At 64.5% G+C, this 55,322-nt stretch carries 57 protein-coding genes (2 of these 57 running past the window's edge); 28 read left to right on the plus strand and 29 right to left on the minus strand.

Features of this window, described 5'->3' with window-relative positions; genetic code table 11:
- Together AC0J5K_RS17115 and AC0J5K_RS17120 are read right to left on the minus strand one after the other, a co-directional pair.
- Positions 1-569 carry the 5' portion of a ribokinase gene (locus AC0J5K_RS17115; protein WP_274561926.1) on the minus strand. The gene continues 304 nt to the left of window position 1, outside the view, so the window shows 569 of its 873 coding nt (coding positions 1-569); the start codon lies at positions 567-569; its stop codon lies off the left edge, out of view.
- A gap of 76 nt (positions 570-645) precedes the next feature.
- The gene (locus AC0J5K_RS17120) at positions 646-2,901 is read right to left on the minus strand and encodes an NADP-dependent malic enzyme (RefSeq protein WP_048533551.1); all 2,256 of its coding nucleotides are present in this window, start codon (positions 2,899-2,901) and stop codon (positions 646-648) included.
- Positions 2,902-3,052: 151 nt separating this feature from the next.
- Here AC0J5K_RS17120 and mutS point away from each other — a divergent pair, with 151 nt between their 5' ends.
- Positions 3,053-5,692: a DNA mismatch repair protein MutS gene (gene mutS, locus AC0J5K_RS17125; RefSeq protein ID WP_274561931.1), complete on the plus strand. Its 2,640-nt coding sequence runs from the start codon at positions 3,053-3,055 to the stop codon at positions 5,690-5,692.
- Between the two features lie 78 nt (positions 5,693-5,770).
- Here the strand turns inward: mutS and AC0J5K_RS17130 are convergent, their stop codons facing one another.
- Together AC0J5K_RS17130 and hrcA are read right to left on the minus strand one after the other, a co-directional pair.
- Positions 5,771-6,331 (minus strand): nucleotide exchange factor GrpE, encoded by a 561-nt coding sequence (locus tag AC0J5K_RS17130; protein WP_048533552.1) that lies wholly within the window; start codon positions 6,329-6,331, stop codon positions 5,771-5,773.
- A gap of 9 nt (positions 6,332-6,340) precedes the next feature.
- On the minus strand, positions 6,341-7,405 hold the full coding sequence (gene hrcA, locus AC0J5K_RS17135) for a heat-inducible transcriptional repressor HrcA (protein WP_048533553.1): 1,065 nt from the start codon (positions 7,403-7,405) through the stop codon (positions 6,341-6,343).
- Between the two features lie 105 nt (positions 7,406-7,510).
- On the opposite strand from hrcA, the gene rph reads away from it, so the two are divergent.
- From rph to hemW, 3 genes are read left to right on the plus strand one after another with little or no spacing between them, the layout of a single operon-like run.
- Positions 7,511-8,224: a ribonuclease PH gene (gene rph / locus AC0J5K_RS17140; protein WP_048533554.1), complete on the plus strand. Its 714-nt coding sequence runs from the start codon at positions 7,511-7,513 to the stop codon at positions 8,222-8,224.
- Positions 8,221-8,832, plus strand: coding sequence for an RdgB/HAM1 family non-canonical purine NTP pyrophosphatase (gene rdgB, locus AC0J5K_RS17145; protein WP_048533555.1), 612 nt, complete (start codon positions 8,221-8,223; stop codon positions 8,830-8,832). Before rph ends, rdgB begins: the two co-directional genes overlap by 4 nt.
- On the plus strand, positions 8,795-9,985 hold the full coding sequence (hemW, locus tag AC0J5K_RS17150; RefSeq protein ID WP_074836505.1) for a radical SAM family heme chaperone HemW: 1,191 nt from the start codon (positions 8,795-8,797) through the stop codon (positions 9,983-9,985). The genes rdgB and hemW overlap by 38 nt, the downstream gene beginning before the upstream one ends.
- 3 nt (positions 9,986-9,988) lie before the next feature.
- Here hemW and AC0J5K_RS17155 read toward each other — a convergent pair whose 3' ends face one another.
- The 6 genes from AC0J5K_RS17155 to rho are packed head-to-tail and all read right to left on the minus strand — an operon-like array spanning position 9,989 to position 16,743.
- Entirely contained in the window at positions 9,989-10,879 is an 891-nt protein-coding gene (locus tag AC0J5K_RS17155; protein WP_048533557.1) for a ParB/RepB/Spo0J family partition protein, read from the minus strand.
- A gap of 11 nt (positions 10,880-10,890) precedes the next feature.
- Positions 10,891-11,700, minus strand: a complete 810-nt coding sequence (locus AC0J5K_RS17160) for a ParA family protein (RefSeq protein WP_048533558.1) — start codon at positions 11,698-11,700, stop codon at positions 10,891-10,893.
- Positions 11,693-12,301, minus strand: a complete 609-nt coding sequence (gene rsmG, locus AC0J5K_RS17165; protein WP_074836507.1) for a 16S rRNA (guanine(527)-N(7))-methyltransferase RsmG — start codon at positions 12,299-12,301, stop codon at positions 11,693-11,695. Before rsmG ends, AC0J5K_RS17160 begins: the two co-directional genes overlap by 8 nt.
- Positions 12,298-14,160, minus strand: coding sequence for a tRNA uridine-5-carboxymethylaminomethyl(34) synthesis enzyme MnmG (gene mnmG, locus AC0J5K_RS17170; RefSeq protein ID WP_274561943.1), 1,863 nt, complete (start codon positions 14,158-14,160; stop codon positions 12,298-12,300). The genes rsmG and mnmG overlap by 4 nt, the downstream gene beginning before the upstream one ends.
- An 11-nt stretch (positions 14,161-14,171) precedes the next feature.
- Positions 14,172-15,458 (minus strand): tRNA uridine-5-carboxymethylaminomethyl(34) synthesis GTPase MnmE, encoded by a 1,287-nt coding sequence (gene mnmE, locus AC0J5K_RS17175; RefSeq protein WP_048533560.1) that lies wholly within the window; start codon positions 15,456-15,458, stop codon positions 14,172-14,174.
- A 13-nt stretch (positions 15,459-15,471) separates the two neighbouring features.
- A complete protein-coding gene (rho, locus tag AC0J5K_RS17180) occupies positions 15,472-16,743 on the minus strand; it encodes a transcription termination factor Rho (protein WP_048533561.1) in 1,272 nt (423 codons plus the stop codon).
- A gap of 566 nt (positions 16,744-17,309) precedes the next feature.
- Here rho and AC0J5K_RS17185 point away from each other — a divergent pair.
- Genes AC0J5K_RS17185 through dnaQ form a run of 4 tightly spaced genes read left to right on the plus strand, consistent with a single transcriptional unit; the run spans position 17,310 to position 20,008 of the window.
- Positions 17,310-17,909, plus strand: a complete 600-nt coding sequence (locus AC0J5K_RS17185; protein ID WP_074836509.1) for a Maf family protein — start codon at positions 17,310-17,312, stop codon at positions 17,907-17,909.
- The gene (locus AC0J5K_RS17190; RefSeq protein ID WP_274561947.1) at positions 17,906-18,736 is read left to right on the plus strand and encodes a shikimate dehydrogenase; all 831 of its coding nucleotides are present in this window, start codon (positions 17,906-17,908) and stop codon (positions 18,734-18,736) included. The genes AC0J5K_RS17185 and AC0J5K_RS17190 overlap by 4 nt, the downstream gene beginning before the upstream one ends.
- The gene (gene coaE / locus AC0J5K_RS17195) at positions 18,733-19,326 is read left to right on the plus strand and encodes a dephospho-CoA kinase (RefSeq protein ID WP_074836511.1); all 594 of its coding nucleotides are present in this window, start codon (positions 18,733-18,735) and stop codon (positions 19,324-19,326) included. Before AC0J5K_RS17190 ends, coaE begins: the two co-directional genes overlap by 4 nt.
- Entirely contained in the window at positions 19,319-20,008 is a 690-nt protein-coding gene (gene dnaQ / locus AC0J5K_RS17200) for a DNA polymerase III subunit epsilon (RefSeq protein WP_048533564.1), read from the plus strand. Before coaE ends, dnaQ begins: the two co-directional genes overlap by 8 nt.
- Positions 20,009-20,041: 33 nt before the next feature.
- Here dnaQ and secB read toward each other — a convergent pair whose 3' ends face one another.
- Together secB and AC0J5K_RS17210 are read right to left on the minus strand one after the other, a co-directional pair.
- Positions 20,042-20,569: a protein-export chaperone SecB gene (gene secB / locus AC0J5K_RS17205; RefSeq protein ID WP_048533565.1), complete on the minus strand. Its 528-nt coding sequence runs from the start codon at positions 20,567-20,569 to the stop codon at positions 20,042-20,044.
- A 53-nt stretch (positions 20,570-20,622) separates the two neighbouring features.
- Positions 20,623-21,105, minus strand: a complete 483-nt coding sequence (locus AC0J5K_RS17210; protein ID WP_048533566.1) for an FxsA family protein — start codon at positions 21,103-21,105, stop codon at positions 20,623-20,625.
- A 108-nt stretch (positions 21,106-21,213) separates the two neighbouring features.
- On the opposite strand from AC0J5K_RS17210, the gene AC0J5K_RS17215 reads away from it, so the two are divergent.
- From AC0J5K_RS17215 to AC0J5K_RS17225, 3 genes are read left to right on the plus strand one after another with little or no spacing between them, the layout of a single operon-like run.
- Complete coding sequence (locus AC0J5K_RS17215; RefSeq protein WP_274561948.1) at positions 21,214-21,873, plus strand: Tim44/TimA family putative adaptor protein; 660 nt, start codon at positions 21,214-21,216, stop codon at positions 21,871-21,873.
- 9 nt (positions 21,874-21,882) lie between these two features.
- A complete protein-coding gene (gene mltA, locus AC0J5K_RS17220) occupies positions 21,883-22,917 on the plus strand; it encodes a murein transglycosylase A (RefSeq protein ID WP_048533568.1) in 1,035 nt (344 codons plus the stop codon).
- The gene (locus AC0J5K_RS17225; RefSeq protein WP_274561949.1) at positions 22,914-23,507 is read left to right on the plus strand and encodes a Smr/MutS family protein; all 594 of its coding nucleotides are present in this window, start codon (positions 22,914-22,916) and stop codon (positions 23,505-23,507) included. Before mltA ends, AC0J5K_RS17225 begins: the two co-directional genes overlap by 4 nt.
- On the opposite strand, the gene AC0J5K_RS17230 is transcribed toward AC0J5K_RS17225, so the two are convergent.
- Positions 23,491-24,711 (minus strand): MFS transporter, encoded by a 1,221-nt coding sequence (locus tag AC0J5K_RS17230; protein WP_274561950.1) that lies wholly within the window; start codon positions 24,709-24,711, stop codon positions 23,491-23,493. The genes AC0J5K_RS17225 and AC0J5K_RS17230 overlap by 17 nt on opposite strands.
- 51 nt (positions 24,712-24,762) lie before the next feature.
- Complete coding sequence (locus AC0J5K_RS17235; RefSeq protein ID WP_274561951.1) at positions 24,763-25,896, minus strand: polysaccharide biosynthesis/export family protein; 1,134 nt, start codon at positions 25,894-25,896, stop codon at positions 24,763-24,765.
- A gap of 103 nt (positions 25,897-25,999) precedes the next feature.
- On the opposite strand from AC0J5K_RS17235, the gene AC0J5K_RS17240 reads away from it, so the two are divergent.
- From AC0J5K_RS17240 to AC0J5K_RS17250, 3 genes are all read left to right on the plus strand, one after another.
- Entirely contained in the window at positions 26,000-26,845 is an 846-nt protein-coding gene (locus AC0J5K_RS17240; protein WP_048533571.1) for an NAD-dependent epimerase/dehydratase family protein, read from the plus strand.
- Positions 26,842-27,474: a sugar transferase gene (locus tag AC0J5K_RS17245; RefSeq protein ID WP_274561956.1), complete on the plus strand. Its 633-nt coding sequence runs from the start codon at positions 26,842-26,844 to the stop codon at positions 27,472-27,474. The genes AC0J5K_RS17240 and AC0J5K_RS17245 overlap by 4 nt, the downstream gene beginning before the upstream one ends.
- Before the next feature lie 174 nt (positions 27,475-27,648).
- Positions 27,649-29,541 carry a nucleoside-diphosphate sugar epimerase/dehydratase gene (locus AC0J5K_RS17250; protein WP_048533573.1) on the plus strand — a complete coding sequence of 631 codons (1,893 nt, stop codon included), beginning with the start codon at positions 27,649-27,651 and terminating at the stop codon, positions 29,539-29,541.
- Between the two features lie 27 nt (positions 29,542-29,568).
- Here AC0J5K_RS17250 and AC0J5K_RS17255 read toward each other — a convergent pair whose 3' ends face one another.
- Both AC0J5K_RS17255 and AC0J5K_RS17260 read right to left on the minus strand, forming a co-directional pair.
- Positions 29,569-30,264 (minus strand): YjbF family lipoprotein, encoded by a 696-nt coding sequence (locus AC0J5K_RS17255; RefSeq protein ID WP_274561957.1) that lies wholly within the window; start codon positions 30,262-30,264, stop codon positions 29,569-29,571.
- A 2-nt stretch (positions 30,265-30,266) separates the two neighbouring features.
- Positions 30,267-32,387 (minus strand): YjbH domain-containing protein, encoded by a 2,121-nt coding sequence (locus AC0J5K_RS17260; RefSeq protein WP_074836519.1) that lies wholly within the window; start codon positions 32,385-32,387, stop codon positions 30,267-30,269.
- A gap of 207 nt (positions 32,388-32,594) precedes the next feature.
- Here AC0J5K_RS17260 and AC0J5K_RS17265 point away from each other — a divergent pair, with 207 nt between their 5' ends.
- From AC0J5K_RS17265 to AC0J5K_RS17285, 5 genes are all read left to right on the plus strand, one after another.
- Positions 32,595-33,446 carry a flagellar motor protein MotB gene (locus AC0J5K_RS17265; protein WP_274561958.1) on the plus strand — a complete coding sequence of 284 codons (852 nt, stop codon included), beginning with the start codon at positions 32,595-32,597 and terminating at the stop codon, positions 33,444-33,446.
- An 81-nt stretch (positions 33,447-33,527) separates the two neighbouring features.
- Positions 33,528-34,826, plus strand: a complete 1,299-nt coding sequence (locus tag AC0J5K_RS17270; protein WP_170850535.1) for a flagellar hook protein FlgE — start codon at positions 33,528-33,530, stop codon at positions 34,824-34,826.
- A gap of 28 nt (positions 34,827-34,854) precedes the next feature.
- The gene (gene flgK, locus AC0J5K_RS17275; protein ID WP_274561960.1) at positions 34,855-36,312 is read left to right on the plus strand and encodes a flagellar hook-associated protein FlgK; all 1,458 of its coding nucleotides are present in this window, start codon (positions 34,855-34,857) and stop codon (positions 36,310-36,312) included.
- Complete coding sequence (locus tag AC0J5K_RS17280) at positions 36,312-37,319, plus strand: flagellin (protein WP_274561962.1); 1,008 nt, start codon at positions 36,312-36,314, stop codon at positions 37,317-37,319. The genes flgK and AC0J5K_RS17280 overlap by 1 nt, the downstream gene beginning before the upstream one ends.
- Before the next feature lie 5 nt (positions 37,320-37,324).
- Positions 37,325-38,428 (plus strand): flagellar basal body P-ring protein FlgI, encoded by a 1,104-nt coding sequence (locus AC0J5K_RS17285; protein WP_074836523.1) that lies wholly within the window; start codon positions 37,325-37,327, stop codon positions 38,426-38,428.
- A gap of 158 nt (positions 38,429-38,586) precedes the next feature.
- On the opposite strand, the gene fliP is transcribed toward AC0J5K_RS17285, so the two are convergent.
- Genes fliP through fliF form a run of 4 tightly spaced genes read right to left on the minus strand, consistent with a single transcriptional unit; the run spans position 38,587 to position 41,846 of the window.
- Entirely contained in the window at positions 38,587-39,333 is a 747-nt protein-coding gene (gene fliP / locus AC0J5K_RS17290) for a flagellar type III secretion system pore protein FliP (protein ID WP_274561965.1), read from the minus strand.
- The gene (locus AC0J5K_RS17295) at positions 39,333-39,623 is read right to left on the minus strand and encodes a FliM/FliN family flagellar motor switch protein (RefSeq protein ID WP_274561966.1); all 291 of its coding nucleotides are present in this window, start codon (positions 39,621-39,623) and stop codon (positions 39,333-39,335) included. The genes fliP and AC0J5K_RS17295 overlap by 1 nt, the downstream gene beginning before the upstream one ends.
- Positions 39,601-40,215: a FliH/SctL family protein gene (locus tag AC0J5K_RS17300; RefSeq protein WP_274561968.1), complete on the minus strand. Its 615-nt coding sequence runs from the start codon at positions 40,213-40,215 to the stop codon at positions 39,601-39,603. The genes AC0J5K_RS17295 and AC0J5K_RS17300 overlap by 23 nt, the downstream gene beginning before the upstream one ends.
- The gene (gene fliF / locus AC0J5K_RS17305; protein ID WP_274561970.1) at positions 40,215-41,846 is read right to left on the minus strand and encodes a flagellar basal-body MS-ring/collar protein FliF; all 1,632 of its coding nucleotides are present in this window, start codon (positions 41,844-41,846) and stop codon (positions 40,215-40,217) included. The genes AC0J5K_RS17300 and fliF overlap by 1 nt, the downstream gene beginning before the upstream one ends.
- A 121-nt stretch (positions 41,847-41,967) precedes the next feature.
- On the opposite strand from fliF, the gene AC0J5K_RS17310 reads away from it, so the two are divergent.
- Genes AC0J5K_RS17310 through AC0J5K_RS17350 form a run of 9 tightly spaced genes read left to right on the plus strand, consistent with a single transcriptional unit; the run spans position 41,968 to position 50,848 of the window.
- Positions 41,968-42,462 carry a flagellar basal body-associated FliL family protein gene (locus tag AC0J5K_RS17310; protein ID WP_274561972.1) on the plus strand — a complete coding sequence of 165 codons (495 nt, stop codon included), beginning with the start codon at positions 41,968-41,970 and terminating at the stop codon, positions 42,460-42,462.
- A 13-nt stretch (positions 42,463-42,475) separates the two neighbouring features.
- Positions 42,476-42,853: a hypothetical protein gene (locus tag AC0J5K_RS17315; protein WP_074836610.1), complete on the plus strand. Its 378-nt coding sequence runs from the start codon at positions 42,476-42,478 to the stop codon at positions 42,851-42,853.
- Complete coding sequence (locus tag AC0J5K_RS17320; RefSeq protein ID WP_074836527.1) at positions 42,854-43,462, plus strand: MotE family protein; 609 nt, start codon at positions 42,854-42,856, stop codon at positions 43,460-43,462.
- 60 nt (positions 43,463-43,522) lie between these two features.
- On the plus strand, positions 43,523-44,392 hold the full coding sequence (gene motA / locus AC0J5K_RS17325) for a flagellar motor stator protein MotA (protein WP_048533585.1): 870 nt from the start codon (positions 43,523-43,525) through the stop codon (positions 44,390-44,392).
- The gene (locus AC0J5K_RS17330; RefSeq protein WP_274561977.1) at positions 44,389-46,422 is read left to right on the plus strand and encodes a hypothetical protein; all 2,034 of its coding nucleotides are present in this window, start codon (positions 44,389-44,391) and stop codon (positions 46,420-46,422) included. The genes motA and AC0J5K_RS17330 overlap by 4 nt, the downstream gene beginning before the upstream one ends.
- Before the next feature lie 46 nt (positions 46,423-46,468).
- Complete coding sequence (gene flhA / locus AC0J5K_RS17335) at positions 46,469-48,577, plus strand: flagellar biosynthesis protein FlhA (RefSeq protein WP_274561979.1); 2,109 nt, start codon at positions 46,469-46,471, stop codon at positions 48,575-48,577.
- Complete coding sequence (locus AC0J5K_RS17340) at positions 48,574-49,335, plus strand: flagellar biosynthetic protein FliR (RefSeq protein ID WP_274561982.1); 762 nt, start codon at positions 48,574-48,576, stop codon at positions 49,333-49,335. Before flhA ends, AC0J5K_RS17340 begins: the two co-directional genes overlap by 4 nt.
- Positions 49,335-50,420: an EscU/YscU/HrcU family type III secretion system export apparatus switch protein gene (locus tag AC0J5K_RS17345; RefSeq protein ID WP_274561984.1), complete on the plus strand. Its 1,086-nt coding sequence runs from the start codon at positions 49,335-49,337 to the stop codon at positions 50,418-50,420. Before AC0J5K_RS17340 ends, AC0J5K_RS17345 begins: the two co-directional genes overlap by 1 nt.
- A complete protein-coding gene (locus AC0J5K_RS17350; RefSeq protein ID WP_274561986.1) occupies positions 50,411-50,848 on the plus strand; it encodes a hypothetical protein in 438 nt (145 codons plus the stop codon). The genes AC0J5K_RS17345 and AC0J5K_RS17350 overlap by 10 nt, the downstream gene beginning before the upstream one ends.
- Before the next feature lie 6 nt (positions 50,849-50,854).
- Here AC0J5K_RS17350 and AC0J5K_RS17355 read toward each other — a convergent pair whose 3' ends face one another.
- The 9 genes in view from AC0J5K_RS17355 to AC0J5K_RS17395 are tightly spaced (at most 18 nt apart) and all read right to left on the minus strand, a layout consistent with a single transcriptional unit that may run on beyond the window.
- Positions 50,855-51,343, minus strand: a complete 489-nt coding sequence (locus AC0J5K_RS17355; RefSeq protein WP_074836532.1) for a flagellar basal body-associated FliL family protein — start codon at positions 51,341-51,343, stop codon at positions 50,855-50,857.
- Positions 51,344-51,352: 9 nt separating this feature from the next.
- Positions 51,353-52,087, minus strand: coding sequence for a flagellar basal body L-ring protein FlgH (gene flgH / locus AC0J5K_RS17360; RefSeq protein ID WP_274561988.1), 735 nt, complete (start codon positions 52,085-52,087; stop codon positions 51,353-51,355).
- A 10-nt stretch (positions 52,088-52,097) separates the two neighbouring features.
- Positions 52,098-52,517, minus strand: coding sequence for a flagellar basal body P-ring formation chaperone FlgA (flgA, locus tag AC0J5K_RS17365; protein WP_074836533.1), 420 nt, complete (start codon positions 52,515-52,517; stop codon positions 52,098-52,100).
- A complete protein-coding gene (flgG, locus tag AC0J5K_RS17370) occupies positions 52,517-53,302 on the minus strand; it encodes a flagellar basal-body rod protein FlgG (protein ID WP_274561993.1) in 786 nt (261 codons plus the stop codon). The genes flgA and flgG overlap by 1 nt, the downstream gene beginning before the upstream one ends.
- Positions 53,303-53,311: 9 nt before the next feature.
- Positions 53,312-54,025 carry a flagellar hook-basal body complex protein gene (locus AC0J5K_RS17375; protein ID WP_274561995.1) on the minus strand — a complete coding sequence of 238 codons (714 nt, stop codon included), beginning with the start codon at positions 54,023-54,025 and terminating at the stop codon, positions 53,312-53,314.
- A gap of 1 nt (position 54,026) precedes the next feature.
- On the minus strand, positions 54,027-54,293 hold the full coding sequence (locus tag AC0J5K_RS17380) for a flagellar biosynthetic protein FliQ (protein WP_048533595.1): 267 nt from the start codon (positions 54,291-54,293) through the stop codon (positions 54,027-54,029).
- Between the two features lie 3 nt (positions 54,294-54,296).
- Positions 54,297-54,587, minus strand: a complete 291-nt coding sequence (gene fliE, locus AC0J5K_RS17385; protein WP_074836536.1) for a flagellar hook-basal body complex protein FliE — start codon at positions 54,585-54,587, stop codon at positions 54,297-54,299.
- 18 nt (positions 54,588-54,605) lie between these two features.
- On the minus strand, positions 54,606-54,998 hold the full coding sequence (flgC, locus tag AC0J5K_RS17390) for a flagellar basal body rod protein FlgC (protein WP_074836537.1): 393 nt from the start codon (positions 54,996-54,998) through the stop codon (positions 54,606-54,608).
- Between the two features lie 16 nt (positions 54,999-55,014).
- Positions 55,015-55,322, minus strand: the 3' portion of a protein-coding gene (locus tag AC0J5K_RS17395; RefSeq protein ID WP_074836538.1) for a FlgB family protein. It continues 82 nt past the right edge of the window; only the last 308 of its 390 coding nucleotides appear in the window; its start codon lies off the right edge, out of view; the stop codon is at positions 55,015-55,017.

Consider the following 55,322-nt stretch of genomic DNA (forward strand, 5'->3'; position numbering starts at 1 on the left):
AACGCTGCCTCCAGCTGCGCCGCCTCGACCTGATTGAGCACAAGGAGATCGATCCGGTCGATCACGCCGTGCACCGCTTCGGCATCGAAAGGCGCCGCGGCATAGACCACACGCATGCCTTTCTGCTGTCCGAGGCCGGCGGCAAAGCTCTGAAGGTTGGTTTCGTTCTGGAACATCAGGCTGTCCGACGGGGTCGCCCCGGCCAGCGCCGCCGTCACCTGCCCCTGCCCCAGCGCGACATTGGCACCGGGGTAAAGCACGATCTGGTTTTCGCCCGCCGCGTCGATCAGGATGATCGCATGGCCGGTGGTGTCCCCCAGCTCGGCGATATGGCGGGTGTCGACGCCATATTCCAACAGGCGCTCGACCGCCCAGCGCCCATCGGCGCCGACCGCGCCGATATGCACCACATGTCCGGCCGCCCGCGCCGCCGCCACTGACATGTTGGCACCCTTGCCGCCCAGCCCGCGGCGAAATTCGGTCGAGGCCAGGGTCTCGCCCGGCGCCGGCAGATGCGGCAGGTGATAGAAGAGATCGGCATTGATCGAGCCGAGGTTGAAGATGGTCACGCCGCTCCCCTTTCACCTTGCCTGCTGCGCCCGGTCACGGGCGAAACCCTCCACCGGAGGGTTTCCGTATGCCCGCTCACCCCACCTTGCAGGCGGCCAGTATCGCCATGTTCAGGATGTCATTGGCGGTCGAGACAGACGAACATATCTGGATCGACTTGTCGACGCCGGCGAGGATCGGCCCGATCACCGTGGCGCCTGCCATTTCCTGCATCAGCTTGGTCGAGATCGAGGCCGAATGCCGCGCCGGCACCACGAGGATATTGGCCGGACCGGTCAGCCGCGAGAACGGATAGGCCTTTTGCGCCTGGGCGTTCAGCGCCACGTCGACGGTCATTTCGCCTTCGTATTCAAAGCTCACGCCGCGCCGGTCCAGCACCTTGGGCGCGAGCAGCATCTTGGTCGCCCGTTCCGACACCGGGTAGCCAAAGGTCGAAAAGCTGACAAAGGCGACCCGGGGTTCCAGCCCCAGATGCCGCGCCACATCGGCCGAGCGTTCGGCGATGGTGGCGAGATCCTCTTCGTCGGGCCATTCCTGTACCAGCGTATCGCCGATCAGCACGATCCGTCCCTTGTGCAACAGCGCCGTCACGCCGACGGCGCCATGCTCGGCATCGGCGTCGAAGACGTAGTTCATCCGCTCCAGCACATGCGCCGATTTGCGCGTCGCGCCGGTGATCAGCCCGTCGCCATGGCCATGCGCCAGCATCAGCGCGGCAAAGACATGCCGGTCGCGCGCGGCGAGCCGGTGGATATCCTTCTCGTCGTGGCCCTTGCGTTGCAGGCGGCTGTACAGGAAATCCTTGTAGGTCTCGAGATAGCGGGTATTGGCAGCGTTGACGATTTCCAGCTCGCGGGCCGCATCGCCCATGCCAGCGGCCTGAAGCTTGGCCCTTACATCGTCGTCACGGCCGACCACCAGCGCCTTGCCCAGCCCGTTGCGCTGATACATCACCGCGGCGCGCAGCACCCGGGGATCGTCGCCTTCGGCAAAGATCATCCGCGCCTGATTGGCGCGCGCACGCGCATTGATGCCGCGCAGGATCGAGGCGGTCGGATCGAGCCGCGATTTCAGCGACAGCTCATAGGCTTCCATGTCGACAATCGGCCGCCGCGCCGCGCCGGTGTCCATGCCGGCCTTGGCGACGGCGGGCGGAATGCGGTGGATCAGACGCGGGTCGAACGGCGTCGGGATGATGTAATCGCGCCCGAAGGTCAGGTTCTTGCCATAGGCCAGCGCCACCTCGTCGGGCACATCCTCGCGCGCCAGCTCCGCCAGCGCCTCGGCGCAGGCGATCTTCATCTCGTCGTTGATCGCGCGCGCATGCACGTCAAGCGCGCCGCGAAAGAGATAGGGAAAGCCCAGCACGTTGTTGACCTGGTTCGGGTAATCCGAGCGGCCGGTGGCGACGATGGCGTCCGCGCGCACCTCATGCGCCTCTTCCGGCGTGATTTCGGGATCGGGGTTGGCCATGGCAAAGATCACCGGATCCTCGGCCATGCTCATCACCATCTCCTGGGTCACCGCGCCCTTGGCCGACACGCCAAGGAAGACATCCGCCCCCTTCATCGCCTCTTCCAGCGTGCGCAGATCGGTGTTGGCGGCATGCGCTGATTTCCACTGGTTCATGCCCTCGGTGCGGCCCTGGTAGATCACTCCCTTGGTGTCGCACATGATGCAGTTGTCCTGCTGCGCGCCCATGGATTTCACCAGTTCGAGACAGGCGATCCCCGCCGCCCCGGCGCCGTTCAGCACGATACGGCAGTCCTCGATCTTCTTGCCCGACAGATGCAGCGCGTTGATCAGCCCGGCGGCACAGATCACCGCGGTGCCGTGCTGGTCGTCGTGAAAGACCGGGATGTCCATCTCTTCCTTGAGCCGCTGCTCGATGATGAAACACTCGGGTGCCTTGATGTCCTCGAGGTTGATGCCGCCAAAGGTCGGCCCCATCAGCCGCACCGCGTTGCAGAAGGCGTCGGGGTCTTCGGTATCCAGCTCGATATCGATCGAATTGACGTCGGCGAAGCGTTTGAAGAGCACCGCCTTGCCTTCCATCACCGGTTTCGAGCCCAGCGCGCCAAGGTTGCCCAGCCCCAGAACCGCGGTGCCGTTCGAGATCACCGCCACCAGGTTGCCCTTGTTGGTGTAGTCATAGGCGGTTTCCGGCTTGGCGGCGATTTCCTCGCAGGGCACGGCGACGCCGGGCGAATAGGCCAGCGACAGGTCGCGCTGGGTGGTCATCGGCACCGAGGGGGTGATCTCGAATTTGCCCGGTGCGGGCTCGAGATGGAAGGCAAGGGCCTCTTCGCGGGTGATCTTGGCTTTGGGCATTCACTGGCCTCCCTGTTTCCGTCTGGCGGGTTGTAACCAAGCCCCGAAGCGAAGCAAAGCGCAAGCTTTGCCGCAATTCCCGAAGGGGCCTTTCGGCTTTTCCCGACAATCGCGGAAGTTTATGGTCTGCGGCAACACCGAAGGGGGCAGAATGAGCAGCGGCAAATCCACCGTGACGCCGATGATGGCGCAGTATCTCGAGATCAAATCCGGTTATGAAGATGCACTTCTGTTTTACCGGATGGGAGATTTCTACGAGCTGTTCTTTGACGATGCCAAGGCGGCGGCCGAGGCGCTCGACATCGCGCTGACCAAGCGCGGCAAGCATGATGGCGGTGACATCCCGATGTGCGGCGTGCCGGTGCATGCCGCCGAGGGTTATCTGCTGACGCTGATCCGCAAGGGCTTTCGCGTCGCGGTCTGCGAACAGATGGAGAGCCCGGCCGAGGCCAAGAAACGCGGCGCGAAATCGGTTGTGAAACGCGACGTGGTGCGGCTTGTCACCCCCGGCACGCTGACCGAAGAGAGCCTGCTCGAGGCGCGGCGGCACAATTTCCTCGCCGCCTATGCGCTGGTGCGCGACGCGGCGGCGCTGGCCTGGGTGGATATCTCGACCGGGGCGTTTCACGTGATGGCGTTGCCGCAGGTACGCCTGGGGCCGGAGCTGGCGCGACTCGCCCCGTCCGAAGTGCTGGTGTCCGAAGCACAGGAGATCGAGCTGGCGAATGTGGTGGCCGACGCCGGCGCGGCGCTGACCGCGCTGGGGCGCGGCTCCTTCGACAGCTCACTGGCAGCGGACCGGGTGGCCGAGGTCTTTGGCGTGGCCTCGCTCGATGCTTTCGGGACGTTCGAACGGGCCGAGCTTTCGGCAATGGGCGCGCTGGTCGACTATCTGAAGATCACTCAGAAAGGCAAACTGCCGCTGCTGCGCCCGCCGCAGAAAGAGGCCAGCGGCGGGGTGATGCAGATCGACGCCGCGACCCGGCGCAATCTGGAACTGACCGCGGCACTTTCCGGCGGGCGGGCCGGATCGCTGCTCGCCTGTATCGACCGCACGGTGACCGCCGGCGGCGCGCGGCTGCTGGAGCGCCGGTTGTCCAGCCCGTCGCGCGATCTGGCGGAGATCAACGCGCGGCTCGAGGCGGTGGGTTTTTCACTGGACGAAACGGAATTTCGTTCTGCGCTGCGCGAGGCCCTGCGCAAGGTTCCCGACATCGACCGGGCGCTGTCGCGGCTGTCGCTCGACCGAGGTGGCCCGCGCGATCTGACTGCCGTGCGCAACGCGCTGGAACAGGCCGCCGAAATCGGCGCGCGCCATGACGATACCGCGCTGCCAGCGCGGCTGCACGACGCGGTGGCGCGGCTCTCGGGGCATGACGCGCTGCTCGACCTGCTCGACCAGGCGCTGGTGGCGGAACCGCCGCTGCTGGCGCGCGATGGCGGATTCATCGCGCCGGGCCATGACGAGGAGCTCGACGAGGCTCGCACCCTGCGCGACGAGGGCCGCAGCGTGATCGCCCGCATGCAGCAGGAGTATGTCAGCGAAACCGGCATCAACTCGCTGAAGATCAAGCACAACAACGTGCTGGGCTATTTCATCGAATGCACCGCCACCCATGCCGACAAGATGCATGCGCTGTCCGAGCGGTTCATCCACCGCCAGACCACCGCCAACCAGGTGCGCTTTACCACCGTCGACCTGTCAGAGCTGGAAACCCGCATCCTCAATGCCGGCAACCGCGCGCTGGAGATCGAGAAACGGCTGTTCGCGGCGCTGCGCCGGGCCATTCTCGACGCTGCCGGGCCGCTGGGCGATCTGGCCCGCGCCTTGAGCGAGCTGGATGTCACCACCGCGCTGGCCGAACTGGCGGCGCAGGAGGATTGGACGCGGCCGGTGGTGGACAACAGCCGGATGTTTCACGTGGAAACCGGGCGGCACCCGGTTGTCGAGACGGCGCTGAAACGCGAAGGCGATCCCTTTGTCGCCAATGATTGCGATCTGAACGACGCCGATGGCGCCTCGGCGATCTGGCTTCTGACCGGGCCGAACATGGCGGGTAAATCGACCTTCCTGCGGCAGAATGCGCTGATCGCCGTGCTGGCGCAGATGGGCGCCTTTGTCCCCGCCGAAAAGGCGCATATCGGGCTGGTGTCGCAATTGTTCAGCCGCGTTGGCGCCTCGGACGATCTGGCACGCGGTCGGTCGACCTTCATGGTGGAAATGGTCGAGACCGCCGCCATTCTCAACCAGGCCGACGACCGCGCGCTGGTGATCCTCGACGAGATCGGCCGCGGCACGGCAACCTATGACGGGCTGTCGATCGCCTGGGCAACACTGGAACATCTGCATGACGTCAACCGCTGCCGCGGCCTCTTTGCCACGCATTACCACGAGATGACCTCGCTTGCCGGACGGATGGCCGGAGTCGAGAATGCCACCGTCGCGGTGAAGGAATGGCAGAACGAGGTGATCTTTCTGCACGAGGTCAAGAAAGGCGCGGCGGATCGGTCTTATGGGGTGCAGGTGGCGCAACTGGCGGGGCTGCCCAAGGTGGTTGTCGGCCGCGCGCGCGAGATCCTCGATGCGCTGGAACAAGGCGAGCGTGAGGGCGGCAAGCAGAAGGCGGTGATCGACGATCTGCCGCTGTTCTCGGCGATGGCGGCCGCGCCGGCGCCGGTGGCTGCGGCCGAGCCATCGGAAGCGGAGGCGCGGCTGCGCGAGTTGCATCCCGACGAGCTGTCCCCGCGCGAGGCATTGCAGGTGATCTATGAGCTGAAGGGCTTGGTCTAGGCGGTCTCGTTTTCGGGAGCCGCGCCAGATCAAGGCCGGAACGTAAAAACGCCGCCCCGAGGGGCGGCGCTTTCAAACTTACCCGCCGGTGTTCGACGAGACCCCGACCTGCGCCGGGCGCAAGAGACGGTCGTGCATGATGAATCCGTCGGCCGAAACCTGGATGATCTCGCCGGCCTTGGTGCCGGGCACCGGGGCTTCGAACATCGCCTCATGATGCTGCGGATCGAATTTGTCGCCAACCTGCGGCGTGATCGGATCGATGCCGTGTTTCTTCAGCACCGACACCAGCTCGCGCATGGTCAGCTCGACACCCTCGATCAGCGCGGCGGCGACCTCTTTCTGGTCTTCCGGGGTCGCCTCGACCGCCCGCTTCATGTTGTCGTAGACCGGCAACAGATCGCGGGCCAGACGCGAGCCGCCATACCGCTCGGCGTCATGCCGTTCCTTTTGCGCCCGCTTGCGCGAATTCTCGGCATCGGCCAGGGCGCGCATGAATTTGTCCTGAAGCGCGTCGCGCTCGGCGCGCAGCGTGTCCAGCTCGATCGCTGCGTCGTCCATCTCTTCCATCTCGCCTGCGAGTTCTTCGGCTTCTGCCTCGTCAATATCGTCGAGGAATTCTTTCTCCGGCTCTGCCATTCTTCACCTCTAACTTCGGTCGGAAATCAGCTTGCCGACCAGCTGTGCCGTATAATCCACGATCGGAACGATGCGCCCGTAGTTCAGCCGCGTGGGGCCGATCACACCGACCGCACCGATGATCTTTCGATCCGCGTTCATATATGGAGAGACCACCAAAGAGGAACCCGAAAGAGAGAAAAGTTTGTTCTCTGAGCCGATAAAAATCCGCACACCATCGCCGGTTTCGGTCAATTCGAGGAATTCGGCAATGTCCCGCTTACGTTCGAGATCGTCAAACAGCACGCGAATCCGTTCCAGGTCTTCCTCGGCCCCCTGCTCGCCCAGAAGATTCGACCGCCCGCGCACGATCAGCCGGGCGGAATCGGCCGCATCGTCCGACCAGATCGCCAGTCCGCTTTCGACCAGTTCCTGTGACAGGCTGTCGATTTCCTGGCGACGTTTCTTGATCTCCTTGGTGAACTCGCTGCGCAGCTCGCTGAGGGTGCGGCCTTCGATCAGCGCATTGAGGAAATTCGCCGCCTCGCGCATCGAGCTCGGCGTCTGGCCCGGCGGCGGAGTGAAGATCCGGTTTTCGACGTGACCATCGGCAAAGACCAGCACCACCAGCGCCCGGTCCTGCGCCAGCGAGACAAATTCGATATGGCGGATCGGCGCCTCGTGTTTCGGCGTCAGCACCAGCGAGGCGCCATGGGTCACCCCCGAGAGCGCCGATCCCACCCGATCGAGCAGGTTCGACACGTCACTGGCATTGTCGCCCAAAGTCTGATCGAGCGCGGCGCGATCTTCCATCGCCAGCTCGTCGACCTCGAGCAGCCCGTCGACGAACATCCGCAGCCCCTGCTGGGTGGGAATCCGCCCGGCGCTGACATGCGGGCTGTCGAGCAGGCCGAGATATTCCAGATCCTGCATCACGTTGCGCACCGTCGCGGCGCTGACCTTTTGTGACAGGGTGCGGGTGAGCGTGCGCGAGCCCACCGGCTCGCCCGTGCTCAGATAGCCTTCGACCACCCGGCGAAACACTTCGCGCGAGCGGTCGTTCATCTCTTCGAGTATTCTCGAGCCGTCGCTCATCGGGCTCTGACCCCTTCCTTTCCTGCCATCGGACCACGCCACGACAGGGTTGCGCAACAGGCCGCCCGCCCGTATCCCGGCGGAGAAACCAGCAAGGACAAGATCATGCGACCGTCTGGACGGAACTTAAGCGAAATGCGCGCCGTTTCAATCGAAACCGGTGTCACGAAACATGCAGAAGGCTCCTGCATGATCAGGATCGGCGACACCCATGTGCTCTGCACCGCCACCATCGAGGACCGGGTGCCACCCTTCATCAAAGGCTCGGGCCTGGGCTGGGTGACGGCGGAATACGGCATGCTGCCGCGCGCCACCAACACCCGCATGCGGCGCGAGGCCTCGGCCGGCAAGCAAGGCGGCCGCACGGTGGAAATCCAGCGGCTGATCGGCCGCAGCCTGCGCGCCGGTGTCGACCGGGTGGCGCTGGGGGAACGTCAGATCACTGTCGACTGCGATGTGATCCAGGCCGATGGCGGCACCCGCTGCGCCTCGATCACCGGCGGCTGGGTGGCGCTGAAACTGGCGGTCAACAAACTGATGAAGACCGGCGATGTGGTCTCGGATCCGTTGACCGATCCTGTGGCCGCGGTGAGCTGTGGCATCTATGCCGGCCAGCCGGTGCTCGACCTCGACTATCCCGAAGACAGCGAAGCCGGCGTCGATGGCAACTTCATCATGCTCGGCAGCAAGCAGCTGATCGAAGTGCAGATGTCGGCCGAAGGCTCTGTGTTTTCCCGCGATCAGATGAACGCGCTGATGGACCTGGCCGAAAAAGGCGTCGAGGAACTTGCTGCGGCGCAGAAAGCGGCGGTGGCATGAGCCGGAAATTCTCGGGCGACAAGCTGGTCATCGCGACCCACAACCAGGGCAAGCTAGAAGAAATTCAGGCATTGCTCGCGCCGTATGGCGTCGAGGTTGTGGGCGCGGCGACATTGGGGCTGGATGAGCCCGAGGAGACCGAAACCACATTCGTCGGCAATGCCCGGATCAAGGCGCATGCGGCGGCCAGGGCCACCGGCCTGCCCGCCCTTGCCGATGACAGCGGCATCGAGATCACCGCACTGGGCAACGCCCCCGGCGTCTATACCGCCGATTGGGCCGAAACCCCGAATGGCCGCGATTTCGAGATGGCGATGCGCCGCACGCATGAGGAGCTCGAGGCGATAGAGGCCCCCCACCCCCGGCTGGCGCAGTTCTGCTGCACCCTGGTGCTGGCCTGGCCCGATGGCCATGACGAAGTGTTCCCCGGGGTGATGCCGGGCAAGGTAGTCTGGCCGATGCGCGGCGATCAGGGGCATGGCTATGACCCGATCTTCGTGCCAGATGGCTATGACATCACCTTTGGCGAAATGGCGCGCTGGGAGAAAAACAGGATTTCGCACCGCGCCGATGCCTTCGCCAAACTCGTGGCCGGCTGCTTTGACTGAGGACTGGCAGGTCGGCGGCTTCGGGCTTTATGTCCACTGGCCGTTCTGCGAGGCCAAATGCCCGTATTGCGACTTCAATTCCCATGTTACCCGGCGCATCGACCATGACGCCTGGCGCGAGGCCTATCTGAGCGAGATAGACCGGATCGCCGCGCAGACACCGGGCCGCGTGCTGCGCTCGGTCTATTTCGGCGGCGGCACGCCATCGCTGATGCAGGTCGAGACGGTCGAGGCGGTGCTGAACCGCGTGGCGCAGCGCTGGACCCTGGCGAATGACGTGGAAATCACCCTGGAGGCCAACCCCTCGTCGGTCGAGGCCGGCCGTTTTCGCGGCTATCGCGCCGCCGGGGTCAATCGCGTCTCGCTGGGCGTGCAAGCGCTGAATGACACCGATCTGCGGCGGCTCGGGCGGCTGCACGACGTGGCGCAGGCGGAAGCGGCAATTGCCATTGCGCAAGAGACCTTCGAGCGGATGAGTTTCGACCTGATCTATGCCCGGCAGGATCAGAGCCTTGCCGAGTGGGACAGCGAATTGCGCCGGGCGCTCGACATGGGCGTCGACCACCTGTCGCTCTACCAGCTGACGATCGAGGATGGCACCGCCTTTGGCGATCGTTTCAAGGCCGGCAAGCTGCGCGGTCTACCGCAGGAAGAGCTTTCGGCGGATATGTATGCGCTCACCCAAGAGATTTGCGAGGCCGCCGGCCTGCCGGCCTATGAGGTGTCGAACCATGCCCGCGAAGACCGGCAATCGCGGCACAACCTGATTTATTGGCGCGGCGGCGATTATGCCGGCATCGGGCCCGGCGCGCATGGGCGGCTGACACTCGACGGCGCGCGGATTGCCACCGAGGCGCGGCGCAATCCCGGCGTCTGGCTCTCGGCCGTGGCGCAGGGCGATGCGGAAATGCGCAGTACGCTGAACACCACAGATATTGTGTTGGAATACATCATGATGGGGCTGAGAACATCAGAACCGCTTGATCTGGCGCGCCTGAAAGCGCGCACCGGCGCCGAGATTCCGGCGGCCCGGCTTGCCCATTTGCAAGAGCTTGGCATGATCGAGCGGCGTGACGCGCTGGTTTCGGTCACCCCGGCGGGGCGACCGATCCTCAATGCGGTGATTTCCGAGCTGATCCGCGACTTTGACTGAGCGCTATTCGCCGGCCAGTCTGCGGCAGAGATCGTCGAGCTGCTCGAGCGAGCTGTAATTCAGCACCAGTTTGCCGCCTTCGCTGCCCGGTTTGTGCTCGACCGAGACCTTGAGGCCGAGATGCGCCGAAAGATCGCCTTCGAGCGCCCGGGTGTCGGCATCCTTGCCTTTCGGCTCTGCAAGAAACCCGGTTGTTGGCGCTTTCGGCTCGGGCGCGTCGCCCTGCTTGGCCGCCTTTTCGGTTTCGCGCACCGAGAGACCCTGGGCCACCACGCGTTTTGCCAGCCCGACCGGATCGTCGCAGGTTACCAGCGCGCGGGCATGGCCGGCCGAGAGCTCGCCCTGCTGCAACATTTCGCGCACCTCGTCGGGCAGCGTCAGCAGGCGCAGCAGATTGGCGATGTGGCTGCGGCTCTTGCCAAGCGCCTTGGCCAGCTTTTCCTGGGTATGGCCGAAACGGTCCATCAGCTGGCGAAAGCCCATCGCCTCTTCCACCGGGTTGAGATCGGCGCGCTGAATGTTCTCGATAATGGCGACTTCGAGCACTTCGGTGTCAGTGAAATCGCGGATGATGACCGGGATCTCGTGCAGCTGCGCCATCTGCGACGCGCGCCAGCGGCGTTCGCCGGCAACGATTTCATAGCGGTCTTCGCCTTGCGGGCGGACGATCAACGGCTGGATCACGCCCTTTTCCGCGATCGAATTCGCCAGCTCCTGAAGCGCGTCCTGGGTGAATTGGCGGCGCGGCTGATCGGGGTTGGGGAAAATCCGCTCGACCGGGATCATCCTGTCGGCGCGGCGCGGCGCCTCGCCGGTTTCGCCGGGCGTCTGCTCGACATCCGCCATCAACGCCGACAATCCGCGGCCCAGACCGCGACGTTTTTCCTGTTTCATCTGCTCTCTCCCTATGCAGCGCGGCGGGCGTTTTTCCCTACCAGTTCTTGGGCCAGGGCGCGGTAGGCCATCGCACCCTTGGAGTTCGTATCATATTCAAGCACCGGCACCGAATAGGACGGCGCTTCGCTGACGCGGACGTTGCGCGGGATCAGCGTCTGGAACACAAGATCGCCAAGGTTGTCGCGCGCGTCCATCTCGACCTGTTGCGAGAGGTTGTTGCGCGCATCATACATCGTCAGCACCACGCCTTCGATCCGCAGGCTCGGATTGGCGCTTTGCCGGACTTCGCGGATCGTCAGCATGAGCTGCGACAGACCTTCCAGCGCGAAGAATTCGCTTTGCAGCGGCACCAGAACGGAATGCGCGGCGACCATGGCATTGACAGTCAGCAGGTTGAGCGACGGCGGGCAATCGATCAGCACAAAATCGAAGCCGAATTGATCGATCGCGGTCTGGCGCAGGGCGTCATGCAGCAGAAAGCTGCGTTTTTCGTTGGAAATCAGCTCGATATCGGCAGAAGAGAGATCAACTGTCGCCGGGATGATCGCCAGCTTTTCCACCGCGGTCGGCCGGATCGCCTCGGACAGGGCAACATCTTCGAGCAGAAGCTCATAGGTTGTGAGATCGCGATCCTGCGGGACGACGCCGATACCGGTCGAGGCATTGCCCTGGGGATCAAGATCGACGATCAGGACATTGTAGCCCTGCTCCGCCAGGGCGGCGCCAAGGTTGATTGTGGTGGTTGTCTTGCCGACGCCGCCTTTCTGGTTGGCGACAGCGATGATTTTCGGGCCGATGGGACGGATCGGATCAGACACGGGAAATCTCTCTTATGCGTAGGATGACGGCGCCTTCTTGGGTACAGCTTTTAATCGCCTCACAGTGAAATGAAAATGACTTCTGCGCCTCGGCAACTTCGTTTTTCCAAGTGATGCCTTTGGGCAAGAGCGCGACCCCCTCCTGAGCGAGATGACGCTCGCAAAACCCAAGAAGCTGCGGCAGGGCCGCCAGAGCGCGAGCCGAGAGCACGGCGGCGGATTGCGGCTCGGTCGCTTCGATGCGCTCTGCGATCACCGTGCCGGTGGACCCGGTTTCGCGCAGGACCGTGCGCAGGAACGCCGCCTTGCGCTGATCGGATTCCACCAGCGTGACCGAAAACCCCGGACGCTGCGCCAGGGCAACCACCAAACCCGGAAGCCCACCACCGGAGCCGAGATCGACCCAGGCGCCGGTGAGACCCTCGGCCGCCTCGAAAACTTGAAGGGAATCGCGGATATGACGCTCCCAGACATCCTGCAACGTCCCGCGAGAGACCAGATTGATCTTCGGGTTCCACTTGTGCAGGAGCGCAACGTAGTGCTCCAACCGCTCGAATGTTTCACGTGAAACATTGAGGCTCGACGCCAGCGCAGGGTTCATGCGGACCTGCGCTGTTCGAATTTCCGCAGCCTGGCGAGCAGAAGGGTCAGCGCCGCCGGGGTCATTCCCTCGACGCGAGAGGCCTGAAGAATGTTTTCCGGCCGCGCGGCCACCAGCTTCGACTTCAGCTCATTCGACAGGCCTTCGACCGCATCATAAGAGAAATCCGCAGGAATCTGCATCTGCTCATCGCGTTTCAGCGCCTCGACATCCCGCCGCTGCCGTTCGACGTAATTGGCATATAGCGCGTCCCTGGACAGTTGTTCCGCAATATCTGGATCCATATCGCCGATTTCCGGCAAAAGCGGCGTCAGCTGAGCGATGGTTACATCCGGAAAGGCCAGCAATTGAAAGCCGGTGCGGCGCGCGCCATCATTGGTCAAACCGATCCCGGCAACCGCCGCCTCGCGCGGGGTGAAGGTGGCGGATTGCAGCAGATCGCGCCCCTTGTCCAGCTTTTCCGATTTCACTTCGAACGCGGCGCGCCGGGCGGCCCCGACGCAGCCGATATCGAGCCCGAGCGGCGTGAGTCTCTGATCGGCGTTGTCCGCCCGCAAGGACAGCCGGAATTCCGCGCGCGATGTGAACATGCGATAGGGCTCAGATACGCCGCGGGTGATAAGATCATCAATCATCACGCCGATATAGCTCTCGGACCGGCTCAGAAACACCGGCTCTTTGCCAAGCGCGAATGCTGCCGCATTCAGCCCGGCCACCAGCCCCTGGGCGGCGGCTTCTTCATATCCCGTGGTGCCATTGATCTGACCGGCGAGGAAAAAGCCCTCGACACCCTTCAACCCGAGCCGGGAATTCAGCGCCCGCGGATCGACGTAATCATATTCGATCGCATAGCCCGGTTGCAGGATCTCGACCTTCTCAAGCCCGGCGATGGAGCGCACATAGGCCTCTTGAACCTCGACCGGCAGGCTGGTCGAAATCCCGTTGGGATAGACCGTCTGACTGTCGAGCCCTTCGGGCTCGAGGAAAATCTGGTGGCTTTCCTTGTCGGCAAACCGCACGATCTTGTCTTCGATCGAGGGGCAATAGCGCGGGCCGATGCCATCGATATGGCCGCCGTACATGGCCGACCGATCGAGATTGTCGCGAATGATGTCATGCGTGCGTGCATTGGTATGGGTGATGCCACAGGGCACCTGGCGCAGATGCGGCGCCTTTGACAGAAAGGAAAACAGCACCGGATCTTCGTCGCCGGGTTGAATATCCAGACTGTCCCAGTCGATCGTCTTGGTATCGAGCCGCGGCGGCGTGCCGGTCTTGAGACGTCCGATGGGAAGTTCCATCGCATACAGCCGCTCGGCCAGTTTGTTCGAGGCCTCGTCGCCCATCCGGCCACCAGAGTACGAGACGTCGCCGATATGGATGACCCCGCGCAGAAAGGTGCCGGTGGTCAGGATCACCGCCTTGGCCGCCAACTCACTGCCGTCGGCCAGGGTGACGCCGCGCACGATCTCACCCGACATCACAAGATCGGTCACCTCGCCTTCGACAATCGTCAGCCCGGGGCAGGCCTGCATCTCGGCCAGCATCGTTTCGCGATAGACCTTGCGATCCACCTGGGCCCGAGGCCCCTGCACCGCCGGGCCCTTCCGCCTGTTGAGCAGCCGGAACTGAATGCCGGCCCGATCCGCGATGCGCCCGATCACACCGTCAAGGGCATCGACTTCGCGCACAAGATGCCCCTTGCCGAGCCCGCCGACCGCCGGATTGCAGGAGAGCACGCCAATACCCTCCGCCTTCAGTGTCACAAGAGCCGTCTCGGCCCCCATGCGGGCGGCAGCATGCGCCGCATCACATCCGGCATGGCCGCCGCCCACTACGATGACGTCAAAATGTTTCACGTGAAACACTCCTATTTACCGACGCAAAACCGCGAGAAGATTTCATCCAAAAGGTCCTCGACGTCGACCCTGCCCAAGAGGCTGCTCAACGCTCGAATCGCGATGCGCAATTCCTCTGCCGCTATATCATAGCCGTCCGGTCCATTTCGAACCCAAACCTTGGCCGTCGAAAGATGCGAGAGCGACCGCTCCATCCCCTGCCGATGCCGCAGATGCGTGGCCAACCCGGCCTCTGCGCTGCGCTCCGTCAACACCGAAGCCACTCGATCCACAAGATGATCCAGGCCCTCCCCAGAAATCGCGGAGATCCTGTGATCTCCCACTTGATGTAGATCCGCCTTGGAATACGCCAGGATATCACCCGGCCGCACCTCTAGCTCCGGTGTATCACCCGGCGCCAGAAGGAACAGCCGCAAATCCGCCGTCTCCGCCCTGCCCCGTGCCAGAGCCACGCCAAGCGCCTCGATCCTGTCTTCGGTCTCGCGCAGACCGGCGGTGTCGAGCAGTGTCACCGGCAATCCGCGCAGATCCATCCGCACCTCGATCACGTCGCGCGTGGTGCCGGCAATCTCCGAGGTTATCGCCGCCTCGCGTCCGGCCAGCGCGTTCAGCAGGGTCGATTTTCCGACATTCGGCTTGCCGACAATGGCAACCTCGAAACCGCTGCGGATCCGCTCGGAGACCGCCACGCCCTCAACCTGGCGGGTGATGCTGGTTTCGACCCCGGCCAGAAGCGCATCGACTTCGGGCGAGACATCGACGGGCACTTCCTCGTCGGCGAAATCGATTGTCGCCTCCAGAAGCGCCGCAGCCCGCACCAGATCCTCGCGCCACCGCGCCACCAGTTTTCCGAGATCGCCGGAGAGCACCCGCAGGGCCTGCCGCCGTTGCGCCTCGGTCTCGGCATCGATCAGATCGGCCAGCCCCTCGGTCTGCGCCAGATCGAGACATTCGTTCTCGAAGGCGCGGCGGGTGAATTCCCCGGCTTCGGCCAGCCGCAGGCCATCGACGCCGCCCAATTCGGCCAGGATCTTGCGCACCACGGCCACCGATCCATGGACCTGCAATTCGACGACATCCTCGCCGGTAAAGCTCGCGCCTTCGGCAAAACACAGCACAAGCGCCTCGTCGATCCGCACGCCGGCGCCATCGCGCAACAGCCGCAGCCCGGCCTGCCGCAATCCGGGCAAAGTGCCACAAAGCAAGCGGCCCGCGGCAAATGCCTGCGGGCCGGAAATCCGAATGACCGAAACACCGGCCTTCCCCTGGGCCGAGGCCAGGGCAAAGATCGTGTCCATATCTGCCTCCGGCTCAGGTGTTCATGGAATCGAAGAATTCCGAATTGGTCTTGGTCTGCTTCAGCTTCGACAGCAGGAATTCCACCGCATCCGTCGTCCCCATCGGGTTGAGGATCCGCCGCAGCACGAAGGTCTTCTGAAGATCGAGTTTCTCGATCAGCAGGTCCTCTTTGCGGGTGCCGGATTTCAGGATGTCGATCGCCGGGAAGACGCGTTTGTCCGCCACCTTGCGGTCGAGCACGATCTCGGAGTTGCCGGTGCCCTTGAATTCTTCAAAGATCACCTCGTCCATCCGGCTGCCGGTGTCGATCAGCGCGGTCGAGATGATGGTCAGCGAGCCGCCCTCTTCGATGTTGCGCGCGGCACCAAAGAAGCGTTTCGGCCGTTGCAGCGCGTTGGCGTCGACACCGCCGGTCAGCACCTTGCCGGAGGACGGTACGACGGTGTTGTAGGCGCGGCCGAGGCGGGTGATGGAATCGAGCAGGATCACCACGTCGCGCTTGTGTTCGACCAGCCGTTTGGCCTTTTCGATCACCATTTCCGACACCGCCACGTGGCGCTGAGCCGGTTCGTCAAAGGTCGAGGAGATCACCTCGCCCTTGACCGAACGCTGCATGTCGGTCACCTCTTCCGGCCGCTCGTCGATCAGCAGGACGATCAGATAGCATTCCGGATGGTTCTTTTCGATGCTGCTGGCGATGTTCTGCAACAGCACGGTCTTGCCGGTCCGCGGCGGCGCCACGATCAGCGAACGCTGGCCCTTGCCGATCGGCGCAACCAGATCGATCACCCGGGCCGAACGGTCCTTGATGGTCGGATCCTCGATCTCCATCTTCAGCCGCTCGTCGGGATAGAGCGGCGTCAGGTTGTCAAAGGCGATCTTGTGTTTCGCCCGCTCGGGATCTTCAAAGTTGATCGCGGTGACATTCACCAGCGCGAAATAGCGTTCATTGTCATCCGGGGCCGAGATCTCGCCTTCGATGGAATCGCCGGTGCGCAGCGAGAATTTGCGGATCATCGTCGGAGAGACATAGATGTCGTCCGGCCCCGGCAGATAGTTGGCTTCCGGCGAGCGTAGGAAGCCGAACCCGTCTTGCAGCACCTCGAGCACGCCATCGCCGGACACCTTCCAGCCTTCGTCCGCGCGTTCGCGCAGGATCTGGAACATGATCTCGCCCTTGCGCATGGTCGAGGCGTTCTCGATCTCGAGCTCTTCTGCCATCGCAAGAAGGTCTTTGGGGCTTTTCGCCTTGAGATCGGCAAGGTTCAGGTGGTCTTCTGTCATGGCAAATCCGGGGCCTGCGCCGGTGTCGGCGCCATGGCATCGTCTGAAAGGGAAAATCGCATACCGGACGGTATGGAGCCCCTAGGTAGCTTTGAGCGGCCCTAGAGTCAATCGCCCTCGCTCGAGACGCGCGTCAGGCGCTTGTCCCCAGGCTGGCTCCGGTGCGGCTCCTCTCCCAAGAAATTAAAGAAAGAAGGTTTGATGTGGTGTGTAGGGCGTGGCTTTTCTGTGGATTACGCTGTCATCCAAGCATTTATCAACACTGTGCAGGACTGTGGTCCCAGGGGGTGGAGAACTTCTTGAAAGATGGAAAAAAATCGTGAAAAAATCGTTTTTTATCATCGACTTGTGTCCAAAAAGTTAACGGCCAATCTTGGGGATAACCGGCGGGACAGGCGTGGCGGCGTTCCGGCTCTTCACAGCCCGGCACTTGTCCTTTTCCCTCTGTGTCCGCTTGCCGGTCAATCCGGTGAAAATCGCCCGGATCCGGCGCCGGAACGCTCGACCTCGGAATCCCACACATGTATTCCTCCTGTCATCCGCCGCCCTTCCACGGAGTCATCCACATGCCGAAACCGCTCGTTCTGGCCTCAGGGTCCGAGATCCGCGCCGAAATGCTGCGCCGCGCCGGGCTCTCGGTCGCGGTGATGCCGGCAAGGCTGGATGAGGATTCGGTGAAACAGGGGATGCTGGCCGAAGACGCCGCGCCGCGCGACATCGCCGACCTTCTGGCCGAGATGAAGGCCGCCAAGGTCGCCGGCAAACGCCCCGATGCGCTGGTTCTGGGCTGCGATCAGGTTCTGGATTTCGAGGGCGCGCTGCTGTCCAAGCCCGAATCCCCGGAAGCGGCGGTCGCGCAGCTCTCGGAAATGAGCGGCAAGCGGCACAAACTGCTCTCGGCCTGCGTCGCCTTTGACGACGGCAAACCGGTCTGGCGCCATGTCGGTGTTGTTACCCTGAGCATGCGGGTGCTGAGCCCAGACTATATAGAGGATTACGTCGCCCGGAACTGGCCGTCGATCCGCCATTCCGTGGGCGCCTACAAGCTCGAGGAGGAAGGCAGCCGCCTTTTCACCACGATCTCGGGCGATTATTTCACCGTACTTGGACTTCCGCTGCTGCCTCTGTTGAATTGGCTGGCGATTCGAGGAGAGATTGCGACATGACGGAAAACGTGCCGCTGGCGGGGGTGATCGGACATCCGATCCACCAATCGAAATCGCCACAGCTTCATGGCCACTGGCTGCGCCGCTACGGCATTCGCGGCCATTACATTCCGATGGACGTGGCGCCCGGCGATCTGGCCGATGTGATCCGGGTGCTGCCCCGCATGGGCTTTGTCGGCGTCAACGTGACGATCCCGCACAAGATCAACGTGCTCGACCTGGTCGACAGCATCACCGACCGCGCCACCATCATCGGCGCCGCCAATACGCTGATCGTGCGCCATGACGGCAAGATCATGGCGGACAACACCGATGGCTACGGGTTCATCGAGAATTTGCGCCAGAATGCGCCGGGCTGGGATCCCAAGGCCGGGCCGGCGGTTGTCTTTGGTGCCGGCGGCGCCTGTCGCGCCGTTGTCTCAGCCCTGCTCGACGCCGGGGTGGAAAAGGTGTTGTTGTCGAACCGCACCCGGATCAAGGCCGAACAGCTGCAATATGAATTCGGCAAGCGGGTTCAGGTGGTGGAATGGGTTCAGGCCGGCAATGTGCTCGAGGATGCGGGGCTTGTGGTCAACACCACCTCGCTCGGCATGACCGGCCAGCCGGAGCTGCGCGTGCCGCTCGACGGGTTGCAGCCCGGCACGGTGGTGACCGATCTGGTCTACAACCCGCTGCGCACGCATCTTCTGGCGGTGGCCGAAGACCGCGGCTGCCCGACCGTCGATGGCCTTGGCATGTTGCTGCATCAGGGTGTGCCGGGGTTCGAGCGCTGGTTCGGCCGTCGCCCCGAGGTGGACGCGGAGCTGCGGCGGGTCGTTCTGGGATGAGCTTTCGCCTCGGTCTGACCGGCTCGATCGGCATGGGCAAATCGACCACTGCGGCACTTTTTGCCGAACAGGGCTGCGCGGTCTGGGATGCCGATGCGGCGGTGCACAAGCTTTACGGCCCCGGCGGCGCGGCGGTGGCACCGATCGGTGCGCTCTGGCCCGAGGCGATTTCCGGCGGCGCGGTCGCTCGGCCGGCGTTGAAAGAGATCATCGCGCAGGACGCCGGCGCCCTACCCCGGATCGAGGCTATCGTGCATCCTCTGGTGGCGCAGGATCGGGCGGATTTCGGCCGTCAAAGCGTGGCGGAAATCACGGTTTTCGACATTCCGCTGCTCTACGAGACCGGCGGCACGGCACAGATGGATGCCGTTGTCTGTGTCTTCGTGGCGCCAGAGGTGCAACGGGCGCGGGTTCTGGCGCGCGGCACGATGACCGAGGCGCAATTTGCGCAGATCCTTGCCAATCAGATGCCAATCGCGGAAAAGCGCCGCCGCGCGGATTACGAGATCGAGACCGATACCCTGAGCCATGCCCGCGCGCAGGTTCAGGAGGTGCTGAGGGATATCAAAGTGAGGCTGGCCGATGCGTGAGATCGTTCTGGACACCGAAACCACCGGGTTCGACCCCGAAACCGGCGACCGCATCGTCGAGATCGGCGCCGTCGAGCTCTATAACCACATGCCCACGGGCCGCACCTACCACCAATACATCAACCCCGAGCGCGGCATGCCGCAAGAGGCCTTCGAGGTGCACGGTCTGGGCGACGAATTTCTGGCCGGCCAGCCGGTGTTCAAGCTGATTGCGCAGGATTTCCTCGATTTTGTCGCCGATGACGCCAAACTGGTAATCCACAACGCCAGCTTCGACATGAAATTCCTCAATGCCGAGCTGCGCTGGCTCAATCTGCCGCAGATCGCCATGGATCGCGCCATCGACACCGTTGCCATGGCGCGCAAGAAATTTCCCGGCTCGCCGGCCTCGCTCGATGCGCTGTGCCGGCGGTTCAGCATCGACAATTCCGCGCGAACGCTGCACGGCGCGCTGCTCGACAGCGAAATCCTGGCCGAGGTCTATCTGGAACTGATCGGCGGACGGCAGCCCGGGCTGGTGCTGGCCAGTGTGGAAAAGACCAATGTCGCCAGCGGCGGCGGGGTCTGGAAGCCGCATCCCCGGCCAACCCCCCTGCCCGCGCGGCTGACAGAAGAAGAGCGCGCCGCCCATGCCGCCTTGGTCGAGGGCATGGGCGAAAACGCGCTCTGGAACCGGTATTGACGCGGCAGGCCGGGCTGCTGCCCGGCCGCGGTCTCATGCGTCGGGTGTGGCTTTCGCCTGGGCCTGCTGTGCGGCCTGGCGGCGCATAATTTCGTTGCGATAAAGTGCAACAAAATCAATCGTTTCCAGATTGAGCGGCGGGAAGCCGCCATCGCGGGTCACATCCGAGACGATGCGGCGCGCGAAGGGGAAGATCATTCGCGGACATTCGATCAGCAAATAGGGATGCAGCTGATCCTCGGGCACGTTCTCGATCTGGAAGACACCTGCGTAATCCATTTCCAGCAGGAAGAGCACGTCGCTGGTGGCCTTGGATTTCGAGGTGATCTTGAGCTTGAGCGCGACTTCGAACTGGTTGTCCTGCTGCCGTTTCTTGGCATCGAGGTTCACTTCGACCTGGATGTCGGGCTGCACCTCGCCGGTGGTGCCCTTTTGCGACAGGATGTTTTCGAACGACAGGTCACGCACATATTGCGCCAGCACGTTCATCTTGGGCTGCTGCGCCTGCTGCTGTTGTTGCGGCTGCGCGGCTGCGCCGTTCTCGGTTTCGTTTTCGGCCATGGATTGTCTCCCCAAATGCGTTTGAGGTGCTTTACCAGCCCGGCCCTACAGGCTCAATGGCTGCTCCATCCCGAAGGGCCGCCGGGCTTGCCGTTTTCCTCGGAAACCTCGGAATAATCGCCGTCGATCACCGTGTCGCGTGGCTGCGGCCGGCGCGGATCAGGGCGCTGGCCCATTTCGAAACGCTGCACCTTCACCCGTTTGCTGATGAAGTCAAAGACAACCGCCCGCACCGGCGGCATCAGCAGCGCAAAGCCCAGCGCATCGGTGAAAAACCCCGGGGTCAGCAGCAAGGCGCCGGAAAACAGGATCATCGCGCCATCGGCCAGCGGTTTTGTGGGGTTCTGCAATTCGGAAAACGATCGCTGGAGGTTGGCAATCGCATGCCGCCCTTGCTGGCGCACCATGATTGTGCCGAGGATCGCGGTCAGGATCACGATGGCCAGCGTCGGCCACAGACCGATCGCGCCACCAACCTGAATGAACAGCGCAATCTCGATCAACGGAACGAGAAGAAAGGCCAGCAGAAGATACATGTAGCGATACCCCGAAGGTGAAAGATGGTGTGGTGGACTTGCACCCACCTTGGCCTTACATAAGTGCAACAGCATCCGCTTTCAAAGTGTGTCACTCATGAGGTTCTGATGAATTCGCCCCTGCTCCAGCTTCTTGTCCTTGCTGGGATTGCCGTATTTCTCATTCTGCGGCTCAAATCCGTGCTGGGCACGCGAGACGGCTATGAAGAGCCGCCGGTGCCTCGTGGGGGTGCGTCACAAGACGCCAAACGCGATTTCGAAGTGATCGAAGGCGGGCCGGACCACGATATCACCGATCATGTCCCCGAAGGTTCTTCGGCGGCGCGGGCGCTGACCGAGATGAAGCGGGTCGAACCGTCGTTCAACGTGTCGGAATTCATGGGTGGCGCGCGCGGCGCCTATGAGATGATCCTGATGGGCTTCGAACGCGGCGATCTGGCCGAGATCAAGCCGTTCCTCGCCGAGGATGTCTATGAAACCTTTGCCGAAGTCGTCGAGGCGCGCGAAGAACAGGGGCTGACCATCGAGGCCGAGTTCGTCGGCGTGCGCGAGCTGACGCTTCAGGATGCGACCTTTGACAAGGCGACCGACCGGGCCGAGATCACCATGAAATTCATCGGTGAGCTGACCCAGGTGGTGCGCGACAATTCCGGCGAGATCATCGAAGGCAGCCAGACCCAGGTCAAGAAACAGAAAGACATCTGGACCTTTGCCCGCAACATGGGCGCCGACGACCCGAACTGGGTGCTCGTGGCAACGGATGAGTGAGCCGGTGCCATGCGGAGGTTGCTGTCTCTTCTCGGCTTGATCGGCCTGACGATGGGCAGCTCTCCCGCCTCTTCTGAGATCTCTTATCAGGTTCTGTCCTTCGACCAGCTCGATGGCTGGGACAAGGACGACCACGATGCGGCGCTGCGCGTCTTTCGCAACACCTGCATCGACATGTATGGCCCGGACTGGAATGCGCTCTGTGCCCTGGCGCATGACATGGACGACGGGCGCGCCTTTTTCGAGCTGATGTTCCGGCCGGTGCTGATGGAAGACGGCCAGGAGATGCTCTTTACCGGCTATTTCGAACCCGAACTCGAAGGGTCCCGCTATCCCGGCGGGCGATTCCGTTGGCCTGTCTACCGCATGCCCGGCGAGGCGCAAAATCGCCCCTGGCTGTCACGGCGCGAAATCCTGACCTCCGGTGTGATGGATGGTCGCGGGCTCGAGATCGCCTGGGTCGATGATCCGGTCGAACTGTTTTTCCTGCAAATCCAGGGTTCAGGCCGCATCCGTCTGGATGACGGATCGGTGGTGCGGGTGGGTTATGCCGGCAAGAACGGCCATGAATACCGTTCGGTCGGGCAAGAGCTGGTGCGGCGCGGTGTCTATCAGTCGCATCAGGTCTCGGCCCAGGTCATCAAGAACTGGGTGCGGCGCAATCCGGTCGATGGCCAGGAGCTTTTGTTTCACAACCCGTCTTACGTCTTTTTCCGCGAAGTCTCGGAAGTGCCGGCCGAATTGGGGCCTCTTGGGGCGATGAACCGGTCGATCACGCCGATGCGCTCGGTGGCCGTCGACCCGGATATCGTGCGGCTGGGCTCGCCGGTCTGGATCGAAAAGGATGGCAAGGGGCCGATGCGGCGGCTGATGATCGCCCAGGACACCGGATCGGCGATCAAGGGCGCGCAGCGGGCCGATATCTTTGTCGGCACCGGCGACGAGGCCGGACGCAGGGCCGGGCGTCTGCGCGATCCGGGGCGGATGGTGGTGTTGATGCCGATCCAGCGGGCCTATGCCCTGCTGCCGGAATCGGTGCAATGACCCGCAAGCGCAAGCTGCGACCGGAAGAAGCGGAGCTTTGGGGTCAGGTTGCACGTTCGACCACGCCGCTCGATCGGGCGCGCGGGCTCGACAGCACCCGTCCTGCCCCGAAAAAGCCCGAACCGGCGCCGAAAGAGGCCAAACCCCGGATCGAGCCGTTCCGGGTCGGCCAGAACGCCCGCGCCACGCCCGCCGGAAATGCGCTGGCGCCGTCGATCTCGGCTTCGCTGGCGGCCGATCCGCTGGCGATGGACAAGAAGGCCTTTACCCGGCTCAAGCGCGGCAAGCTCAAGCCCGAAGCTCGGATCGATCTGCACGGCATGACGCTCGAGCGTGCGCATCCGGCGCTGGTGGGCTTCATCCAGCGCGCCTCGGCTCGGGACATGCGGCTGGTTCTGGTGATCACCGGCAAAGGCAAGACGCGGCCCGACGACGGCCCGATCCCGCAACGCCGCGGCGTGTTGCGCCATCAGGTGCCGCAATGGCTGCGGATGGCGCCGCTGGGGCCGCTGGTGCTGCAAATCAGCGAGGCGCATATCCGCCATGGCGGCGGCGGCGCCTATTACGTCTATCTCAGACGGCGACGCTGAGCCCCGGCCGCGCCTGCGTCACGCCGATGGCCATCATCGCGCTGGCAAAGACGAAATACCCGGCAACGCCCAGGTATTGCGCCTCTATCCCGACACCGGCGTCGATCAGGACACCGGTCAGCCCCGGCCCCAGCGCCGAGCCCAGCACCATGACCGCCGCCGCCATCGCCTTGATCGATCCCAGATGCGCGGTGCCGTAGAATTCGGCCCAGAACGCATTGGGCAGGGTCATGTTGGCGCCGGTGGACAAGGCCAGAAAGAAAAAGCCGAACAGCGCCGAGGCCGGGCTTGTGGCATAGGCGAAGAACACGAAAGCCGCGACCATCGGCACCTGGTAAAACGGCATCAGCCGCGCGGTGCCGAGCTTGTCGAGCAGCCAGCCCGAGACAATCATCGCGCCGACGCTGATCGCGGTATAGACCGGAAACAGCGCCACCAGATCGAGATGCGCCCAGCCCTTGACCTCGGCGTAATGCACCTGCTGGAAAAAGAACGCGGTGTTGAAGGCCGGCGGCCCCAGAAGCGCCGGCACCATGAACCAGAACAGCCGATGCCGCAGCGCCTCGCCCCGGGTCCATTGCCGCGCCTGCATGCCGGTGGATTGTTCGCTTGTGGCAAGGCTTTGCGGGGTACGTTCGCGGCGCAGGAGCAGCAGGAGCAGCGGAATGCCGGCGGCAGCGATCATCGCCGCGACGAGCCAGAGCAGACGCCAGTCGAACATTCCGAGCAGGGCGACAAAGACAATCGGCAGCAGCGCCTCGCCAAAGGAGAACCCGAGCGCGGCGATCGACAACGCCCTGCCCCGCATCGCCACGAACCAGCGCGCCATGGCGACCGCCGAGATATGGCTGGTCATGCCTTGCCCGGTCAGCCGCAGCGCAAAGATCACCAGTGGCAGCAGCCAGACGGTGGAAAACGCCATCGACAGGCAGGCCAGCGCCAGAAGCACCAGCACGCCCGAGCCCAGGACGCGGGCGCGAAACCGGTCGGTCAGACCGCCGGCCCAGACCATGACGGCGGCCGACAGCGTGGTGCCGAGCGAATAGATCCCGCCCCAGGCGCCATGGGACAGGCCGAATTCGGCGCGGATTTCACCGGCAAAGACCGAGATGAAGAAGGTCTGGCCGAAACTGGAAAGAAAGGCCAGAAGCGCCCCGGCGGCCAGCCAGGGAGCATTTTGCAACAGAAAGGATCGTTCACGCACAGCGATGGCTCCTTGCCGCACGGGACCCGTGCGGGAGCCGGTGCTTGAGGTTCAGTTTGACAGAGTCTGAGTGGTCGTGGTCACATCCGACGCCGTTCCGAGCGCGGCACCGAAGAGCGAGAGCACGGTGCGCACCGCAACGACAGGCGATTCAGTGGCCAACACGGTATCGTTAGGGTTTATCAGGAAATTTCGCGCCGCAAACAACCCGTCGGCCGTCGTCAGATCGAGCGAAAAGATCACGTGCTGGCGTTTCGGGCCATTGGCCGGCTCGAGCACGATGTGCCGCGCGGCATATTCCCGCAGGATCAGCACGCCCTTGGGGTTTGCCCGCTGGTCGTTGATGCCGCCCATGAGCGAGACGGCTTCAAGCGCGGTGACATATTCCTTGGGGAAATAGATCAGCTCTTCCGAGCCGGAGGCACCGAGGGCGCTGAAGGCGCGTTCGTCCTGTTGCACGATCACCTTGTCATTGCCGTGCAGCCGGGTGTTCTTGGACGGGCTGTCGAACAGGTCCTTGGCGGGGATCGAATAATTGGATGCGCCCCGGTTGAGCGTGATGATCGGATTGCGCAGAGCCGGGTTGATGCCGCCGGCGGTGGCCAGGATGCTCAGGATCGAGGTGTTGCGATCGGGCAGCGGATAATTGCCCGGGCTGGCGACGCCACCGACCACGCTGACCGCATGGGCCACGCCGGGCGCGGCGGTGAGCTGCACCTGTGCGTCAGGGGCGATGGCCACAAGCGAGTCCTGAATGCGGGCGCGGGCGCCATCGGCGGTCAGGCCATTGACCACCACGTTGCCGACATAGGGGATAAAGAGCGCGCCGCTGGGCGAGACAACCAGCCCTTCCATCACCGCGATGTTCGAACCGGCCTGGGTGATCAGCGAATTGACCTGGCTGTCCCAGATCTGGATGTTCACCTGATCACCGGGCCGCAGCACCTGGCTTTGCGGGCCGCGGCTGGCCGCGATCCAGTGGAAACTGCCGCTCCAGCCGGTGACCGGCCATTTCGAGATCAGGGCAGCGTTGAGCCGGGTGACGGGCACAAGATCGAACGGGGCGCCTTCGGATTTGGTCTGGCGGGTGACCTCGCGTTCGAGCGCGGCCCCGCGCGGCAGCGGACCGCAGGCCGCGACACCCAGAAGCAATGCAACAATGAAAAAGCGCAATACCTTGTGCACGTAGACGTCCCCCGAACATCGATGCTTGTTATCGTCAGCTTTCTAGCGACACTTTAGGGTGATAAACAGTCCGTGAATTCAAGAAAATCAACGGTTCGCCAACGTGTCAGGCTGCAAGCAGAAGAAAAAAGTCCTCGTCCTCGGCGCGACCGGGCGCGTGGCGCGGCTGCTGCGGCGGCAGCTTGACGTGAAGCCGATTGAAAACACGGAGTTTTTCTGGATATCCCGGCGAATGGTGCCGGGCGTCGATCAGGTTTTCGAAGTGGGCGACGATGTTGACTATTTGCCACAGTGCAATGCCGTTCTTGCACTGTGGGGCGCTGTATCTGGGGGCGAAGAGGCGCTGAACGGCAATATCTCGCTTGCCTGCGAGGCACAGCGCATCGCCCGCGCCTGTGGCGCCGACCGGGTTCTGCATGCCTCTTCGGCGGCGGTCTATGCGCCCTCGCTCTCGCCGATCGACGAGACCGCGGAATGCGCGCCTCGCAATGCCTATGGCGCCGCGAAATTGCGGATGGAACAGGCCTTGCTGGGGGCCGAGCCCAAGGCCGTCTGCCTGCGCATCGGCAATGTGGCCGGGGCGGATGGATTGCTGTCGGCGATCGCCGACAACCCGTCGGTGACGTTGATCCGGTTTCCCGACGGGCGCGGCCCGGTGCGCAGCTATTTGCAGCTTGCGACCATGGCGCATGTGGTCGATGGGCTGGTGCGGCTCCCGGTCTCCGGCATGCCCGATATCCTGAACGTGGCCGGGACCGCGCCGGTGGCGATGGAAGAGCTGGTGCGGGCCACTGGCTGCGGATTGGACTGGCGACCGGCGCCACGGGGCGCGCTGCCGGTGATGGCGCTGGATGTCGGGCGGCTGACCTCGCTGATGACGCTGGACCCGCCCAGCACCGATGCCGCCGAAATCGTCGGCGAATGGCGCAGGATCGGACAAATGCCATGACCCCGCAGAAACGTCTCCTCGATCTGGTCAGCGCGCTTTTCCTGCTGATCGTGCTCAGCCCGTTGATCCTGGGCGTTGCGCTGGCGATCCTGATACAGGATGGCCGGCCCGTGCTGTACCTGTCCGAGCGGATGAAATCGCCGACCGAGCCGTTCCGGCTGTTCAAGTTTCGAACGATGACGGTTTCCGGCGCCGATTCCGGTGTGTCCGGCGGCGACAAGAGCCGGCGGATCACGCCGATCGGCCGGTTTCTGCGCGCCAAGCGCCTGGACGAGCTGCCGCAATTGTTCAACGTTCTGAAAGGCGATCTGAGCTTTGTCGGCCCGCGTCCGCCGCTGCGGATGTATGTCGAACGGTTTCCCGAGGTCTATGCCGAGGTGCTGAGTTGCCGTCCCGGTATCACCGGTCTGGCGACGCTGGTCTATCACCGGCACGAAGCGCGCATTCTGGAAGATTGCGCCACCTCGGCCGAAACCGACGCTGCCTATTCCCGCCGCTGCGTGCCGCAAAAGGCGCGGCTGGACATGATCTATGCCCGCCGGCAGAGCGTCTGTTTCGACCTGCGGCTGATGTTCGCGACGGTGTTTCGCAGGATCAGCCTGCACAAGGGCCGGTCCCGCGGTGCCTGAGCTGCGATTGGCGGGAATCCGCCGGTCGGGCCGCCCTTGGGGCGGGATCCGCGGGCAGAGTGGCGCCAGCGAAATCAACGATATATCCTGTCACGGTTATTATGCTAACCACGGGTCGGCGCGGAACCCGCTGGTAAAGAATTACGAAGACGGAATTTTTCCGGAGGTCGATTGATGCTGTACAGTCTTTTGGTTCGGATGAGCCGGGGCCAGAAGGGCTTCGTCATCGCCAGCATCGACCTCGCGCTGATCGTGTTTTCCTTTGTCGGCGCCAATTCTCTTCTGATCGGCCGGATGCCCACGTTGCAGGTTCTGCGGGCCAGCCTGCCCTATCTTTCGGTGATGCTCCCGGTCGGTCTTGCGGTCATCCTTTACCTCGGATTGCACCGGAAAAAGCTCATCACCTATGAGCTCAAGGGCGTTTTGCAGTCCGGTTTCATGGCAGTGACGGTAGGTCTTTCGGGTGTCGCCACCAGCATTGCCATCGGCACCTACATCTCGGTGCAGCTTTTTGTCATCGCGTCGATGATCCTGCTGATCGCGTCCGCGGGGCTCAGGCTCTTGCTGCGCGAGTTGGTGGTGCGGGCCTATCTGCGCGGCAAGGCGCTGAAGCGGGTGCTGATCTACGGCGCCGGGCGCACCGGACAACAGCTCGCCTCGGCGCTCTATTCCGACATCGAATTGCAGCTGCACGGTTTTATCGACGACAATCCCGGAACCCACGGGATGACCGTCTCGGGCTTCAAGGTCTATTCCCCGAACAAGATCGAATCACTTGTCGAAAAGCTGCGGATCGACCGGATCATCCTGGCCATGCCCGCCGCCAGCGAGGCTGACAAGGCGCGCATCGCCCGCCGCCTCAGCCATCTGGCCTGCGAAGTTCACATCATGCCGTCGTTTGCGCAGATGCTGCTGGATCACGGCAACCGCACCAGCACCAAGCCGCTGGATTTTTCCAAGCTGCTGGGGCGCAACCATCTCGAGGCGGAATTGCCGGGGGTGAGCGATGCCTATGAGGGCAAATGCGTGCTGGTCACCGGGGCCGGCGGGTCGATCGGCTCCGAGCTGAGCCGGCAGATCGCCATGTGCCAGCCCGCCAAGCTGATCTTGCTCGATCATTCCGAGCTGCTGCTCTACAAGATCCAGCGCAAATTGAACGCCTTTCAGAACGATGTCGAGATCGTGCCGGTCCTCGGGTCGATCTGCGAGCCGGGCCTTGTCGATCGGATCTTTGCAGAGAACGAGATCGACGTGGTGCTGCATGCCGCCGCCTACAAGCATCTGCCGCTGCTCGAGCTCAACACCATCGAGGGTTTGCGCAACAATGTGATCGGAACCAAGGTCGTGGCCGATGCCGCCCGCCGCCACGGGGCCGAACGCTTTATCCTGATCTCCAGCGACAAGGCGGTGCGGCCGAAAAGCGTGCTGGGCGTGTCGAAACGGCTGGCCGAGATGCTGGTGCAGGATCTCGCCACGCGTCCGGGACGCACGATGTATTCGATGGTGCGCTTCGGCAATGTGCTGGGCTCCTCCGGTTCGGTCATCCCGTTGTTCGAGGATCAGATTGCCAACGGCGGCCCGGTGACGGTGACCCATACCGATGTGACACGATATTTCATGACGGTAAGCGAAGCGGTGCGGCTGGTGTTGCTGGCAGGGTCTTTCGCGCGCGGTGGAGATGTCTTCGTGCTCGACATGGGCAAGCCGATCTCGATCTGGCAGGTGGCGCGCAAGTTGATCGAGAACGCCGGCTATACCGTGCGCGATGCCGCCAATCCCGATGGCGATATCGAGATCCTGTTCACCGGGCTGCGCCCCGGCGAGAAACTCTGCGAAGAGCTGCTGATCGGCACCGACATGCTGACCACGCCGCACCCCAAGATCCTGCGCGCCCAGGAAACCCACCTGTCGGAACTGGAAATGGCCAATGTCCTGCAAGAGCTGCGCCGCGCCGTCGAAACCCACGACACCGAGGCCGCGAGCCTGATTGCCGACCGCTGGGTTGAACACGAAGGCAAGAGCGTTCGGGACAAGACCGCCACCGAAGGAAGCCTCGGCGCGGGCTGACCCGGCGCCGGGCGTGTGACTTTTCCGTCAGAACCGAAGCTGTTGCAGCTTGGCCATGCCGAGCCGATTGCCGAACCATTGCTCCGACCGGACGATCCGGCCCCGGCCATCGACGTGATATTTGTTGTTGAAGATGAACCAGGTGTCGTTTTCACGACAGGTTTCGATCATCGCCGTGGTGCCTTTGACGCTGGCCGATGGCCCATCAACCTGCACCTCGCAGGTAAAGCGGTAGCGCACGGTGATATCTTCGCCATTGAGAAAGCGCATCTCGCGCGCGATCGTGCCGGCGCGACGATCGGCGATGAGGCTGGGCAGGGCGCCAAAACTCACCGACATCAGATCGCCACCAAGGCCGCGGCTGCCGCGGGCCAGACCGTTCTGCAAGCTCACGGTCTGGCGCGAGGCGGTGGCATAGGTGTCGACCGGGCCGTTGGCGCCGATCTTGGCGATCAGCGCGTTGGATTCGATGCGCGGAAAATCGATCAGTACCAGCGGTTGCGTCGCTTGCGCCGCCGCCTGGCTGGCCTGTTCCGCGGTGACCCGGGTCGGGCCTGCGCTTTGCTGTCCGGTTAGCTTGCTGCTCAGGGTGTTGCGCACCAGGGTACCGGTGTCGCTGCCCACCTTTTCGCCGCCGGAACAGGCCGCCAGAAGGGTGGCGCAGCCAAGCGCCACCAGCGTGCCAAGACCAAGGCGGCGGGAGTGTTTTTGCACCTCTGTCACGCTCATCTCCAGAACTTGCCCCAGCTCTTGGCCATTTCGGGCTGGTGATAATCACGCACCTGCTCATAGAGCCGTCCATCGACCTTGAGCCGTGCGCCCCCGTCGCGGGTGAGCGACTGGATCGCGAAGGTGCTGCGCTCGGTCGAGGGCTGTGCCGACACCGCACCCAGCGGAATGGTGATGCGGATGCCCTTGTCGAAGGAACCTTCGCCGAAATCTTCGAATTTCGTGTCCGTCACCGTGGCATAGGCGCCGACGCGCCAGCCGTTCACGAACTCGCGGTCAAGGGTGACGGTGGCGCCCAGATCGCCGGCCAGATAGCTGCCGACGTCAAGCTGGCCGTGAAAGCCGTTGCCGAAATCGTAGTAGGCCGAGACATGGCCGTTGAAATCGGGGATCGTGCCGGTGCGGGTCTCGGACGAGCGCAGGCCGAAGAGCTGATCGAAATCGCGCGGTTTGACGTAGTTCAGCTCGACGCCCAGGGCGAGACGGCTGTCGACCGGTTTCCACAGCATCTCGCCGGAGACCCCGGCATACATGTCTTCGAGATAGCCGGCGGTGACGCGGCTGTAGACGTTGGGCGCGACGCGGCCGTAATGCGCCAGCGTCAGCTGCTCGATCGCCGGGTCGCCTTCCTTGGCGTAGCGGGCCTTTTCCGTCCGCACCAGCGGCAGCGCATCGTCGTCCTGACGATCGATGTCGGTGAGGTTGCCCGCCAGGCGCTTGGTGACCGAGCCCGAAAGCACCAGGTTGGCGGTGGGCCGATAGCTTGCCTTGGCACGCACCCCGAAATCGCCGCGCAGCGGGCTCTCGGGGTCGAAGAACGAGAACTCGGTATAAGGCGAGATCGCCCAGCCAAAGCGCGGATATTCGTCATCAAACGCCGAGGGCGCCCGGCCGAACCCGTCAGAAATGGCGGTGCGGGCCAGGATTTCGGCGTTGTCGCGGTGTTCCAGCGCCTCGAGATCCGAACGCTGGAGGGTTACCGCGGACAGTGCCATGCCGTTGACGACCGGCACGATCACAAAACTCTCGATCGAGGCGGGCAACACCCGGGTCATGGCGCGGGCGGTGCGTCCGATGGCCTGCGGAACCTGGCCATACCGCGGGTTGCGCAGGCGGACCACGGCGCGGCGCGGCTCGAGCTTGAGCCCCTCGAGCACGAGGCCGTCATTCGTCATCGCGGTATTGAGCGCGCTGCGATAGTCCGAGGTGTCGGCGGTGACCCAGCCCAAATCGCTGGCGGCCCCGGGCGCACGTGGTGACACCGGGACAGGCGCGCTTTCGGCGCCACCGGGAACGGCGGCGTCCTTGGGATTGGTGTGGACGGTGACCTGCGCGCCGATGGTATTGCCATAAAGATGGTAGAGCGAGAGCTGCGCGCCATTGTCAAAACGGTAGTCGACGCCGAAATTCCACGGCGAATCGTCGTCATGCTCGCCCCGGGTCCGCTCGCTTTCGTAGGTGTCCGAGGAATATTCCGCCGAAAAGGCCAGCCGCTCGGTCAGCGCGTAGCTCATCCCGGCAAAACCCGCCACATCGCCCCGGAACCACCGGTCATAGGTTGGCAGCCCGCCTTCGCCCAGCAGCTCTTCGGGCCGATTGCCGGTTTCGGCAAAGGGGTTGCGAGAGCCGAGGCGGCCCCAGCCGACGCCGCCGGTCACATCGAGACCGGGGATGATTTCCTTGGTGGCCACCAGATATTCGCCGCCGTAAAGCCCGGTGCCGATGAAATCCTGAAGCCCGACAACGACGCCGGGCAGGAGATCGCCCTCGTCGAGAAGCTGGTAGCGCAGGTCGAAGCTGCGGTCATAGAACACCCCGTCGACCGAGCCGGCGGCCGAGAAATCCGAGATCCGCGAATAGCGGAACGAACCCGACAGCCGCGGCGTGATCTGAAAGCTGAGGGTCCCACGGCCCTGTGTGCCGCCGCCACCGATCGTCGTCGAGAGCGTGGCATCGGGCGCGACCCGCGCGGTCGGCATGTCGATCAGGCCGGGCAGGCCGTAGAGGTTGTAGGATGGAATGCCCTCGGCGGTGGCGGTGGGTGCGGCAAGCGCCGTCAGGCCCGCCAGCGTCGCGGCGACGCTTCCCCGCAGGGTGGCTTTCAACGAATTTGGCATGAAATCGCCCCGTCCCAATAGTCTTGCCTTCGTGATAGGCGGCAATGGCCCGCAAGTCCATGAGGGCAGGGGCGATTGCTGGCGGTTGTGACAAAATACGAACGCTTGCGCCCCGGCGCCGGCAAACCCCGCGAATTGTAGACGTTAAGTCAGCGGTAACACCTGCTCTGCTATTCCTGTCCCCGGGTGAAACAGGGTGGTGAGACCATGAGTGCTGACGGAAACGTCGCGCCGGTCATCATCAAAAGGAAAAAGGTTGTTGGCGGGGACGGGCACCATGGCGGTGCCTGGAAGGTCGCCTACGCGGATTTCGTGACCGCGATGATGGCATTTTTCCTTTTGATGTGGCTGTTGAACGCGACAACGGAAAAACAACGCAAGGGGCTGGCGGATTACTTTGCGCCGACCATTCCGATCAACCGGGTGTCGGGCGGCGGCAGCGGCGCCTTTGGCGGCGACAGCGTGTTCTCGGAAGAGACCCTGCCACAGAACGGCACCGGCGCCTCGAACAAACATCCGACGAATGGCGACAAGGCGCGCGGCGACACCGGCATCGATCCCTCTGGCGAGAACGCCGGCGACACGGCTTTCGAAGCGCAGGTCAACACCATCAAGGAGGCGCTTTACGGAAGGGGCGGCGAAAGCATGGTGGCCGAAAACGCGCTCAGGCACGTCGTGATGAAGACCACCGACGAGGGCCTGGTGCTCGAGCTTTTCGAGCTGCCTGACAGCCGCTTGTTCGACGCGTTTGGCAATCCGACCGAGGTTCTGGCGGTGCTGGCCGATGCCCTGGCCGAGGCGGCAAGGACGGTGGACAACCCGCTGGCGATCGAGGGCCATGTGCCGACCAGCCCCATCGTGCTGCGCCGGAACCTGGCCTGGGACCGCTCGGTCCAGCGCGCGCAGTTGTTTCGCAACATGCTGGAATTCGAAGGGCTTCCGCCCGGAGATGTGGCGCGGGTGACCGGCCACGCCGACCGCGACCGCGTCGATGACAATCCGCTGGCACTGCGCAACAGCCGGCTCGAGGTGATCTTTCTCAGGCAGCAAAGCCCGTAGGATTTTAGCTGTTAGCGCGCTGTTAAGCCGGAGGCGTCTATCTGTTGCGTCAAGCAATCGATGCAGCAGAAAGGCGTGTCCATGACGATCTCTTCTTCCCTCAATGCCGGTGTGGCGGGGTTGGCCGCGAATGCCACGCGACTTGCCGGCATATCCGACAATATCGCCAACTCCTCGACCTATGGGTACAAACGGGTCGATACCGAGTTTCATTCGCTGGTGCTGACGCAATCCTCGCGCTCATATACCGCCGGCGGCGTGCGGACCAGCACGCAGCGGCTGATCGATCAGAGCGGCTCGCTGATCACCACGTCGAACCCGACCGATCTTGCCGTGCGGGGGCGGGGCATGCTGCCGGTGGCCACCGGCAGCGACGTGCGCACCAATGGCCCCGACGCCGAGATGCTGCTCACCACCACAGGTTCGTTCCGGCTGGACGAGGACGGTTATCTCAGCACGCCCTCCGGCCTGGTGGTGATGGGCTGGCCGGCCAGCGTCGACGGCACCATCCCCTCGTTTTCGCGCGATACCGCTGACGGGCTCGAGCCGATCCAGTTTTCCCAGAACCTGACCGGCGACCCGACAACCCAGGTCGACATGAATCTCAACCTGCCGGCCACTGCCACGCTGACCGGTGCCAATGGCGATCCCTACAGTCTCTCGGTCGAATATTACGACAACCTCGGCACGTCGCAGAGCATCAACATCACCTTCACCCCGACGGTGCCGGCCAGCGGCGCGTCGAACGAATGGACAGTGGTGATGTCGGATTCCGCCCAGGCCGGCGCGGTTGTCGGTGAATATACCATCACCTTTGACAACAGCCGCCAGACCGGCGGCACCATCGCCTCGGTCGTCGATATTTCCGGCGGCGCCTATGATCCGGTGACCGGGGTGATCCCGGTAACGGTCGCGGGTGGCCCGATCGACATCAACATCGGCGCCGTTGGCGACACCCGCGGCCTGTCGCAGCTCTCCGACAGTTTCGCGCCGATCTCGATCACCAAGGACGGCTCGCCGGTGGGCAACATGAACTCGGTCGAAGTCGATGAGAACGGCTATGTCCATGCCTTGTTCGACAGTGGCGTGACCCAGCTGCTCTATCAGATCCCGCTGGTCGACATGCCCAACCCCAATGGCTTGCAGGCGCTCGACCAGCAGACCTATCGCGTCTCGCCGGAAAGCGGCTCGTTCTTTCTCTGGGATTCCGGTGAAGGCCCGACCGGCGACATCAAGTCGTTTTCGCGGGAGGAATCCACCACCGATGTGGCGACCGAGCTGACTTCGATGATCCAGACCCAGCGGGCCTATTCGTCGAATGCCAAGGTCATTCAGACGGTGGATGAGATGCTTCAGGAAACCACCAATATCAAACGCTAAGGCGCTGTCGCCGGAACCGAGGTGAGCCATGTCCTTCTCTGGATCCCTGTCCAACGCCCTGTCGGGTTTGCGTGTGTCGTCGCTGGCGGCCGAGATTGTCTCGTCCAACCTGGCCAATGCCACCAACGCGGCCTATGCCACGCGCGATCTCGAAATCTCGGTGCGCGCCCGCGGCGCCGCTGGCGGGGTCGGGGTGGTCGGGGTCACCCGGTCGGTCGATCCGACGCTGATGGGCGAATGGCGCCGGGCCCGGGCCAGCACGGCGGAACTGAGCACCGGCAACGGCTATCTCGCCCGGGTGGAGCAGGTCTTTGGCACGCCGGAAACCCCCGGCTCGCTCGCGGATCTGATGACCCGGTTCGAGGCCGCGCTGGTCTCGGCGGCGGCGCGGCCCGATCTCTCCATCCGGCTCGATGCCGCGGTCTCGTCGGCCGGCGCGGTGGCTGGCGCGCTGCGGGCCACATCGTCGGAGCTTCAGGCGCTGCGCACCGAGATCGACGGCAGGATCGGCCAGACCGTCACGGACCTCAACGCGCATCTCGCCAGGCTGGCCGACCTCAACAGCCGGATCATCAGCGCCGAAGCCAGCGGCGCGCCCAGCCAGTCGCTGCACGATCTGCGCCAGGATGGCATCGACAAGATCTCTGAAATCGTGCCGCTGCGGGTCTTCCCGCGCGACAATGGCGCCGTGGCGCTTGTGTCCACCACCGGCACCGTGCTGCTCGACGGCGTGGCGGCGGGGATCGACTTTTCCGCAACCAATGCGGTCACCGAATTCAGAACCTTGGCGAACGGCGGCCTGTCCGGCCTCAGCGTCGACGGATTTGACATCCCGGCCTCGGGCGCGGCCAGCCGGATCGGGGGCGGCAGCCTTGCGGCGCTCTTCGACCTGCGCGACGAGACCCTGCCCGGATATCAGACCGAGATCGATGCACTCGCCCGCAACCTGGTCGACAGGTTCCAGGACAGCGGGCTTGATCCGACGCTCGGCGCCGGCGAGGCCGGGCTGTTCACCGATGCCGGCCAGGCCTTTGATCCGGTGAATGAAACCGGCCTTGCCCGCCGCATCGCGCTCAATCCTCAAGTCGACCCGGAGGCCGGCGGCGCAAGCTGGCGCCTGCGCGACGGGCTTCAGGCGGCGGCGCCGGGAAATTCCGGTGATGGCACGGTTTTGCTGTCGATGATCGATCGTCTGACCGAGGCCAGAACCGTCGCCTCCGGCAGCCAGATCGGCCTGTCCGGCACGGCGGCGTCGTTGACCGCGACGCTTCTGTCCGGGGTGGCCGCGGAACTGACCGGCAATGAGGACCGGCTGAGCTATGCCGCCGCCCGCAGCACCGAACTGACCGAGCAGAAGCTGAGGAGCGGCGTCGATACCGACACCGAGCTGCAAAAGCTCATGCAGATCGAAAAGGCCTATGCCGCCAATGCCCAGGTGCTGAGGACGGTGGATGAGATGATCGAAGTATTGCTGGGGGCGACCTGATGACACTGACACCGATTGGCGACCTGTCGCGGGGCTTTGTCTTGCGTCATCGTCAGGCCGGGCTGCAATCGGAATCGATGCGGCTGCAAACCGAGCTGACCACCGGCCGGGTGGCGGGCACCCGCAACCATCTGCGCGGCGATTATGCCCATCTGAGCGATATCGAGCGCAGCCTCTCGATGCTCGAGAGCTACAGATCCGCGATCGCCGAGAGTGACACGATGACCGCCACGATGCAGGCCGCGCTGGGCGCCGTGCGGGATCATTCCGCCGATCTTTCCGCCGGGCTGATGCTCGCGGCACAGGCTGGATCCCCTCTCGATCTGCGCATCGCGTCCGCTGATGCCGAACAGGCCTTTGGTGCCCTCGTCGGCCAGCTCAACAGCCGAAGCGCCGGGCGCTCGCTGTTTTCCGGGGCCGCTTACGACAGTGCCGCGCTCGCCGCGCCGGAGGAGATGCTTGCCGCGCTGCGCGGCGTGCTTGCCGGCACGAGCACGTTTGCCGGCGTCGAGGCCGCGTTCGACAGCTGGTTTGGCAGCGGCGGCGGCTTTGAAACAAGCGGCTACCTCGGTGCGACGCGCGATGGCACGCCGCTGCAACTCTCCGAAGATCTGCGCCTCGGCCTGTCGATCCGGGCCGACGATCCGGTGTTTCGCGACACGCTGAAAGCCACCGCCATGTCTGCGCTTGCCGCCGATGAAAGTCTGGGCTTTGCCGAGGATGTTCAGGTGCAGATGATCGAGAGCGCCGGTGCGCAGCTGATCGCGGCGCGGCCCGGGGTGCTCGACGTGATAGCTGGGCTGGGCGTCGTCCAGTCCCGCATCGAGGACGGCAGGGCGCGCAACGAGGCGGCCGGGCTGACGCTGGAACTGGCGCGCAATACGCTGCTCTCGGTCGACCCATACGAAACGGCGACGCGGTTCGAAGCGGTGCAGAGCCAGATCGAAACGCTTTACGCCGTCACCGTGCGCGCCGCGCGCATGAGCCTGCTGGACTACATGAGATGAGCCCGATGCTGCGAACCTGGCTTCTGCTTCTTGTCGCCCTGATCGCCCCGGCCGTCGCCGGCGCCAATCCGATCCGGATCAAGGATCTGGTGGAATTCGACGGCGTCCGTGGCAACGATCTGGTGGGCTATGGCCTTGTGGTGGGCCTAGACGGCTCTGGCGACGGGCTGCGGAATGCGCCGTTCACAGAAGAGATCATGAGCAATATTCTCGAACGGCTCGGCGTCAATGTGACCGGCGAGCAATTCCGCCCCAAGAACGTCGCCGCCGTCTTTGTCACGGCGACCCTGCCGCCCTTTGCCCGTTCGGGCAGCATGATCGATGTCACCGTCTCTGCCATCGGCGATGCCAAGAGCCTGTTGGGCGGGACGCTGATCATGACGCCGCTCAATGCCGCCGACGGCGAGATCTATGCCGTGGCCCAGGGCACGGTGATCTCCGGTGGCGCCAAGGCGGAGGGTGATGCCGCCCAGGTGACATTCGGCGTGCCCACCGCCGGCGTCATCCCGGCCGGCGCCCGGATCGAACGTGAGGTGGATTTCGACCTGTCGTCACTCGATGTCCTGCGGCTGGCCCTGCGGGAGCCGGATTTCACCACCGCCGGCCGGATCGAGACGGCGATCAATCGGGCCTTTGGCCGCCAGGTGGCGGTGATGCTCGATTCCGGCACCGTTCGGCTCGATATCATCGCGACCCGCATGGCCTCGCCGGCGCATGCCCTCGGGCGCATCGAGAACATTCTTGTCGAACCCGAGCGCAAGGCGCGGGTGGTCGTCGATCAGCGCTCGGGCACGATTGTCATGGGCGAGGATGTGCGCATTTCCCGGGTCGCGGTGTCTCAGGGCAATCTGACCCTGCGGATCGAAGAAGCGCCGGTCGCGGTGCAGCCGAACCCCTTTTCCGACGGCGATACGGTTGTCGTGCCGCGCACGCGCGCTGCGATCGAAGAGGAAGCGGGGATCAACCTGGCCGAGGTGCCTGACGGAACCTCGCTGTCCGAGGTCGTGGCCGGGCTCAATGCGCTGGGCGTCGCGCCGCGGGACATGATCGATATCCTCAAGGCGATCAAGGCGGCCGGCGCGCTGCATGCGGAATTCATCGTGCGCTGAGCGCGGCCCCGCGGCAGTAATTCGGACCGCCTGCGGCCCTCGCGCCGCGGCCGGCAGGCCGGCGCGCGTTGCCACGCCCGGCGCAGGGACAGGTGGCCGGGCAGGCGAGTATGGCTCCGAGGTTTGGCCAGGTTCGACCAGGGTCGGGCCATGGGGCGCTATCCCAGATAGCCCCGGACGAGACTGCTGGTAACCAGTGCCCAGCCGTCGGCGACCACGAAAAAGGCCAGCTTGAACGGCAGTGAAACGATAGCGGGGGGCACCATCATCATGCCCATCGACATCAGGATTGCGGCGACTACCAGATCGATGATCAGGAAGGGCAGAAAGATCAGGAATCCGATCTGAAAGGCGCGCGAGACCTCCGAGAGCAGAAAGCTCGGCACCAGCACGCTGAGCGGAGCTTCGGGCGAGACCTGATCCGCCGCCACATCGGCGCGCAGCGCGGCCATGGCGTCAAAAGTCTCGGGGTCGAGCCGTGCGGCCATGAAGCCACGAAACGGCGCGAGCGTGCGGGCGAAGCCTTCCTCGATCGAAATGGCGTTTTCCAGCATCGGCTGGATGCCGTCCTGCCAGGCGGCGGTAAACACCGGGTCCATCACGTAATAGGTCAGAAACAGCGCCAGGGTGACGATCAGCATGTTCGGCGGCGCCTGTTGCAGCCCAAGCGCCTGCCGCAGGATCGACAACACCGTGACAATGAAGGGAAAACAGGTGACGGTGATGGCAATGCCCGGGGCCAGGCTGAGCACGGTGATCACCAGGATCAACTGGACCGAGCGCAGCGTGAGCGACTCGCCTTCGCCAAGATCGAGCGAGAATTCCTGCGCCTCGGCGCCGCCGCCCGCCAGGGCAAGCCCGGCGGCAAGCAGGATGCCGCATACGGCGGTTCTGCCGGCAGCCATCAGCCCTGATCCAGATTGTCCCGGAGATCGACGACCTCGGTGAGCCGCACGGCCAGCTGGCCGGGGGCGTCATCGCCGGCTTCGACAAGCTCCCCCCGGGCGATCAGCCGGGTGCCGACGTAAAGCTCGACCGGGTCATCGATCCGCTTGTCGAGCGTCAGAACCGAGTCGGGGCCGAGCCGAAGCAGATCGCGCACCGTCGGCCGGGCCTTGCCAACGCAAATGGTGATTTCGATCGGAACGCTGGTAAACGGGCTCTGGCCCGCGTCAAACGGCGTGTTTTCGGTCATCCGGGTCTTCCTTCTGAAGATCGTGGGTGAATGCCTCGAGCGCCGAGGAAATCTCGGCGATCATCTGGTCGAGATTGATTTCGATCTCGCGGTCTGGCAGCGAAAGCTGCGCCTGCCCCTCGGCCAGCGCGGCATCGCCCCGGATCAACACCGGAAAGGCGCCATCCTGTGCCACCAGCGCCGCGACCGTTTCGGCCACATCGGGATGGACGAGGATATGCGCCTCGCCGCGCAGCGTGTCGGTCGCGGCGGCCTGAAGTTCCTCGACGATGCGCGGCCCGATCGAATGGCGCAGCATTCGCGGCAGCAGCTTGTCGACGATCTCGACCAGGAGCGGCCGCAATTCGCGGAAAAGGTGGGTGTAGGCCTCATTGTAGGTGAAGGACATGTCCAGCAGGTTCTGCGCCAGATCGGAGGTGACGCGCATCCTGTCCTGGGTATGGGCATGCAGCGCATCGTCCCAGCCGGCCTGGTAGCCCTCTTCGAAGGCGGCAAGCCGGCGGGTCTCGATCTCTTCGTCGTTCGGGGCGGGATGGCGGCCGGCCGCGCCCCGGGTGCCGCCGAAATCTTCCAGCAGATGCAGGAGGGACATCAGGCTTTCTCCCCGGTGTCGTCAAGCCAGCCGCGGAGGATCTCGACGGTTTCTTCCTGGCGTTCGCCGATCAGGCCCCGCAGGCGTTCGACGGGGTCGGCCGGCGGCGGGGCCGGTTCGGTGCCGGGTGCCGGCGCCTCGGGCGCGGCCCGCGTCGGCGTCAGCGAGATGAAGCCGCCCTGGCCATCGTCGATCTCGCCGTCGAGCGGCGTGGCGGCCTCGGGCGTGGCCGGCGCGGCGTGGGCCGGGGCGGCTCCGTCGCGCGGCGGCAGGGCCAGCCTGTCGGGCGGTGGAGGATTGCGGAAGATCGGCCGCAGCACGAAGAGCCCGAGGATCAGCGCCACGACGCCGAGCACTGCCATCTGCACCAGCGTGCCGAGATCGAACGGCAACTGCGCCAACAGGCCGGGGGCGGCCGCGGTGCCGATTTCCGAGACCGGCTCGAAGGCCATCGAGCGGATGGTGATCGCGTCGCCGCGGGCCGCGTCAAAGCCAACGGCCGAGGCCACAAGCTCTTGCAGCGCCTCGATTTCCCGCTCGGGAAGGGGGGTGAATGTCTCGGCGCCGCTGCCATCCGGCGTGCGGGTGCCATTGACCAGGACTGCCACCGTCAGCCGCTTGATCGCGCCGGGCGCGCGGATCACCTCGCGTTCGGTCTGCGACACCTCGTAGTTCACCCGCTCGCGCGTCTCATTGCCCTGGGATTGCGATTCGCCGCTGCCGCCGCCCTCGCCGGCGGGCAGGTTGGAGGCCACGGTGACATCGCCGCCGCCGGCCTCTTGCGCGGTGTTCGACCGTTCCTCGGTGTCGGTGCTGATGGCGACACGGCTGCCGGGATCGATCCGGCGCTCGCGGATCGATTCGCTGTCGGTCACCGTGTCGACGCTGACCTCGACCACCGCATTTCCGACCCCCACCCGCGCCTCGACCAGCCGGGTGACCGCGTCGCGCAGCGTGGCCGAGCGTTCGTCGCCAACCGAGGCCGGCGCGTCCTCCTCGCTGGCCGCGATCAGGCCGCCGGTGCTGTCGATCACCGACACCCTTTCCGGAGCGAGCCCCGGCACGGCGGATGACACCAGATATTTCAGGGATTTGGCCTGTTGCGGTGACAGGGCGCCGCCGGCGGTGGTGAGAAAGACCGAAGCCGAGCTTTCGCCCTCCCGGCGGAACGGGTTGGTGGCGCCATTGGCGATATGCACCCGCGCGGCCGAGACCCCGGGACTCGACAGGATGGTGCGCGCCAGCTCGCCCTCCTTGGCGCGCCAATAGGCGGCATCGAACATCTGCGAGGTGGTGCCGAAACCGCTGAGCTGGTCGAGCAGTTCGTAGCCCTTGGTGCTGTTGGCGGGGAGGCCCTCGCTGGCCAGGGTCAGCCGCAGCTCATCGCGTTGATTGGACGGCACGAATATCGATCCGCCGCGAATTTCATACTCCAGCCCACGCTGTTCGAGCGCGCGCACCACCTCGCCCGCCGCACCGTTTTCGAGGCCGGCATACAGCAGCGCCATATTCGGCGTGGCGGCCATGCGGCTCATGAAGAACACAGCCGCGAACATGCCCAGACCGGCCGCCAGAGCGGCGATCTTTCTTTGCATGTTCAGCGCTGCCCAGGTCTTGGCGAATTGATCCACTGAATCCTCCGTCGGGTCGGCCTTCTGCACGACATTGCCCCTCCGGTTTCGCCGATCAGCCTTAACAATCGGTTAGTTCCTCTGAGGTTATAGATCGGGAAACCGAGTATTGAGGTGGCCCATGTCGGACGCGGAAATCGAAGAACAGCCGGTCAGGAAGAAATCCAAGCTGCCGTTGATCCTTGGCGTGGTTCTGGCATTGGCCGGCGGCGGCGGCGGGTTCTTTGCGGTCCAATCCGGGATGATTCTCGCCGCGCCATCCGACGCGGCCCATGCCGAGGCGGCCGAGACCAAACCAAAGGCGGCCGCGCTGCTGCCGGATGTCGCCTTTGTGCCGCTCGAACCGATGGTGATTTCCCTGCCGGGGGGCGGGACCAGGCACCTGCGGTTTACCGCCCAGCTCGAGGTACCGAGCGCCGCGCAATCCGATGTCGAGCTTTTGCTGCCGCGGGTGGTGGACGTGTTCAACAGCTATCTGCGTGCGGTCGAGGTGGCCGATCTCGAAGAGCCGACGGCGCTATTGCGGTTTCGTTCGCATCTGTTGCGGCGGGCGCAGCTGGTGCTGGGCGACGAGCGGGTGAGCAACCTGCTGGTGATGGAATTTGTGGTCAATTGACGGGGGCGACATGGTGGAAATGATTGCCGATGTACTTCTGGTTGCCGGGGCGCTGGGCGCCGGGGTCTATTGCTATGTGCTGGCGCGGCGGCTGAGCCGGTTCAACGATCTGGAGACCGGGGTCGGCGGCGCCGTGGCCGTGCTTTCGGCGCAGGTCGATGACCTGACCCGGACGTTGCAGGCGGCGCAATCGGCCGCCCAGGGCTCCAGCCGTTCGCTCGAAGATCTGACCGGCCGGGCGGAAACCGTCTCGCGCAAGCTCGAATTGCTGGTGGCCTCGATGCACGACATTCCCGATCAACCGCCACCGGCCCCGTGCCAGGAGGCCGAGGACGCGCCGCCAGCGCCGGTCTTTTCGCGCCACTCGCGCGATGCCGGGAGGGCGCAGTAGATGACACAGGACCGCAAGCGCGGCCATCGCCCCGGCCGCGGCACCCTGGCGATCATCGCCGTGTTGCTTCTGGGCTCCGCGCTCCTGCGGGTCGGGCTTCAGGCGACCGAGGCCATTGCCCGCGAGGCCAGCCCGGAGGAGCTGGCCGAGAGCCTGCCGATGCCGGCGCCCCTGGCCGCGCCGCAGCAATGTGTCAGCGATCCCGATCTGGTGCCGCTGCTCGAGGCGATGGAGACACGCGAGGACCGGCTGCGCATGCGCGAGGAGCGGATGACCATGCGGATGCGCGCGCTTCAGGTCGCGGATGCGCGGATCCAGGAAAAGCTGGCCGAACTCAGGGCCTCGGAAGCGGCGCTGCGCGCGACGATCGCCCTGGCCGACGAGGCCGCCGAATCCGACCTGACGCGCCTCACCTCGGTCTATGAGAACATGAAGCCCAAGGATGCCGCCGCGCTGTTCGAGACGATGGACCCGGATTTCGCCGCCGGTTTTCTCGGCCGCATGCGCCCCGAGGCCGCGGCCGGGATCATGACCGGGCTGTCGCCCGAGACGGCCTATCTGGTCAGCGTCGTGCTGGCCGGACGAAATGCCGAGGTGCCCCGGGAATGAGCGAACGGTTTCTTTAGGTTTCCGTGCGATTCCGGGGACAGGCAAACAACAGGTGCATCGATGATCGGATTCGTGGGTATCGCAGTGGTCTTCGTCATGGTCTTTGGCGGCTACCTGCTGGCGGGCGGCAAGCTTGCCATCATCCTCAAGTCGCTGCCGTTCGAAATGATCATGATCGGCGGCGCCGCGCTCGGCGCCTTTCTGATCGGCAATGATGGTGCCGGCGCCAAACATACGCTCAAGGATGTCGGCAAGGTGTTCAAGGGCCCGAAATGGAAGCAGGAGGATTACCGCGATCTGCTCTGCCTGCTGTTCGAGCTGATCCGCATCGCAAAGCAGAACCCGGTGGCGCTGGAGGAACATATCGAAGCCCCCGGCGAAAGCGCGATCTTCTCGAAATACCCCAAGATCCAGGCCGACAAGGAATCGGTCGACCTGATCTGCGACACCCTGCGGGCGGCGACGATGAATTACGACGATCCGCACCAGGTGGAAGAGGTGCTGGAAAAGCGCATGGAGGCCAGCCTGCATCACAAGCTGCATTCCAGCCACGCGCTTCAGACCATCGCCGACGGGCTGCCGGCGCTGGGAATCGTCGCCGCGGTGCTTGGCGTGATCAAGACCATGGGGTCGATCGATCAGCCGCCCGAGGTACTGGGCAAGATGATCGGCGGCGCGCTTGTCGGCACCTTTCTCGGCGTGTTCCTGGCCTATGGTCTCGTCGGCCCCTTTGCCGCCCGGGTCAAGACGGTGGTCGAGGACGATGCGCATTTCCATCAGCTCATTCGCGAGGTTCTGGTTGCCAACCTGCATGCCCATCCGACGAATATCTGCATCGAGGTCGGGCGGCAGAACACGCCGACGCATATTCGGCCCGATTTCAACGATCTCGAAGAGGCTTTGAAATCCCTCAAGCAGGATGCGGCATGAGGCGCGCCGGGATCATCGCCCTGTCGATCCTGAGCGCCGGCATGGTGCAGGCGGCCACCGTGACGGTGAAATCCGGCGAACACGCCGATTTCAGCCGGCTGGTTGCCTATCTGCCGGAAGGCACGGACTATGATTTACAGGTCGATGGGCGCAGCCTGACGCTGGACTTGGCGGGAGAGGACGACCATCGGTTCGATGTCGGCACGGTGTTCGACCTGATCCCGAAAACGCGGGTCTCCGGCCTCTCGCAGCCCGGCGGCAACCGGCTCACCGTGACGTTGAACTGCGATTGTCAGGTGACCTCGGCTTTCGAGCCGCCGCGATTGCTGATCATCGATGTCGCCGATGCCGTCGGAACGCCTGTCGCGGCGCAGATGCCCGCGCCGTCCCCGGCCGCCCCGCCGGCGGCGCTTCGCGACAGGTTGCGCGCCCCGCTGGTGGCGCGGCAGAGCTATTCGACAAGCGGCGTGTCGCAATTCGCCGAGGCGTTGGCGGGGCGGACGACGCGGCAGATCCTCGATCTTGGAGACCCCGACGCACCGCGCCTTGCCAGCGTGGCCGCACCTGGCCCGGATTTGCGCGACATCGACCTGCCGAACATCGCCGTACCGGGCACGGCGGCAGGGGCACCGGCCCTGACGAAACCGCGCCGCGCTGTCTGTGCCGGCCTGGTCGCGGCGCCTCTGGGCCGGTTCGGCGGCAAGGTGCGATTTTTCAAGGAAAAGGCCGCGCTGTCCGCTGCGCTGTTTACCGAACAGCTCATGCTTGATCCCGGGGTGGCGGTCGAACTGGCCCAGTTGCATCTCTCGCAGGGTCTCGGTTCGGAGGCGGGGCAAATCCTCGGCATGATCGACCGGCCCGAGGAGGGCGCCGGTTTCCTGTCTCAGGTCGCGCGGCTGATCGAAGCGCCGGACAGCCTGCCGCGCAGTACGTTCGAGCCGTATCGCGATTGTTCCGACATGAATGCCATCTGGCCGCTGCTTGCTGCGGCCCGCACGCCGATGGGCGAGGCGGATGCCTGGCGGATCGCCCGCGCCGCCGAATCCCTGCCGCGCCCCTTGCTGAAAGTCATCGGGCCGCGGATGATCGCCCACCTGATTGATGCCGGCCGCAAGGATCCGGCCAACATGATTGCCCGGATCCTCGACCGGTCGGGCAGTGCGGCGGGCAAGACAATGGCCGATGTGCTGCTGGCCGAGGCGGCTTCGGAGCAGGAGGTCATCCTCACCGAAATCGCCGCCTCCAACGGCGAAGAGGCCGCCCGCGCCAGCGCGCTTCTGGTGGATCGCCAGATCGAGGCCGGTGAACCGGTGCCGGACGAACTGGCCCAGCTCGTGGCCAGCCACGCCGAAGAGCAACGCCATGGCGTGGCCGGAAGCATGCTGCGCAAGGCAGAGGCCTTCTCGCTGATCTCCAAGGGCGATTTCGCCGCCGCCTTGCTCATCCTCGGCACAAAGGCCCTGGACGCGGAGGCGGAAGCCTCTGTCACCGCGCAGTTTTTCCGCGAACTGGCCGGCAAGGCGGATACCGTGACCTTCCTCCGCGTCGTCCTGGCCAAGCCCGATCTGGCTGCCACCGCCCCGAGAGAGGTGCGCCAGGCCGTGGCGGCGCGGCTTTATGAGAATCGCTTTCCCGGGCCTGCGGCGCGGCTGATCGTGGGGGGCGAACCGCTCGACGGTGCGCTTCTCGCCGAGGCGCTGGGCGCGCGGTATCACGGCGATGTCGGCATTCCCGATGCGGTGCTCTTTGCGCCGTCCGACACCGCCGACCGGGAAACCGCCGAAGCCCGCCACGCCGCCCTGCTCGGCGCCGGGAGGTTCGCCGAGGCCAAGCAGGCGGCCCTGCGCCTGGGTCGCGAAGACCCGGTGGACCCTTTGCTCGCCTGGCAGCCCGAACCGGACGGCACCGAAGCGCTGAGCGGGCCGGAGCTGAGTTTGCAGCGCGCCAGCGCTCTGACCGAGGCATCAGCCTCCCTGGCCGAGACGGTGGCCCAAGTGCTCGATGATCCCCTGCTGAGGCTCGAACCATGACACAGCTTTGCCGGGCAGCGGCGCCCCGATCGGGGCCGCGATGACAATGGCCGCGAAAATCGGCGGAAATACCGGCCGCGGGCTGGCCGCGATGCTGGTCAATCACACCGTTCTTCTGGCGGTCGGATTGCTCGGGATCGTCGCGATGATGATCCTGCCGGTACCCGCCGTCGTGCTGGATCTCGGCCTGTCCTTTTCCTTCGCCCTAGCGATCCTGGTCTTTGTCATCGTGCTTTTCATCGATGAGCCGCTGGAGTTCTCTTCATTTCCGACCATCCTGCTGGCCGGGCTGATGCTGCGGCTGGCGCTCAATGTTTCGTCAACCAAGCTGATCATCGGCGAGGGTCACACCGGCACAAAGGCCGCCGGAAATGTCATCGACGGCTTCGCCAGCTTTATCATGGGCGGCAATTTTGTCATTGGTATCGTTACATTTTGTGTCATCCTTATCGTGAATTTCATGGTCATCACCAAGGGCGCCGCCCGCATGGCCGAGGTCGGCGCGCGCTTTGCGCTCGACGGCATGCCGGGCAAGCAGCTGGCGATCGATTCCGACGTTTCGGCCGGTGCCATCGATCACGAGACAGCCAAGCGGCGCCGCGAACATGATCAGCGCGAGACCACCTTCCTCGGCTCGCTCGACGGTGTGTCGAAATTCGTCAAGGGCGACGCGGTGGCCGGATTGCTGATCACCCTGCTCAATCTTGTTGTCGGCACGGCCAACGGCGTGCTCTCGCATGGCATGGAATTCACCGCCGCCTTGCAGACCTATGCCATCCTGACGGTGGGCGACGGCCTGGTGACGCAGATCCCGGCGGTGATCGTGTCGATCGGCTCGGCGCTGCTCCTGGCCAAGGGCGGCAACCTCGGCGCCGCCGATATCGCGGTACTCGGGCAGTTGGGCCGCCATCCCGCGGCTCTGATGGCGGTGGGGATCCTGCAACTGGTCTTTGCTTTGATGCCGGGCCTGCCACTGGCGCCCTTTCTGCTCGGGGCGGCGCTGTTCATCGCGCTGGGCCTACATCGTTACCGAAAACAGAGCGATGCCGGAGCAGTGCCCGAGGTCGCCGAAGCGCCCGAGGCCGCGCCGGCAAAACCGATCGGCGATGTCCTCGCGCTCGACGATATCCACCTCGAATTTGCCAGCGATCTGGTGGACATGGTGCTCGATCCGGCGTCCGGCCTCGACGCGCGGATATCCAACATGCGCACCCATATCGCCAGCGCCTTTGGCCTGATCCTGCCGGAAATCCGCCTGACCGACAATGTCACCGCCGACCCGGGCAGCTATATCATCCACATCCAGGGCGTCGAACAGGCGCGGGCGCAGGTGCACCCCGATCTGGTTCTGGCGCTGATCCCGCAGGGCGGCTCCGATCTGCCGTCGGGCCGCGACGTCGATGAGCCGGTCTATGGCGCGCCGGCGTGCTGGATCAAGCCGGAAGAGCAGGAGGATCTGGCGCTTCGGGGGCTGACCATCGTCACGCCGAACGAGGTGCTGGCGACGCATCTGCTCGAGGTCATCAAGACCAATTTCAGCCGGCTTTTCACCCACAAGGCGTTGCGCCGCCTGCTCGACGAAATGGTCAACCTGTCAGAGCCCGACCGCGCCGAGGCCAACCGCAAGCTGTTCGACGAGATGATCCCCGACCGGGTGCCGATGGACCTTTTGCATCAGGTGCTGAAACATCTGCTGGAGGAACAGGTTTCGATCCGCAATCTGCCGGTGATCCTCGAAGCCATTGGCGAGGCGCGCAAATTCTCCAATCAGCCCGAGGGGATCTGCGAACATGTGCGGCAGCGGCTGGGCTTTCAGATCGTCGCCGGGCTCAAACGGTCGGACGGGACGGTGCCGCTGATTCAGCTGGCGCCGGAATGGGAGGACATCTTTACCACCTATCAGGTGGACTCCGATCAGAACACGGTCGATGTGGCGCTGCCACCGGAGGTCTTTGCCAAGCTGACCAAATCCATGGCCGACCAGATCGAACAGAGCAGTGAAAGCGGCTTTGCCGCCTCGATCGTCACCTCTTCGCGGCGGCGGCGATTCCTGCGCCGGATCGCCCGCGCCAAGGGGTTTCAGACGCCAGTGCTTTCGTTCGAAGAGCTCGGGCTCGAAGCCAAGCCGATGCTGGTCGGCACCGTTGCCGCATGAGCCCCGAGGCGCTCTTTGATGTGCTGGGCGAGGGGATGCGGTTTGCCGCGATCGTGTTTTTCCGGATCGGCGCCGTGCTCTCGGTGATGCCCGGTATCGGCACCCGGAGCCTGCCGCTCCGGGTCAGGTTGGCGCTCGCGGTCTCGCTGGCCGGGTTTTTTGCCGTGCTGCTGTTTGATCCCGCCGTGCCGGTGCCAGACCCGGATGTCGGGCTGCTGGCCAGCGAAACGGTCATCGGTCTCGCCATCGGCCTGGCGCTGCGCTTCATGATCCTTGCACTGCACACCGCGGGCACCATCGCCGCGCAATCCACGTCGCTTAGCCAGATTTTCGGCACCGCCGGGGTCGAGCCGATGCCGGCAATCGGTCATGTGCTGGTGGTGGGCGGGCTGGCGCTGATGTTCCTCAGCGGGATGCACCTGCATCTTCTCGCCACTTTGGCCGGGTTCTATGACGTCTGGCCGATCGGCGCCCGCCCTGCGGCGGGCGATTTGGCCCTCTGGATCGCCGGCCATGTCAGCGAAACCTTTGTCCTCGCCTTCCGGTTGGCGGTGCCCTTTGTGATCCTGTCGATGCTCTACAACGTGACGCTCGGCGTCATCAACAAGGCGATGCCGCAGCTCATGGTCTCTTTTGTCGGTGCGCCGGTGATAACTTTGGGCGGGCTCATGCTTCTGGCCCTCAGCGCGCCTTACATGCTGGGCCTCTGGCAGGCGGCGCTGGCACGGTTCCTGAGCCATCCGCTTGGAGCCGGCTGATGTCGTCAGAGACGGAAACCGCCGACAAACCGCATGACCCGACGCCGAAGAAGCTCGACGATGCGCGCAAGAAAGGCGAGCTGGTCAAATCCTCCGAGGTCAATACGGCGGCGATGTATTTCGGCTTTCTGATCGCCGCGTCGGTCTTCGGCGCCGCGTCGCTGACGGCGCTGGGTGACGCCATGGCGCCGCTTCTGGCCCGGCCGCACGGGCTTGCGCCCGGGGTTTTTGCCGGCGAGGGTACGCGCTTCGCCGGCAAGCTGATCGGTGGCGTGGCGCTGGCCATTGTGCCCTGGGTCGCCGTGCCGTTCCTGACCGTGCTGACAGCGATCATCGCCCAGCGCAGCCTGGTGTTTGCCGGCAAGAAGCTGGAATTCAAGGCCTCGCGGATCTCGCCCCTGCGCAATTTCAAGAACAAATACGGCTGGAACGGGCTGTTCGAGTTCTTCAAGAGCGCGGTGAAGCTGGTGATCTATGCCGCGATCCTCACCGGTTTTCTGCGCAACAAGAGCGACCTGATCATCGGCGCCATGCAGATGAACGCGGTCCGCGCCATCCTTCTCTGGCTCGAGCTTGCGGCGCAGCTCTTGGCCATCGTGCTGGCCATTGCGGTGGCCATGGCGGTAATTGATTACCTCTGGCAGTATCGCAGCCACATGGCCAAGAACCGGATGTCGGACAAGGAAATCAAGGACGAGGTCAAGGATGCCGAGGGCGACCCGCATCTGAAATCGGCGCGGCGCAGCAAGGCGCAGGAGATCGCCTTCAACCAGATGCTCAAACAGGTGCCCGAGGCCGATGTCGTGATCGTCAACCCGAGCCATTACGCGGTGGCATTGAAATGGGCCCGCACCGCCGGCGGCGCGCCGGTCTGCGTGGCCAAGGGGGTGGACGAGATTGCCCTGCGGATCAAGGAGATCGCCTATGAAGAAGGGGTTGCCGTGTACAGCGATCCGCCAACCGCGCGGGCGCTTTTCGCCCATGTGCGGCTCGACGCGCAGATCCTGCCCGAGCATTACGCGGCGGTGGCCGTGGCCATCCGCTATGCCGATGCGCTGAGCCGAAAGGCCCGATCATGGAGATGAGGCATGTGGCGGATTTGCACAAGGTGGCCGAGGCCCGGTTCGAGCGCGATGCGGCCGACCTGCGGCAGTCCTTGGCGGCAGAGGCCCGGCTGACCGCGGCGCTTGATGCCATCGCGGCCTCGCAGGCGCGCCGGTCCGAGGCGCTGACCGGCGATCTGGCGGTTGCCTTTGCCCAGACCGGTGCGGCGCTCTGGCAAACCTGGGCCGAGGCGCGGCGGCGCGAGTTGCTCATGGCGCTGGCCAATCAGCGGGCGGTGACAGAGGCGATCAAGCTCCGCGCCAGAGCCTCGTTCGGCCGCACCTCGGCGCTCGCGGCGCTGACGGAACAAACCCGCGAGGACATCCGCGAGGACGCCGCCCGGCGCGAGACCGAACGGCTGGTGGAGCTTGAGATGCACAGGCGGTGGATGAAGACGCCCGGCGATTGACCGCGGTCAGACGTCCTGGCGGGCGATATCGGTGATCAGCACGTCCTGCACCAGATCGCCGAAATGGCTTTGCGCGGTTTCCCGCAACGCCCGCCGCAGCACTTCGAGATTGCGCGAGCTGGTGAAGGTGCCGGTGAAGCCGCCCAGGTTGGCGTGATCGAAAAACACCTGGAGAAAGGCGTCGCGCAGCTTGGGTTCACGGGAATAGACCTCTTCCGACCGGCCCTCCGGCACCTCGACGCTCAGCGCGATCACCATCATCGAGGCGACCCTGGCCTCGCTGACCACCGGCACGATGAACTGATTGTTGAGTTTGATGTATTCGACGTCGGCGGTCGGCGTGGTCTCGTCCGGCGCCGGGTCATGCGCCGGTGCCATCTCGCCGCAGGGGTTGTCCAACTCGGCGAGGCCGGGCGCGGGCCGAAGCAGGACACCGGCGCCGACTCCGGCACCAATGCCGATCAGGGCCAGCAGGACTGGCAGGATCTTTCCCATGAGAACACCTCAGAATGGCAGAATGACATCAAGCACTTGCTGGCCGATGCGGGGCTGTTGCACGTCGCTGATCTGGCCCCGGCCGCCGTAGGAAATTCGCGCCGAGGCGATCTTGTCGTAGGTGATCTGGTTCTGACGCGAGATATCCTCGGGGCGGACATAGCCGGTGACGATCAGCTCGCGCAGTTCAAAATTGACGCGCACCTCCTGCACCCCCTGGATCGACAGGGTGCCGTTCGGCAGCACCTCGACCACCGTGGCGGCGATCCGCAGCTCGAGCTTTTCGTTGCGCCTGACCGAGCCGTCGCCGCCGGAACTGGACGCGGAATTCAGGTTGACGGCATTGTCCAGGGTAAAGCCCGGCGGGAGGTCTTCCGAGAGCCGCTGCGGCAGGCCGAGAAGCTGTGGCACCGCAAGCGATTCAGAGCCATTGCGCCCGCGATTGGTGGAATTCGAGATTTCGGCGCTCTCGTCGATCTCGATCACCACGGTGAGGATATCGCCACGTTTGACGGCGCGCCGGTCGCCGAACAGCGAGGCCTGGCCGCCATCCCAGAGCGAGGGCTCCGGCATCCCCCGCCCGCGCGCGGTCTCGACCGGCAGGCCCGGGCTCAGCATGGCGAAATGCTCGGGCGTTTCCCGCGTGTCGGAGAAGGTCGGCGCACGGCCCAGGTGATCGAGGCGGGCGCATCCCGGCAGCATGCCAAGCGAGACCGCCATGGCGGCGCAGGTCATTTTCCTCATGTCTCGGGCCTCATTGACTGACGTTGATGGTGCCGTCCGGCTGAACGGTGCCGAATAGCGTGGTGCGCGACGACAGGTTCATCACGCGAATCCGGTCGCCCGCGCCGCCGCGGCCCAGCGCCCGGCCATCGGCAAGGATGCGCAGACCGCCGGAGGTGAAATGCAGGGTGACGATCTGGTTGCGCGTCACCAGCGCGGGCGGGCCGATGTCGCCGGGGCGGATCGGCCGACCGGCATAAAGCGTGACGCGGGTTTCCTGACCGATGAGCGCGGCCGGATCGGAAAACGCGCCCGGCACATCGGCGCTGCGCAGCGCCAGATCGGCGGGCGCAATGACGGTATTGGCGCGCAGGGTCCGGGCCGGCACAACCGTTTCGGACCAGGCGGCGCCGGCGAGACAGAGCAAGAGGATCGCCCAGAGCAGCCGCATCACCGCACCTGCGTCGTCGCGCCCATCATCTGATCGGCGGCGGAAATCACCTTGGCATTGAGTTCATAGCCCCGCTGCGCCTCGATCAGCTCGGAAATCTCGCGCACCGCGTCGACAGAACTGTCCTCGAGATAGCCCTGCCGCAGGATGCCCAGCCCGTCCTGGCCCGGGGCCGAGGTGATCGCCGGGCCGGAGGCCTCGGTCTCGAGAAAGAGGTTCGAGCCCATCGCCTCGAGCCCCTTGGCATTGGTGAAACCGGCCAGGGTGAACTGGCCCAGCAACTGCGCCTCGACGGTGTCGTTGAAATAGGCATAGACCTCGCCATCGGCATTGATCGAGATGCTGCGTGCGTCCTGCGGGATGACGATATCGGGCACCACGGGAAAGCCGTCCGAGGTGACGATCAGCCCTTCGGCCGAGCGTTTCAACCCGCCGTCACGGGTATAGGCTGGCTGGCCCGAGGGCAGGGTGACCTCGAGATAGCCCTTGCCGTCGATCGCCACGTCAAGATCGCCGCGGGTGGCCGAGAGCGCGCCCTGTTCGAGCTGCACCGACACCGCCGCCGGACGCACCCCGAGGCCAAGCTGCACCCCGGTGGGCAGGACCGTGCCGTCAGAGGCGCTGACGGCGCCGGCGCGGGCGTATTGCTGATAGTGCAGATCGGCAAATTCGGCGCGCCGCGCGTTGTAGCCGGTGGTCGACATGTTGGCGAGGTTCTGCGAAATGGTCTCGACCCGCATCTGCTGGGCGGTCATGCCGGTGGCGGCGATTTTCAGGGCACGCATGGCGGCCTCCTATTTGAGGAAGGTTTGCATCGCAGTGCGGATGCGTTCGTTTTCGGCGTCGAGAAAGCTCTGACCCATTTCATAGGCGCGCTGAACCGCGATCATCCGGGCGATCTGACGGATCGGATCGACGTTGGAATTCTCGAGAAACCCTTGCAACACGCGCGGGTTTTCCACCGGTGCAAAGCCCGCCTCGGCGCGGAACATCACGCCATCCTCGCGGATCAGGTCCTGGCCCGCGACCGGGCGCACTACGCCGAGTTGCGCCAGCGGTCTGCCGTTCGAGCTGAGCGTGCCGTCGCCGCCGATGGCAAGATCGGTGGCGTCCGGCGGTACGAAGATCGGCGCGCCGCCGGCGTCGAGCACCGGGTCGCCTTCCTTTGTCACAAGATCGCCCTGGCCGTTCGTCGAAAAATTGCCGGCCCGGGTCAGCCTTTCGCCGGCGGGAGTCTGGACGAGGAAATAGCCGCCGCCCTCGATGGCAAAATCGAACCGCCCGCCGGTGGGCGTCAGCGCGCCCTGCAATTCCGAGGCGGCGCCGATGTTGCCGCTGGCCATCGAGATCGAGGGGCCGTTTTCGACCCGCACCACATGTTCCGAGAACACCATGTTCTCGGCACGAAAGCCGGTGGTGGCGGCATTTGCGATATTGTTGGCGACGACCTGCATCTCGCGCATCAGCCCGGCTTGGCGGGTCAGCGTGGTATAGGTGGCGTTTTCCATGTCAGACCTCGACAATCAGGGGGATGATCCAGCTTTGGAAAAAGGCGGTGAGCCGTTCGGTCATGAAACTCATCGAGAGCCAGAAGACGGCGACGATGGCGGCCAGTTTCGGCACGAAGGTCAGCGTCATCTCCTGGATCGAGGTGAGCGCCTGAAACAGACCGATGGTGACCCCGGCCACCAGTGCCGCCGACAGGATCGGCAGCGACATGGTTACCGAAATCCAGAGCCCGTGGCGCATGGTGTCAAAGAAAACCGCCTCATCCATCGGTCAGACCGGCATCCGCAGGATTTCCTGATAGGCCTCGACCACCTTGTTGCGCATCGTCACCACGGTTTCGACCGCCAGTTCGGACTGCGCCAGGGCCTGCACCAGCGCATGCGGATCGGCGTCGCCGATCATGGCCGATTTGGCCGTTTCCTCGGCGGTTTGCAGCGTCCGGGCGAAATCCCGCGCGGTGTCGGCAAAGGCCGCGCCCATCGAATGGGGCGTGTCGTCCGGCTGGGTCGCAGGGCGAGAGGCCGCGTATTTCTGCGCGGCAAGGATTGAACGGACATCCATTCTGGGTCTCCTATCGGGTTATCTGCGCAACAGCTCCATCAGGCTCGATGACATCTGGCGTGCCTGGTCGAACATCTTGACGTTGGCCTCGTAGCTGCGCTGGGCTTCCCTGGCGTCGGCAATCTCGATCACCAGGTTGACGTTCGACCCCTCGTAATGGCCGGTGTCATCGGCCAGCGGATGCGAGGGATCGTAGATTTTGGCCAGATCGTTCTGATCCAGCCTGACGCGACCGGTGGTCACCTGGCCCCGCGTGTCGCCGTTCTGGCGCATCTCTTCGAACGGCACGGTTTTGCGCCGATAGCCGGGGGTGTCGGCATTCGCGATGTTTTCCGAAACATGGCGAAGTCGCGCTGCCTGGGCTTTCAGCCCGCTGGCAGAAACTGAGAAAGAGGATGAGAAATCGGTCATGTGTCAGGGCTCCGGGTCACTGGCGGCCAAGGCTCGAGCGCAGGATGTTGAGCGAGGCTCGGTAGACGGCGAGCGCCTTGTCATGCTGGCGGCGGATGTCGACCGCGCGCAGCATTTCGGTTTCGAGTGAGATAGAGTTGCCATTGGGGTCGCTGATTGCGCCCGGATCTTCCACCGGCGCGGCGGCGCCTTCGGCGCGGGCGCCGGAGAGATGACTGTCGCGGGTGGCGCGCAGCCCGAACTGGGCCTGCTGTTGCAGGACAAGCTGCGGAAAGGCGACCAGGTCGCGGGCCTTGTAGCCAGGGGTATCCGCATGGGCGAGAT

Source organism: Marinovum sp. E3, assembly GCF_055755275.1.

Excerpts from the sequence above, each read along its gene's own strand:
- AC0J5K_RS17340 (WP_274561982.1), top strand. The coding sequence starts at position 48,574 with ATGAGCCCCGAGGCGCTCTTTGATGTGCTGGGCGAGGGGATGCGGTTT.
- AC0J5K_RS17345 (WP_274561984.1), top strand. The coding sequence starts at position 49,335 with ATGTCGTCAGAGACGGAAACCGCCGACAAACCGCATGACCCGACGCCG.
- AC0J5K_RS17210 (WP_048533566.1), bottom strand. The coding sequence starts at position 21,105 with ATGTATCTTCTGCTGGCCTTTCTTCTCGTTCCGTTGATCGAGATTGCG.
- AC0J5K_RS17350 (WP_274561986.1), top strand. The coding sequence starts at position 50,411 with ATGGAGATGAGGCATGTGGCGGATTTGCACAAGGTGGCCGAGGCCCGG.
- AC0J5K_RS17380 (WP_048533595.1), bottom strand. The coding sequence starts at position 54,293 with ATGGATGAGGCGGTTTTCTTTGACACCATGCGCCACGGGCTCTGGATT.
- mutS (WP_274561931.1), top strand. The coding sequence starts at position 3,053 with ATGAGCAGCGGCAAATCCACCGTGACGCCGATGATGGCGCAGTATCTC.
- hemW (WP_074836505.1), top strand. The coding sequence starts at position 8,795 with ATGCCTTCGCCAAACTCGTGGCCGGCTGCTTTGACTGAGGACTGGCAG.
- mltA (WP_048533568.1), top strand. The coding sequence starts at position 21,883 with ATGCGGAGGTTGCTGTCTCTTCTCGGCTTGATCGGCCTGACGATGGGC.
- AC0J5K_RS17310 (WP_274561972.1), top strand. The coding sequence starts at position 41,968 with ATGTCGGACGCGGAAATCGAAGAACAGCCGGTCAGGAAGAAATCCAAG.
- hrcA (WP_048533553.1), bottom strand. The coding sequence starts at position 7,405 with ATGAGCGACGGCTCGAGAATACTCGAAGAGATGAACGACCGCTCGCGC.
- secB (WP_048533565.1), bottom strand. The coding sequence starts at position 20,569 with ATGGCCGAAAACGAAACCGAGAACGGCGCAGCCGCGCAGCCGCAACAA.
- rdgB (WP_048533555.1), top strand. The coding sequence starts at position 8,221 with ATGAGCCGGAAATTCTCGGGCGACAAGCTGGTCATCGCGACCCACAAC.
- AC0J5K_RS17355 (WP_074836532.1), bottom strand. The coding sequence starts at position 51,343 with ATGGGAAAGATCCTGCCAGTCCTGCTGGCCCTGATCGGCATTGGTGCC.
- flgK (WP_274561960.1), top strand. The coding sequence starts at position 34,855 with ATGTCCTTCTCTGGATCCCTGTCCAACGCCCTGTCGGGTTTGCGTGTG.
- flgG (WP_274561993.1), bottom strand. The coding sequence starts at position 53,302 with ATGCGTGCCCTGAAAATCGCCGCCACCGGCATGACCGCCCAGCAGATG.
- AC0J5K_RS17285 (WP_074836523.1), top strand. The coding sequence starts at position 37,325 with ATGCTGCGAACCTGGCTTCTGCTTCTTGTCGCCCTGATCGCCCCGGCC.
- AC0J5K_RS17215 (WP_274561948.1), top strand. The coding sequence starts at position 21,214 with ATGAATTCGCCCCTGCTCCAGCTTCTTGTCCTTGCTGGGATTGCCGTA.
- AC0J5K_RS17120 (WP_048533551.1), bottom strand. The coding sequence starts at position 2,901 with ATGCCCAAAGCCAAGATCACCCGCGAAGAGGCCCTTGCCTTCCATCTC.
- flhA (WP_274561979.1), top strand. The coding sequence starts at position 46,469 with ATGGCCGCGAAAATCGGCGGAAATACCGGCCGCGGGCTGGCCGCGATG.
- AC0J5K_RS17260 (WP_074836519.1), bottom strand. The coding sequence starts at position 32,387 with ATGCCAAATTCGTTGAAAGCCACCCTGCGGGGAAGCGTCGCCGCGACG.
- fliP (WP_274561965.1), bottom strand. The coding sequence starts at position 39,333 with ATGGCTGCCGGCAGAACCGCCGTATGCGGCATCCTGCTTGCCGCCGGG.
- AC0J5K_RS17130 (WP_048533552.1), bottom strand. The coding sequence starts at position 6,331 with ATGGCAGAGCCGGAGAAAGAATTCCTCGACGATATTGACGAGGCAGAA.
- AC0J5K_RS17300 (WP_274561968.1), bottom strand. The coding sequence starts at position 40,215 with ATGTCCCTCCTGCATCTGCTGGAAGATTTCGGCGGCACCCGGGGCGCG.
- coaE (WP_074836511.1), top strand. The coding sequence starts at position 18,733 with ATGAGCTTTCGCCTCGGTCTGACCGGCTCGATCGGCATGGGCAAATCG.
- AC0J5K_RS17265 (WP_274561958.1), top strand. The coding sequence starts at position 32,595 with ATGAGTGCTGACGGAAACGTCGCGCCGGTCATCATCAAAAGGAAAAAG.
- AC0J5K_RS17330 (WP_274561977.1), top strand. The coding sequence starts at position 44,389 with ATGAGGCGCGCCGGGATCATCGCCCTGTCGATCCTGAGCGCCGGCATG.
- AC0J5K_RS17245 (WP_274561956.1), top strand. The coding sequence starts at position 26,842 with ATGACCCCGCAGAAACGTCTCCTCGATCTGGTCAGCGCGCTTTTCCTG.
- AC0J5K_RS17250 (WP_048533573.1), top strand. The coding sequence starts at position 27,649 with ATGCTGTACAGTCTTTTGGTTCGGATGAGCCGGGGCCAGAAGGGCTTC.
- AC0J5K_RS17190 (WP_274561947.1), top strand. The coding sequence starts at position 17,906 with ATGACGGAAAACGTGCCGCTGGCGGGGGTGATCGGACATCCGATCCAC.
- AC0J5K_RS17295 (WP_274561966.1), bottom strand. The coding sequence starts at position 39,623 with ATGACCGAAAACACGCCGTTTGACGCGGGCCAGAGCCCGTTTACCAGC.
- flgA (WP_074836533.1), bottom strand. The coding sequence starts at position 52,517 with ATGCGGCTGCTCTGGGCGATCCTCTTGCTCTGTCTCGCCGGCGCCGCC.
- motA (WP_048533585.1), top strand. The coding sequence starts at position 43,523 with ATGATCGGATTCGTGGGTATCGCAGTGGTCTTCGTCATGGTCTTTGGC.
- AC0J5K_RS17155 (WP_048533557.1), bottom strand. The coding sequence starts at position 10,879 with ATGAAACAGGAAAAACGTCGCGGTCTGGGCCGCGGATTGTCGGCGTTG.
- AC0J5K_RS17280 (WP_274561962.1), top strand. The coding sequence starts at position 36,312 with ATGACACTGACACCGATTGGCGACCTGTCGCGGGGCTTTGTCTTGCGT.
- flgC (WP_074836537.1), bottom strand. The coding sequence starts at position 54,998 with ATGACCGATTTCTCATCCTCTTTCTCAGTTTCTGCCAGCGGGCTGAAA.
- rsmG (WP_074836507.1), bottom strand. The coding sequence starts at position 12,301 with ATGAACCCTGCGCTGGCGTCGAGCCTCAATGTTTCACGTGAAACATTC.
- dnaQ (WP_048533564.1), top strand. The coding sequence starts at position 19,319 with ATGCGTGAGATCGTTCTGGACACCGAAACCACCGGGTTCGACCCCGAA.
- rho (WP_048533561.1), bottom strand. The coding sequence starts at position 16,743 with ATGACAGAAGACCACCTGAACCTTGCCGATCTCAAGGCGAAAAGCCCC.
- fliE (WP_074836536.1), bottom strand. The coding sequence starts at position 54,587 with ATGGATGTCCGTTCAATCCTTGCCGCGCAGAAATACGCGGCCTCTCGC.
- AC0J5K_RS17225 (WP_274561949.1), top strand. The coding sequence starts at position 22,914 with ATGACCCGCAAGCGCAAGCTGCGACCGGAAGAAGCGGAGCTTTGGGGT.
- AC0J5K_RS17270 (WP_170850535.1), top strand. The coding sequence starts at position 33,528 with ATGACGATCTCTTCTTCCCTCAATGCCGGTGTGGCGGGGTTGGCCGCG.
- AC0J5K_RS17320 (WP_074836527.1), top strand. The coding sequence starts at position 42,854 with ATGACACAGGACCGCAAGCGCGGCCATCGCCCCGGCCGCGGCACCCTG.
- flgH (WP_274561988.1), bottom strand. The coding sequence starts at position 52,087 with ATGAGGAAAATGACCTGCGCCGCCATGGCGGTCTCGCTTGGCATGCTG.
- rph (WP_048533554.1), top strand. The coding sequence starts at position 7,511 with ATGCGACCGTCTGGACGGAACTTAAGCGAAATGCGCGCCGTTTCAATC.
- mnmE (WP_048533560.1), bottom strand. The coding sequence starts at position 15,458 with ATGGACACGATCTTTGCCCTGGCCTCGGCCCAGGGGAAGGCCGGTGTT.
- AC0J5K_RS17375 (WP_274561995.1), bottom strand. The coding sequence starts at position 54,025 with ATGGAAAACGCCACCTATACCACGCTGACCCGCCAAGCCGGGCTGATG.
- AC0J5K_RS17185 (WP_074836509.1), top strand. The coding sequence starts at position 17,310 with ATGCCGAAACCGCTCGTTCTGGCCTCAGGGTCCGAGATCCGCGCCGAA.